Here is a 57,671-nt window from a genome sequence, read left to right on the forward strand (position 1 = left end):
TATAACAGGTTAAGTTCATAATTGAAGAGTTAAGGTAAGTTCATAAAAATCTCCGGGGTCATCGATTTTCAGCTGGTAGCCACTTCTATAAAATGCATCCAGGCGCAGCCGGATGTTTTGTAGGCCCACTGCTTTCCGTATGCGGGGATGTTCGTTCTTTGATTTTTTTAAGTTCCGGCTGTAAAAAGTTAACAATCCGTTCTCGTCTACTGTCAATTTCAGGACGGCGGGTGAATTAACTTCTGTCAGGTTCCCATGCTTGAACACGTTTTCAGTCAGCGTAAGCAGGATAAGGGGGATTATTTTATAGCTAGCGAAATCACCAGCCCTCTGCAAATTAAGATGTAAGGGTTCTTTGAACCGGTAGCGGTTGATCGCGATGAGGTTATCGATCTGTTCTACTTCTCTACCTAGTTTAATCTTTCCATCTTGATCTGCTTCTTCCAGACTAAACCGCATGATCTCGGACAATAGCCAGATACACTGTGCAGCATCATCGGAATATTTTTGTGTGCTGTTGTAAACAAAATTGAGCGCATTGAAAAGCATGTGCGGGTTAATCTGTTGTTGGAGGTATGCATTTCTAGACTTGGACAGTTGGGCTTCTAACGCTGCGTTATTTTTTTCAACTATCAATTGTCGTTTTTCAGCTTCTAATGCTTTCCTTTTATACTGAGTAACATATTTCGCTGAACAATAAAATATGGCCAACAAGGTGAAATATACTGCGCGAGTCAGATTCCGTGGAAGAAACTGTTTGATATATATATAAGGATCGTTTGTGGCAGGTTGGGGATTTCCCAATAAGTGATCGGCAATAGCTTTAATAATCAGGAAAAAAATAAGTAGAGCAAAATATGCTGCTACACCTTTGAAGTAATTAACCCTCGTGCCTTCTAGTGTATAACTTAATAGGTTAAGGCAGGCATAAAACAGCGTAATATTTATCGCATAATAGACAATGTATATCAGAGGCCCTTCCAGGGATCCGATATGATAGTACACAGCCAATAACTCATACACTATAAAAAGTATCCAGAATGAGGTTTGGATTACGACTGCTTTTATAGTTTGCTCGGTGAATTTTAAACTTATCAAATTTATCATGAGAATTAGTGTTTTACACACAAACTCGCTCGAATCTGTAATATAATTTATAAATAAAACATAGACTATTAAATTACTATTAAAAATTAAAATTATGATGAAAACAAGCAAACTCCCAGCAAAAAGCAAGCAATTATTTGCGGACTATGAATCTTCGAGAAAGGTTGGTAAGCGATTGGAAACAGATCCCACAACGGTGACAAATACAATCATTTCTAGTACTCATATTTTCAACCAGTAAGTAGAACCTGAGAATAATGCACCAGTAGAATATTTTACTATGCTTAAGAATGAACTGAAGGATATAGAAGAAATATTATTTGAACAGAAATATTCAGACAGCAATAGAATAGTTCAGATTGATATTGAAAAATGCTTTAGTCAAATTCATAGGGCATGGGAAAAGGTTATATTTTCCGATATACCAGAAAATAGTCTGGTGCGTTATTTTCATTATCACCTCGAGGTGATCACAAATATTTCTGATAACTTATATAGGTTAGAGATAGACGAAAAACTTATAGTTCCGCAAAGTAAGCTTTTAGAGCTTATAGACCATCTGCGAAAATATTACTCAAACTATTTCAATGAAAACGTATTGGCACCTTTAATGTATCATCAAAGGTTAATGTGCCAACTTTCCAACAGTATCAGTTATATCCGGCAAAGACTGCAGGAAAGCAACCTGAATGCTTCTCTAATTACCTGTCTCGTAAAATGGTTCGCTTTGATGTCTGAAGATACTGATATAATAAAATTTAATTTTTGCTCGCTGCATTATTTCGAATATGTTGTTAATCGATTATCTTCAATTGATTACGATTCAGAAGACGCAGAGAGATCACTTGTTTCTCTGCTTGTTCGTTCAAATTTTAATAATCTTACTTTTCTTGTTTACTACCAAGATTATGTGGGGATTGCAATTGGCGATTTGAAAGACAGTCACGAGAAACTCAGGTATTTGGTTGAGCAGAAAGCAGAAGTTTTGTCAGTTCCTGAAGTGAAAAACAAAGGTTACGATCCCTCATGGCCTTCCATAAAAACAATGATAACGGATTGGTTGCAGGAAGAGATTTTGCTGACTAAAAAATCTGCATATAATAAAAATGAAGTGGCGGTGCTCAAGATACCACTTGAAATGTCAGTCGCTCACCTTTCCTGCCTGATTCGGTTACTCTACGAAGAAAGTGTTTTCGCCACGCAGAACCTCCAGTTCATTTTCAAAGGTTTTGCCGGTTATTTTCAAAGCAAAAGACAAGTCATAATTTCGCCCGGAAGCTTGAGCAAAGAATTCTACAGTATTGATCAGCATACTGCTGCACGTGTGCGGGATCTGTTACAGCGCATGATCCAGCGGATCAACCGAAATTTTTTTCCTATGGTCTTTGCAATAAATGCAACAGTCCTTTCTTATCTAAGTACGCGCTGAGTTCGCCCAACCAGCTGTAATTAAATCCTTTTTTATTTATCAGTTGTTCAGGCAGAACAGATGTGATGTCGTTTAGCGTGCTGACATTCATGGTATCACAAGCCCTGCGAAAATTCGAACTAAAACCAAGTTTTTCGATCGGGATATCTAGTATGTCCTCCTTTTCCATATTTTATTGGTATTTGAAACATAATAAAGATACAATTTTGTTTCTTATAAGATGTATCTAATATGATGTTTCTTTTTAGAAGTACCTTTGGCGCATCATTTTGGTTTACTTTATCCTATGAGTAGAGCCAAAAACGATCAGAACAGCGAGAATATAAAGCAGGTTTTAAAATTGGTTGGCGAACGGATTCGTTTCCTTAGGGAAGCTAAAGGGGAACGCAACTATGAAAAATTTGCCCCTATGAGTAGAGCCAAAAACGATCAGAACAGCGAGCATATAAAGCAGGTTTTAAAATTGGTTGGCGAACGGATTCGTTCCCTTAGGGAAGCTAAAGGGGAGCGCAACTATGAAAAATTTGCTTTTAAACATGACCTTAACCGCACGCAGCTTTGGAGGTATGAGAATGGGGAGGATTTGAATTTTTCGTCGTTGCTCAAGGTATTATCGGCATTGGATATTAGCCTTGCGGAATTTTTCAGCGAGGGGTTCGATCAACCAACTAAGTGATCGCAGAATGATACATTGACCCGTGATGGAAAATGAGGCCACCTTGCGCATTGACAAGAGTTTTATAAAAAACATTTGAGAAAAAGTTAAAGAAGCTAATAAAGGTTCGTCTTCAGCATGAAATTTGCCGCCTTCTACCACCTAGATGGGCTTATCGAAACTGCTTAGATTGACCGAGAGGCCAATCAGTGTATCAGGTAAAGTAATGTCATATGCTTTTGCCTCTCGGTTAATTTTCCTTAAGTCTTTGTTATAACGGGTGTTAGCCAGCTTTTGGGTAATAAGGTAGCTTGAATCTTTCAAAATGCCTTATCATCTGCCACCATTCCCAAAACCTCCACGGTTTTAGTGTGAATGTTCTAAACAATGTCTTGTGAGGATTATCTGGATTTTTAAGTTTGAAACTTTCAAACTTAGATTTAGCTACATCGAAATCTTGTGTAGGTCCTCCCTGTTCTGAAAATTGAAAACTTCCATCTTTGTTTTGATAGTGATAATTTTCCTGCAGAAAATATGTAATTGGTGGTAAATTGCTGATAAAAACGATTGAGGCAATTACCAATATAAGTGTTTTAATCTTTCTTTTCATTTCATTGAATTTTACATGGTCCGTGACTTTCTGGTATTTTTCCGCCAGCCTCATTAATATCTAAATTAGGGTTTTTCGCTTTTTGTTCCCGCAAAGCACTCGCCATTCCCGCTGGCGTTTTGGCATAACCGGCGCCACCAGGTCCCCCAAGTCCAATTTGCGTGGTGGGGTCTGGTATTGGGATTCCCCCTGCCTGCCCAGCCGAATAAACGAATGCTGAGCAATTATAGTCCGTAAAGTGATAATTTTTTGGCGGGTTACTTATAAAATCGATAACTTTTTGAAAGTTTTCACCCGTTACATAATATGTCGACGAGATATTATAGGCATCAAAACCATTATCTATTATTTGCGACCTTGATGATAGCTTGTCCAGTCCAACTCCGGTTGGATAGAAGCCAACAGTTTGTGTAATGCTGTTTTCGCCACTGGTTTTGGTCAATGATATGGCGACGTGTCCAAAACTATTAGCGCCAACATTAAATGAGGTTCCAGGCTGGGGTTCTACGACGTAAACCCTTACAACGAAGGCTGCATTGGGATTGGGTATTTGTGAAAAACATTCCATCATTTCCCTGGGGTTGACCGTGTTATTGTTTTCGCCAGGTAGATTGGATGGAGGGGGCGGTGATGGTGGGGAGGCACTACCACCTCCTCCGCCTCCCTGTTGCGGTTCAGGGCTTCCACCACCGATGCCATCATAATATCCTCCTCCGCTGCCACCGTCATCAATAAAGCTGGTGGAGCAAACTTGGGTGGAGTGGACGGTAAAATCTCCTTCTGCATCAATATAGAAATCCTGTACCCATACGCAGGTTTCCACAGCCCGAAGCATAAGTTTTCCCTGAGCTCCGCGAAAGTGGGTTACATCCAGTAGTTTTTGGTTTGCATTTTGGTTGAGATCCTTTTGGGCAATTTGCCTGATTAGTCCAACGGGCTTACCACTGCTATATAGCCGGCCGCCAGTCAGGTTATAGTTGAGGTCATATTCAAATACCCTTCCGGTGAAATCGGATGCGCTTATTTTTCTTTTCGTTTGCAGGTAAATGGCCTCTGGAATAATTTCCAATATCTTTGCAGCGATCTTCTGGCGGTTTTTATCCCTTAATATTACCAGTTCCCGGTATCCTTGTTTGTAACCCTGGTAAGTAGGTTGCTCGTTCAGCAGGATCGTCCACTTGTTTCCGCTTCCGGTGCTGTTATTTCTAGCTCGTGTCCAGTCGATACTGATTTTGCTTAGGACCTTAGCGCTATCTGGTTCGATCTGATCGATGTAACCTTTGGCGTCTTCGAGGCTTAATGAAGCTTGTTGTACTGGCTTTTCTTCCGCAAGGTCGCTGTTGATAGGTTCTTTATGACATGCTGACAACAAGAAAATAATCACTGTTGTAAGTTTAAACTTTGTATTCATGAGGTTAATTTTTAAATGGAAAGCGGAGCTGTTTTTTTGGCATTTTGTGTCTGGTGACACATTTTTAGTTTCTTACGCCTGATCCGGCTTAAAGTTTCCCGGCTGATTCCAAGGTACGAGGCAATATTGGTTTGACTGGTCTGCTGTTCGATATCTGGGTATTGTTCGAGTAATTTTTCATAGCGCAGCGTTGGTGTTTGAGTACGCAGGAAAATCGCCCGTTCCTCGCTCATGATGTAATACTTTTGGGTGACAATCCTGCCCAACAGATTGCCTTGTGGGAAATCCGCGTAATAGGCGTTAAGTTGCTGCCAGCTGATCGATTGCAATTTACAGTCCTGAAGTACTTCTATGTATTCATAAGCAGGTTTCTGGGTGAAAAAACTGTATACCGAGATCATCAGGTCTCCCTTCCCCATAAACCACGTGGTGCACTCTTTGCCAAGCTCGTCGATGAAAAAAGCGCGTAGGAAACCGTTGCGGATAAAATACAATCTTCTGGAAATTTCGCCGGGTTTGAGCAGGAGGTGTTTATGGCTGAAACACTCGGTGACTACCTCTTCATTTACTCTTTTTTGCAGGGGGGCAGGAAGTGGTGCGATGAAGCTCAGCGTTTCCAATAAATCGGCTTCTTGGGGAGCTTGTTTTTGCATAGGTTGTCGATTGTGTCACAAATCAACTTTTCAGCGCCTTTACCTCATTAATATTGTCCTGTCGGAAGGATATAGGTTTTAAACGGGATTTACTTGCTTTTGTTATATGCTACCTGTTAATAGACTACTTTTTTAGCTATCGGATTGATTGCTGTTCAAATTGTTAACCTAAAATATACGATGATGTGCGTAGAAAAACTATCGGAAAAAATTTTATGCCACGGTTTTGTGCAAGGTCAGGGCAATGCATTCAATTGTAGATTTAGCGGAGAAATTACGGACGGACGGGCAACGCTTCGGACAGTCCTGGTCTGGTTTAGTATCGGCTTTACCGGGAATGGTTTTCCCGCAAAAAAACAAGGATTTATTTTACCTAACATGCCTATGAAGATACTGCTACTTTTTTATTACCCCGGTGTGCAATTGTGGCCAGTTAACGGGCAGGGGTGATTTTTACTTAATCTACTCTATTGTTATGCGTAAGAATACGTTTAAAGTTTTGCTGCGTGAGGTGCGTGGCAGGTTAAAGTTGATCTCTGGCAGGGATATTTCTCTGGTAGAGAAGTTTAGTGAGATGCTTGTAGAAATTTCCGGCTTTTTAAAGCAGGTGAAGGCTCAGGTATTGCTTGTGGGCTTTGAAACCGGTTTGGATGAGATGTACTTTTTCAAGTTTGAGAAGCCCGAGTTTTATGCATTGCAGGTGTATCATGTGGCTTTGTTTGGTTTGCTTCAGGGCAGGCCTGTAGGAGTTCCGGAACTCCTGCGTGCTTATTATCTGGATGAGCTGCGGTTTATTGAGCGGTTTTTTAAGCAGTATGCCTTTTTGTATGAGTATTACCGGTCGGGGTTTACTGAAATGGATGAGCTACTTTTTGTGCGGGGTGTGGAGGTTGGTTTTCCGCTGATGCAGGAACTGCCGGTTCTGGATGCGGAGTTTGGGACTGCCGGGGATTATTTCTTTACCAAGTTTATGGCGTATGAGGATTTACGGGAATATATTTTAGGGGAGCTGGCTGCGCTGGATGGTGAGGTGAAGGCGAATGTTGTGGTAGCTGGTAAGGCCAGGTTTGAATGGGCAGGGGAGGTGATTAATCTGGTGGAGCTGGGATATGGGATCTGGCTGTCTGGTCAGCTTGGAGGTAAGGCGGGTTTGGGGGAAATCTTCTCCTGGCTGGAGGAGAGTTTTGGGGTGGATATTGGTATTCCGGCGAATAGGTTCCGGGAGATTAAGCGGAGGAAGCGCCTGAGCCGGACGCGCTTTATGGATTTCTGTAAGGATAGGCTGTTGGAATACATGGATGAAGATGATGCCTATCGTCCGGAATCTGGTTCCAGAAAGAATGATCTGAATTGATTTTGACAACTTGCTCGAACGTATCTCTGATAGAATAATGAGGTTTTTGGTCCTTTAAACTTTTATCATCTTTCCCGATGCCATATGGCATCGGGAATTGGTGTTATGGTAAGAAAAAAAATCATTTCTATGGCAGTATTTGCCGGTTATAGTACTGGTTGGCGTTAGGGCTCGTGCCTAGGATGGATAAGGTTTTCCTGGTTGACGGGTTTGTGCATAGGGCCTGGAAGAAGCAGGAAGAAACCAAGACGTGGAATAGGTCGGCTTCTTTTTCTTGTAATTTTTGCATGGGTGATCGATTGTTTCACAGATCAACCTTTTCCAGAACTTTCACGCTATTGAAAAAAGTACTCAAGGTTCATTAGAAAGTGCGGGCGATTTACTTTACATACCAGAATTGTTGGTTGTGCCAGCAGTAAAATTACTTAGCTTTATAAGGGTGTAAATACTAAAAATCTGCATCGACTTTAAAAATCTCTTGGATGCTTTCTAAAATATTTTTGATACTTTAGTACAACAAATAGGCAGGACGATGTTAGTCCCATACATACGCTATATAAAACAATCATAAGGAACAAATGAAAACATCACGATTTCTATTAATTCCATTTACGATCATTCTGATCGTTGGCTGCAATGTTAATTTAAGAAAAACTGATAATTCGAAAAGCACTACTGTAACAAATAATGTTACCAGTTCGGACTCAATTTTGTATTCAACGAGTTTAATAGATAAGGATCTCGAGGTTAGGAAAATTGCAGTTAGCAAAATAACTTTTGAACCAAGTTTGATAGAAATAGCAACAACAGATAAAGATTCAGAGGTTAGGAAAATAGCAGTTAGCAAAATAACTTTTGAACCAAGTTTAACAGAAATAGCGAAAACAGATAAGGATCCAGACGTTAGAAAAATAGCAGTTAGCAAAATTACTTTTGAACCAAGTTTGACAGAAATAGCAATGACAGATAACGATCCTGAGATTAGAAAAATAGCGGTTAGCAAAATATCATTTGATCCAAGTCTTACGGAAATTGCCAAAACAGATAAAGACGTAGAAGTTCGGAAAATAGCAGTTGGCAAAATTACTTTTGAACCAAGTTTGACAGAAATAGCAATAACAGATAATGATCCAGAGGTTAGAAAAATAGCAGTTAGCAAAATATCCTTTGATCCAAGTCTTACTGAAATTGCCAAAACAGACAAAGACCCGGAGGTCAGGAAAATAGCTGTTAGCAAAATGTCATTTAATCCAAGTCTTACTGAAATCGCGAAAACCGATAAGGACGTAGAAGTTCGGAAAATAGCAGTCAACAAAATAACTTTTGAACCAAGTTTGACAGAAATAGCAAAAACAGATAAGGATCCAGAGGTTAGGAAAATAGCCGTTAGCAAAATGTCATTTAATCCAAGTCTTACTGAAATCGCGAAAACGGACAAGGACGCGGGGGTAAGAAAAATGGCAGTCAGTAAAATTACTTTTGAACCAAGTTTAACGGAAATAGCAAAAACGGATAAAAACCTAGAAGTAAGAAAATTGGCGTTTGAAAGACTAAGAAATTAGTTGTAAAAAGGCCCAATCAAAATTAAAATCCTTTCACTTTCATTTGATGTCCCGTGAAACAACTTTGTTAAAAATCGATGGCTCAATTAAAACGAAAGTCGTTTAATTAAGGATGCTACATCCGGTTCTATCATTACTGTAATAAATCCTATGATTTTAATATTCGGGATTGAAACTTCGTTGATTTGTAGTCGACTATGTTTACAGTTCCTAAACTAAATATGCGCAAACGTTTGTTTGCTCCGCTTTGTTGAAAGCGAGAAAAACTAGTAAATATTGGAATATTTCTAGTGTTAATGACTGTTTTTTGTATCCCATGTTGTGCATTCTCTCGAAGATTAAAGGGATTGGTAATATCTTATTAAGTTTTGATTCCTTTTTTTACAAGTTGTATGTCTTTTACTGGAAGATTTTGAAGGAAAAACTACTTTGGCTTGTCTAAACAAACGCTTGTTCTTTCTTATTTTATAATTGTTTCATGACAAATATATACTTTCGGTAAGTCAAATTAACCCGCGATGCTCGATCAACTCAAAAAAAACAACCTAAATCCCATAGGTTGTATACTAGATATATTTTTCCCTCTTTTCAAAAAAATAATACCTTTCGAACTTTATCGATATTTAGCCGTTGGTGGTATTTGTTTTCTGATTAATTTCTCAGTCTTTCATTTAACCTATTTCCTGTTGCTCGATAAGAATTCTAATGAAATGTTTTTTTTGAACAATAATATGAAATCTTTAATGGCTTCAATGAGCATCACCTTGCCGATTGGCTTTTTTTTGAACAAGAATTTTGTATTTGATAGCAGTTTGACGAAAGGAAGCTCGTTTCTTCGGTATGGTATATCTACGATTGCTTCCGTTTATTTTTCAAAGAACCTACTTGATTATCTAGTTATTTATCTTAATTGGAATTTAACACTTTCATTTTTATTCACTACAGCTAGTATTCAAACCTTAAATTACTTTTTTCAGAAAAAAGTTTCGTTTCGGAATTAATTAGTTGAAATACTTGTTCTTGTTATAACAAAAAGTGCCAATATACAGTCTAAATATGTCCTTAGAATTACTTTTACTAGTTAGGTTAGTTGTTTCGAATACAATCGGTATTCTTCACGAGCAAAACAATCACAACAATATTCGGGGTATAACAAATGTTAAAATTGGGCCTAAGAAGCTACACTTATCAGTCAATAGCATAATAAGTTTAGAAATAGATAAAGTTACCCTAAAGAGAATATAAGAAATTGCAAATGTTTTAGAAATACTTAAAAAAAAATTAATACTGTAATAATTTAAAATAACGCTTAATAAAATGAATTTAGGAGCAAATATTAGAAAAATTAGAGAATTTAGAGGAATCAAACAGCAACATATTGCAGATAAAATGAATCTTTCAATCACTAGTTACGGAAAGATCGAAAGAGATGAAATAGAAATAACACTAAAGCGGCTAAATGAAATTTCTCAAATATTAAATGTTCCTATTGTTACAATAATTAATCTCACCGATGACATATTTTCCGAGCGACAAGCTGTTAACAACTATGAAGTCGCTTCAACAGTCGAGGTATACTTTTTAAAGGAAAGAAATAGGGAGCTGATGGAAGAAAAGGGAAAGTTGCTGCTCCTTTTAGAGAAAGCGTTATCCGATAGTTAAGGCATTTATCCTCAAGCTTTCCTAAATATCTGGATTCTGTGAACATCGTTAAGACAAAAAGTTATAACAGTGATATGCGCCTCAAAACTATCAAAGAAAAAACTGTTACGCCCCAATTTTTAAAAAAAATCAGCTATTCCCTTTTCTTTTTAACAATACTGATTATAGTAAAAAGTTTAATTTTAGACATCTACCTTGTGCCTTCTCGCTCAATGGAGACTGCCATCCAAGCTAACGATATCATCATTGTTAATAAAGCTGCATATGGCATTAATATCCCTAATTCTTTGAATCAGATCGGTGTGTTAAAAGGTTTATTTAACTTACATGATATGAATATTTTACCATTCAGCAATGTATGGTTTAAATCTGATCCCCGCAGAAACGAAATTGTCTTGTTTTATTCTCCCGAGAAGGCGAAAAATAACTTGTTGGTAAAACGGTGTATTGGACTCCCAGGCGAAGTGGTTTACATTAAGAATGATTCTGTATTTATAAACAGCGTGGTTCAAAATGATCTGGGTACATACAAATTTGATTATGTAAAGAAAACTGATTTCTGGGGAATTAAGGAGCGCAGAAAAAGTCAGGACTTACGGAGCAAGGGGGGGGAACAGAATTATGTAAGACATTTTTATATCTCTGTAACAGAGCAGGAAAACTTAAATAAGAAAGGATACCGTATGATACGATTTCAACATAATACAACATTTCCTCCTGTATTTCCATCATTTAAACAAGGCGAATGGAACTATCAAAATTACGGTCCCATCAAAATTCCGAAAAAAAATGAACAGATTATACTTACAGAAAGTGTGTACAGAATATATAAAGATGTAATCAAACAATTTGAAGGAAAAGAGGTAACAAGGTCAATTTCTGGAGTGTATTATATGGATGGAAAGGCAATAAAAACTTATAAGTTTAAAAATGACTATTATTTTCTTCTTGGAGACAATAGACTCAATGCCATTGATTCTAGATATTTTGGATTTATTCCACGAATTTTAATTAAAGGTAGAGTTGAATTTATAAAATAGAAAATGAGAAAATTAACGTACAGATGGATCTCAAGATTAATATTACTATTTCTAATTCTGGGAGTATATTTTCCTATCCTAAATAATAATTTTTCAGGTAGAGATGATGGTTGGATGTTATATAATAACGCCCAGGTTTACACGCTAGATTTCACTAACGTAATTTGGATTTTTTCAAATGCTTATGGCGGTCAATTTTCCCCATTAAATACGTTATATTACAATTTAGTTTATGCATTTTGTGGATTAAACCCTTTCTGGTTCTATCTTATTGGCATTTTTATACATATTCTTAATTCGTGTTTACTCTTATTACTCCTGGAGCGAATATTAGTCCGGGCACATGTTACTGAGAACTTAAAAGGAATTTCTGAATTAAATCTAAAATATATAGCTTTCTTTACTGCCCTAATATTTGCAATTCATCCAATGCAGATAGAGGCTGTAGCATGGATTTCTGCATCAAAGATCTTATTGTTTTCATTCTTTTTTTTAGCAGGACTTAACTTTTATTTGCAGTATATAGAAAGTTCGAAAACTGTGTCTTTAATTTTCTGTTTTATTTGCTCTTTATTAGCTTTTCTGTCCAAGGAACAATCTGTGGTTTTTCCAATTTTCTTAATAATGATAGATTACTTTCTTGGTCGAAATATTCTAAAAAGAAAAATTTTCACGGAAAAAATACCATTTTTTATCTCTTCACTTCTATTCGGATTGTTAAGCATACATATTCAAAATATTGGATTCCATAAAATGCTTGAACATCATTATTATCCGTTTTCGCAAAGAGTTATACTTGCTTGTTACAGTTTTAATGAGTATATAAATAAACTATTGGCTCCAATTGCTTTACATAAATTTTATCCGTTCCCTTACAAAGTAGGTGAATCAATGCCAGTTAAGTATTGGTTCTATCCTGTTCTGTTAATCTTTTTGATTTATTATATATGGTATTGGTATAAACATAAATACAAATTTGTTTTGTTTGGCTTGGGGTTCTTTTTCTTTAATTTGATATTAACTTTACATATCATCCCACTTGGTCGCACATCAATTATAGCAGATAGATATGTATATCTTAGTACCGCCGGATTCTTTTTTGTTCCCGCAGTATTGATCGCAAAATATTATCGGAATTTTAGTTCTAAACAGAAATTAGTAGTAAAGGTTCTTATTTGCGCCTATCATTTATTGTTGATAGCTTACACTGTCCGCCGTACAATTGATTGGGTTTAATGATAGAAGGCTTCTGAAGAGAATTTTTTTAAGTAATAATGAATGGCAGTATGGAGCTTGACCCCCTGAACTCGCCACCAATATCGGGTTTGCTTCCCCGCTTTGCAATGAAATGGATAGGTGAGTATTAGTGAAATAATATGCACCTTGCCCATATATTCTCCAATTATGCATTTTAATCTTATGGCATGAAAAGAATTATATTTTATTTACTCTTTCCAAATTGATTAGGGTAATAAGATAGCGTAAACATGAAGTATTGTTGTAATACTTTTTGGCTACCTACTCTGAAACCATTACCTATATTTTCGTTAATAATACTTGTGTTTTGATGTAAAATATCCAATGCTGAAAATTTAATTTCGGCATTATTCCCTTTCAACATACGATAAACTGCACTGGCATTCCAAATAGTGTAATTAATATTTTTTGAATTTGTTGTTGTGTTTGAATTGAAATTCAGATTGGAATTAATTGTAAATCTTTTTGTCAAATTCAAACTCGAAGCAAATGCAGTAGTTTTGCCATTACCGGAATATATCGAATTGAAAGATTCCTGTTTTGAAAGGTAGGTATTTAGCGACTGGCTGAGATTAATGGCTAAATAGGTTTTATAACTGAAGTTAAGCTCCAGGGTAGTGTTCGAGTTAAAATTTTTATAGAATAAATAAACACCATTGATATAACTTGGGTATTTAGCAGTGCTTATGTTTGTTCGAACGGTGGCCTGTAATTCTCCATTTTTGAACTTTTGTACTTTACGGATGTTGCCGTTTAAACTTAAAGATTTAAATCCATCTGCATTAATGAAGTAAATCGTTCTTCGATTCTGATTATCAATAGATAGACTATCCACAATATTATTGTCTATTTTTTCTAGTCTCCCGCCAAATCCATAGTTTAACGTGTTTTTATTTTTTTGGTCGTCATGTGAAAAATTGAAGTTTATACTTCTCGAAATAGCCTGTTTTAAATTTAAATTACCCTTTACGATAGAATAAACATTTGAACTATCCACTAGCGGAGCCAATTGATAAATAGTTGGTATACTCATCATTGTATTAAAACTTAGATTCATTCTGTTGATACTTTCTCCATATTGGTTGTTTGAGTAACCAATGGAGGCATCAGGTATAAACTGGGTATAGTTCGAATTGGTATTTTGGAATGATTTATTAGAGTTACTTCTTTGTGTACGAAACTGTTGTTTAGGACTAAAACTAATTATTAAGCTTTTACTGAAGCGATTAGTTAGGGATCTATTGAAGCTCTTGCTAATTTTTAATTCGGCGAGTTCGTCCAGATTATTTGTTCGTAACTGATTGCTTAGATATGAATTGTTTTCGTACGTATTTGTAGCTGAGTTTAGGTCATTAACAACAGAATTATCTTTATCGTTTCTTATTTTAAGCTGGTTACTGAGACTGGTACTAATACCTAGTTTCTGCAAAAATGGAATTCCGATACCTGGTAAATCAGCAACGATAACTTGATCGATAGTTTCCAAATTTTTTGCTGTTTTTCGATTGTAGTTTTTATTCTCACTAGGGGTGCTATAAGAGATAAATTCTATAAGACTTAAGTAGTTGGTTTGATTATCAATCACACCGAGTTTGTAGTCAACATTCAGCCCCCCAAATATTGTTTTTGCTTTAATATTGTCCAGCGGATATTTAATACTAGTATTTAAATTAAAATTGTTTCTAACAAAATTACCGGTATTCGTTAGGTTATTTGCGCTAATTAATTCACTTAATGCATTAGTAGATCGTTGTTGCGAATTATTGTTGCTCTCCCCGTACTCCCTGGTAAATGATGGTTTTATGTAGAAAGATTTATTGTTTTCGCTCCACTGGTAGCTCAATCCGAAGTTTTGATTCGTACTTTTATTGATTTGTGAGGTATTGTTTGTATTTATAATGCTATTATCTGAATTGATAATGGTGGTAGATTTTATATCAGATGAATTATCTGTTGTTTTGTTCTGTAAAAAATAATCTACTGATAGGGTTTTTTGATTAAAGTTGTCCGGTTTTCCCCTAAAATTATAGTCATAGTTGAAACCAGTCGCATTTCCTCTAGTAATACCCAAAGCTCTGAAATTCGATTGATAATCTATATTTGTACCTGTACCCTTAAACGTACTATTTAATAACAAATCAAGTACACTAGAGGCATTTTTATTTATATTATTACTTGCACCAACAATTGCCAATTTCATTTTTGGATTAAAGAAATTGATATTCGCGTCGGATTCGTATCGCTCACGACTACCATAACCTACCCCTATTTTGCCAAAATGACCTATGTCTTTTCCTTTCTTTAATTTTAAATTAACATTTAACGTGGAATCAAGTGGGTTCTCTTTATTTATTGTTTTATATACTTGCACTTTTTCCAGCGCGTTTTTGGGGATATTTTGGAGTGCGATCCTTAAATCACCTCCGAAAAAAGTTTGCCCATTTACTCGGATATTTTTTACTTCTCTTCCGTTTACCGTCATCGTTCCGTCATCCCAAATGGTTATATCTGGAATTTTTTTCAATAAGTCTTCTACCCTGGCATTGCTGTCTAACTTGAATGCGGCAGCATTAAATTCCAAAGTGTCGCCATTCATGGTGATTGGTGGCACGGTTACTTTTACCTCATCTAAATTAATATCTTCTGGTTTAATAATAATCGTTCCCAAATCAACACTGTTTTTAGGTGATAAAATGGTGAATTTTCTTTGCGTAAAAGCATGCCCTAAGTGACTAATGTCTAATCGGAGCTGTACGCCTACTGGAAGATTGATAAAATTAAAGCCCCCGTAATTGTTTGAGGATTGGTAACTTATCAAGGTGCTGTCTACAGCCTTATAAATTGAAACAGATGCCGATTTTAAAGTATAATTATTTACGGTGTCTCTTAAAATTCCTTTTACAGCACCATTGTTATTTACCGGTACAGTTTGTTTGTTGGTGTTTTTTAATTGTGAATAAGCAGAGTTGCAGGAGAGGGCCATCAAAAAGAAAATGGCCATGCAGCGTAATTTGATCATGAGAGTTTGTTAATTTTGCTTAGGTCTTAATTGAACAATTACAGGATTACTTTTTCTGTTTTCCGTTTTAAAGTAATTGTCTAGTGCTTCAGGATAAATGACTTGTTTATTTGTATTTTGATCTTTAAAAATGAACATGGCCAATGATGGTATACTATTATATATGTACTGGTCTTTGTGGAGAAGAATGCCATAATTGGCAAAATTGAAAGTGGCTCCTTCGTCAGTGATAGGTAAGTAACTGGATAATTGGTCTGGCTCTATATTTTTTATATTGAAAAACCCATTTGTTTTTAAATTATAAATAAATGATCTGGTTTCTTTTGAACTTGATAATTGGAACCAAAGTTGATCGTAGAACTGGGATATATTCCTTAAAGCATAAATTACATCCGGATTTTCTTTAAAAAAATTATTTCTTTTCAGGTAGCCAAAATATTTTGGGTCTTCCATAAAGTTTTTTGGCAATACATTCTTTATGGGCATACTGATTTTGTATGCTAATTGTAAGCCTGGCGGCCTTACCTCAAAAATATCGAGAGCATAATCATTAGTTATAAAATAACGACTTTGAAAATTGTCTGAATTTTCCCTGTTCCCATTTGGTAAATAGTCACCACGGTGCTTGATGGAGTTTAAAGGTAAAAACTTAGCATAGATGCTATCTTTTTTAAAGAAAGCAATTTTATAAACTAAGTCTTCTTTATCGCTTTTATCAACCCAATTTAATTTATAAGCATAATCACTATTAGTAATGGAACTTGGGCTATTTTCAAGACGTTTAGTTGCAGGTTGCTTCTTTACAAAATTGGCATTTAGGTTAAAATATAGATCATAATTCCCCTTTTCAATTTGTATGAGATTTTCTCCAAGAACTTTTACAATTTTAAAGCCGCCAAATTTTGTAGTTAAATCGTTTACATCATTTTGCTTGGCCATTTTTCCTGCATCAATTTTTCCTGTAAACTTTCCATTGTTGGTGAAAATTAAGACAGAGTAGGTATCAGCATCGAAAATTATAAAGTGGTTATCAACAAAATCAAGTTTCGATATTTTTCCAAACACACTTTCTTTAGTAGTTTCTAGTGGTATGAACTTTACTTCATCAAATAATTGAGAAACAGTAGTGCCACTAGCTTTATCAGGATTAATGCGTACTAAACGCGTATTTGTACTGTCAATTTTGGATGTTTGACCAAAGGTGAGTGCCGTATATAATAAGCAGCTGATAGTTACTGAGAGTATTTTTTTTAGTATGTTCATTAATTTGTTAAATATGTACTTAATTAAATCATCAACTAAATTAGATAATTATTGATAGTTCACAAATCGTGAGATTTTGATTTGTAGCTGTCGCCTTCTGTGTATGTAGGTAATTATAGGATTAATTTTTGCCCAAAATTGACATCTACCGTTCACATTGTTAGTGTAATTAAAATCAATCTTATAGAAAAAAAACAGCTGAATTCCTTGCAATGGGACTCTGGTTAGTTATTTTCCTTTGCTTTTAATTTTTAGGTAGGCAGGATCCTACATTTATTATAATCAAGAATGTGACGGATTGTTCTATATGACATATATCCTACTACTTGATATAAAAGTAATAAAAGGTTTATCTAATATCAACTTATAAAAATTGCTTTTAGAAACGAAAAAATAGAGTTTTATAAAAAAATCAAATAGTAAAAAATGAAACAAAAATTGATTAAATCAAGTGCGATTGGATTGTTTTCAATTGCCTTAGTTTTGAGTTTGAGCTCAAACCTAACTAAAGAACTCCTGTTCGAAAAAGCGTATGCTGAGGAAACTTTTCCAGACACAACTCCTGATTGGGAGGAATCTTTTACCAGTACACAAGGGGGAATGGAGCCAGATGAACCCTTTGATAACAACATGGCTCTAAATTTAAGGACAACACATCCGGAGTGCCCTGAAAATCAATGGGCTATGGAGTATTATACGGTTACAGAAAGCTGGGGGTTTAATGCAGGAGCAGGAGCAAAGGCAAAAGCAGAGGCCTACGCCGCTGGAAAAGGGCTAAGTGGTAGTGTAACCGCAAATGCCAATGGCAGTTATAGTGTTTCTAAAGTTACAAATGGAAGTCAATTAAAGGCAACTTTCAGAAAAGCACTATGTGCATCTGGTGGTGGTACCTGTCTTTCGGATAATCCTGAATGCGTAGTTCATCTGTAGCTCTGGACTCTTACCTATATCATCGCCTTAAATAGATCTTACTGACTAAGTAATTGCAAAGCAGACAAATAATATATAGCATTTACTCTACAGTAAGCTCTAAGTTTGTTTAGGTCCTCCGGAAATATTTTAAATTGATTTAGGGGATTGTTAAAAAACTTGAAACGATTTTAGGGTTAAACGAGCACCTTTCCTTTGCCTAGCACGGATAAGGTGCTCGTGTTTGCTTTATCCTAGATTATAAGACTGGCAAAATTTACAAATCAATACGACAATAATTTTATGAATAGATTTTATATACTCCTAATCCTGATGTTCAACTTGTTTATTTTTTCATGTAAACAAAATAGTAAACATAAAATTAAGAGCATTAGGGATGTTAATAGTGAAGAAATAAAGATTGATTCAAAAGAAAAGAAGCCATTGGTTGATTTCAGCCAATTAGTAAAAGAATTACACGTGGTTAAACTTGAGACTAATTCCATGTCTTCACTTGCTGAGATTTCAAAAATTCAAATATATAAGGGTAAAATATATGTTTTTGATTTTCAGTTTATAAAAGGAGTATCTGTTTTTGACAAGACAGGAAAATTTTTGTACAGGCTTAGAAAAGTGGGAAAAGGCCCTGAGGATTATATTAATTTATTTGACGGGCAGATTAATTTAAACGGTGATATTGAACTATTAGTAAATTATGGTACAAAACTAAATATTTATGATTCTTTTGGCAAATTCAAGAGGTCGATTGCATTTCCGTTTACCGCTGTAAAATTTTCTTGCCTGGATAATGTTAGATATTTTTATTCAGAATTTATTGAGAGGAGCAAAACAAGGGAATTTGGTTATAGATTACATGAAATGCATGGGGATGGAGATGAATTTTTTCATTACCTAAAATATGAATCAACTAAAGGTAAAAAACAAGTCAATTATGTCTATAATTCAAGACCCTTTTCTAATTGTGGAGTAAACTATTTATTTAATGAAGCGTTGAATAATAACATTTATGAAGCATCAGAAAGTGGGCTCCAAATTAAATATAAGCTCAACTTTGTCAATGATAATATTTCTAAAGTTGATTTCATGACTTCCAAAAAATATTTAGATAAAATTGGATTCGCAACGAAAGAAAATTTATCATCAATAACTTCAATTTCTGAAAATGGGAAAATCGTTTTTGGATTTTATCAGCATCCTGATAGCAACAGCCGTTATTTTAAATACTTTATGTATGATAAGAAAAAACGCCGATTAATCGAAAATGGGAATGACATTTCTTTTGGTAATATAAAATATCCGCTACAACATTTTGAATTCCCGCTCTATACTACACATGATGGCTTTGCAGTGTCTCAAATAGATGCCGTTAAATTGAAAAGTGTTTTGGAGGATAAAAAACTAAGCACTGAAGATGTTAGGAAAATTGAACAGTATTTTAACATTAAAACCGATTCAATAAGAAAGGGTGATAATCCTATTTTATTATTATATAAATTCAAGTAGTCGTGAATAGTAAAAAAAACTCCAAAATTTTAGGAATAACATTGCTAATCTTTATTATTTCTGCTTGCCAATATTCTTCAAAAAAAAAAATAAACCAGGATGATATTCGCGATATGCTGATACTAAATTCAGCGTATTCCGGAAGAACGGTTATTCAAGACAGTCTGCTTTTAACTGAACTGAATGGCAATAAAACTTCAATTGAAAATTTGATAAAAAAAGGACCCACGCTCTTTTTAAGATTAACAGAGAATAATTGCAATACATGCTATGAACAAGAAATTCTAAGATTGGAGAAATTGTCAGAGTTGGTCGGAATTAATAAGATAGCTTTATTAGTATCTTTTTCAAAACAGAAATATGTTGAAATTTTTGCGAGAAACTACAACATTAAATTTCCTATTTATAACGTCAAGCTTTCAAGCTTTTATTACAATAAGATAGAGGAATTAAATCAACCCTACCTTTTTGTTCTAGATAAATCAAATGTGTGTGAAAATATATTCATACCTAATTCAAAATATGGTTCTATTTCACAAAGTTTCTATGACAAAATAAAACGACGATTAGAGTAGTTTTATAATTCATGGAAAATAAGTGACCCGTGATATATTACTGATCTCTTGTCCATGGTTTAATTAATGCTGGTGATTTTAAACAGGAGCATTTTTCTTGATTAATATGAAATTAAAGTAGCTACTAGGCTTTGCGTAATTAACAAATGGAACAATTGAATATCCTGGAGTATGCCGGAAGCAATAAATGCCTCCATTTTTCTGTACAATGCAATATTAAAAATGAATGAAAAATATTTCCAGGTATAATTTTTTTTTCACAGTTTTTATAATTTTTATAACTTTCATCTTTTGCCTACTAAATCACAAAAAAGGGCATAATTGGGGAGGAGACTTTTCATTATACATTAGGCAGGCCTCAAGTGTTCTAAATGGTACGATTGAAAACCTCGTTAAATCCAACTCATTTACAGTTCAAGAATCCTCAGATCATACATTTAGTCCTGTTACTTATCCTTGGGGTTTTCCAAGTTTGTTAACCCCTGTTTATTATTTTTCTGGATTAAACTACTCAGTGTTAAAAATATATGAAAGTATATTTTTTATAGGGTTTTTAACCGTTTTTTTCTTTTCGATACGTCGGAAGTTTAATTGGATCTATACGCTTTGCACTATTACATTGGTTGGCTTTAATTATAATTATATAAGTTATACCAACAGGGTTTTGTCGGAGTTTCCTTTTATGTTTTTCTCATTTTTGACGCTTCATTTTATTAAAAAGCTAGAAGTAGAATCAAAAACTAACTTAGGGGTACAACTTCCGGTTGCAATTGGGCTATTGATATTTTTTAGTTTTTACATTCGAACAGAGGGGATAGTACTTTTGTTCACATTATTTATAGCCCAGGCAGCAAATTTAAAAGGAAACTTGAAAGTGGATCTTTTCAATATTAAACAATGCCTTAAATTAATTATTCCGTATTTAATCTTTTTAGCTTGTTATATTTTATCTAAGGCAGTATTTCCCACAGGATTCACATCACATTTTGGGTATCGGAACCTGGTAAATCTGGATAGAACTATAACGAATGTGATTTTTTACAAAAATCAACTGGCTAGAAGTGTTTATCCTAACCTACCGGAGTGGTTTTTTTGGGCAACGATTATATTTTTTTTAAGAGGCGTTGTTTTTAGATTTCGGACCGACAAAGCATTCCTGGTTTTTCTAGCATCTATAGTCACAGTTTTTTTAGTTTGGCCGTTTCACGAAAGTAGGTATTTGTTTACTATATATCCAATCTTCATTTATTTTGTGCTGCAAGGGCTTAGAACATTTCGGCGAAGGTCAGCTTTAAGATGGATTGTTGCCTCTATAATTTTCGTATACCTTGGACTTACAATTAACCAAACATTCCAGGCCACTATAGATTCTTTTCGAAATAGAGCTGACGTTATAGATGGACCTGAATCGGGGCCTAGCCAAGAAATGTTCCGATTTATTAGAAATAGAACATCACCTTCTGATGTGATAATTTTTTTTAAGCCAAGGGTTATGAATCTCTATACCCAAAGAAATTCTTTAATGGTTTATAATGATATCGAAAATGTCCGTAGAAAAGGGAATTATCTCGTTATTTATTCAAAAGCTGGTAAGGTTTGTCAATTATTCCTAAGTCCAAAGGAAATGAGCCTTAATAGTAATTTCAAATCGATTTTTAAGAACAACGACTTCACGGTTTATAAAATATTAAATTAGAATGGATAATATAGAATTATCAATAGTAATGCCTTGCCTAAATGAAGCGGAAACCGTCGGCTTGTGTATAACCAAAGCAAGAAATTACTTATTAGGCAAGAAAATCAAAGGTGAAATAATAGTTGCGGATAACGGAAGCGAGGATGGATCTATAGAGATTGCTAGATCATTGGGTGCAAAGGTTGTAAATGTTGCTCAAAAAGGCTACGGAAACGCATTGTTAGAGGGGTTTAATGCCGCAGGTGGGAAGCACATTATAATGGGGGATTCAGATAATAGCTATGATTTTTCAGAGTTAGATTTCTTCATAGATAAACTAAAGGAAGGTAATCATATTGTAATAGGTAATAGGTTTGAAGGGGGAATTAAGGATGGAGCGATGCCTACGTTGCATCGTTATTTAGGTAATCCAGTACTATCATTTTTAGGTAGGATATTTTACTGCCCAGAAGTAGGGGATTTTCATTGTGGCTTGCGTGGAATAACAAAAGCAGCCATTTCTGAACTTAATTTGAAGTCTCCTGGAATGGAATTCGCCTCTGAAATGATAGTCAAAGCATCATTGAAAGGTCTTAAAATCACACAAGTTCCAACAATTCTACATAAAGATGGAAGAAATAGAAAACCCCATTTGAATACTTGGAAGGATGGTTGGCGGCATCTAAAATTTTTATTATTACTTTGTCCAAGATGGTTATTCCTCTATCCAGGACTATTGATGATAATTCTAGGTTTTTCCCTGACAACGATTTTATCTCTAGGGAGGCTTCAAGTTGGTTCTATAAATTTTGGAATCCACACGATGTTTTATGGCGCGATTTTTTTCATTATAGGCCTTCAATTATCAATGTTCTATCTGTTCACAAATATTTATTACCATTCTGCAGGGCTTTATAAGTTAAAAAAAATACAACTCAAGATTGTGAGTTTACTTTCCATGGAAAACGGCTTAATTGCAGCTACTACACTCATCTTCTCGGGGCTATTTCTGTCATTTTACGCGATAAATATTTGGAAAGAGACAGGCTACCAATCTCTTGATCCAGTTAAAATGTTAAAGGTTATTATTCCTGCCGGAATAACACTAATAATGGGCATTCAGATTCTTATCGCTTCCTTATTCCTAAGTATTTTAACTCAAAATAGAAGTGATCTAAAAACTTAATACCCGGCTAGATGTACGATATACATTTCACCTTTAATTTTGAAAATATTTATTTGCTTCCTAAAAATTGAAGTGATTAAAATGAACTATATGAGAGAAAAAGATATTAGTTGGATTGTTAATTTAAGGTGTTTTGCAACTATTTGCGTTATTATTATTCATGTTTCATTTCCTCTATTAAGTCTCACGGACTTTCCAAATTATTACTGGTGGTCAGGAAATTTGTTTGACAGTTTCGGGCGTTGTTCCGTACCTGTATTTGTCATGCTTACTGGTTATCTGTTTCTGCCAAAACCGTTAATCATTAATAATTTTTTCGCAAATAGGGTGAAAAAATTATTGCTTCCATTTATATGTTGGAACTTTATCTATATTCTAATTTTATATAGATGGGGGTATCCGGAGACCAATGCATTTCAATTTTTAATAAATATTGCAATCCCTAAGATGATTTTAGGAAAAGTTTCCTATCACTTTTGGTATATCTACATGCTTATATTACTTTACCTAATATTACCATTGTTGGGTTCAATTTTAAAGGGTATTTCTAATAACGGATTACTTTTGTTGTTGCTTATTTGGGGTATTTCTGTTGGATTTGGCAAGTTTATTGGTTTTTCAGAACTCGATCCTAGAAATTTTGCATTCTATATTGGGTATTTAATTGTTGGTTATTCCTTTTCACGCAATTTTTCATTTTTGCAGCATAAAAAGTTACATGTTTTTGCCATAATAGGCTTTTTAATTGGATTGTCTGTTACTGTGATTGGAACATATAAAATCTCCACAATAGAATCCAGGTTCAATGGATTTTTTTATGGCTATTTTTCCCCTAATGTTTTTGTTATGGCAGTTTCAGTCTTTTTGTTTTTCAAATGCAAATTGGATAAAAAGCCTCATTGGATAATTGAAATCCTAGATAGATATAGCTATGGCATCTACTTAGTTCATGTGTTGGTGCTATATTATTTAAGAAGATTGGATTTAAATTGCAATCTGCTAAGTCCCATAATTGGAATTCCATTGACAACGATTGTTTGTTTATTTATTTCTTGTTTTATAAATATTTTTTTAGCTAAACTTGGTCATTACTTATTCTCTAATAATGCTGAATCAAAAATGAAAATAGTTAAAAGAATGTAATTAACTAACAACTTGATTTAATTGGAGCTTTACCCTTATAACAGCCATCGAGGCTAAGAATACAGCTGATAAAATTATGATCTTGAACTTCAGTGAACCGCAACGGCAGAATCTCTATAAATGATTTGAATGCTGCTAAAACTGCAAAAAGATTATTTAAATACTGAATACATCCAGGTTATATTCGAAAAACAATGAACACAAATTATTTTAAGTCACTAAAATGGAATTTTGGGTTGCTTTTACTACAAAGAATGTAATTTTACTGTTGATCTCAAAACCAAGAACCTTGCTAATCTAATCACATGAAGAAGCTTACCATTTTTTTTACATTGATTTTTTTATCGTTATCTAGTTTCGCGCAAAGTTCCACCGAGGAGAAAGAATCTTCGACTTACTTCAACGCCTTCCAAAGAACTCGTGATGGCTACCCGGATTCTGCAATAGTTTATATGCAAAAATTAGCCCCAATAGATCCTAGCGCTGCTGAAGAATTGATTCATAATAGCTTTGCACAAGCTTTTCGGAGTATCGATCGGGAGAAGTTGAGCAGTAATCCTGGCTATTTATCGATGATTAAAAAGATGGGTATAACGGTTGATTCTGCTTTTAAAGCGATGGAGGAGCATAAAGCAAACGATAAGCTTATTTTAAGGGCACTTAGTAATGATGCTAATCCATTGATCAAAAACACAATTTTTCCTCTGGCAAAGTGGGTTGATGTTCAGGGTAATATCACTAATACCACCAGATTATTAGAAATTGGAAATGATTATTTAAAGTATTTATCAGATTCAACTGATTTTTACACCTACCGAAAAGCAAGGTATGGTTTGCTGATTTCAAAATTAATGACTGGTAATACTGCGCTTCAAGCAATTTCTGATAACTTGTTAAAGTTGATTTACAGTAACCTTCAAAATTACCTGATGGCTGAGGATGTCGCTGTGCTTTCCAGGCAGCAAAAGGAAAAGAGGGCCTGGTACAGATACCTGTCAGCCTATACGAATTTTGTTTTTTCGCAACATACAACTAACAAGACTGAAAAAATCCAATTCCTGAAATTAGCTAGTGAGCTGAGTCCTGATGTTTTGGATAAGACTGTGTCCCACGCTTATTTTTACGATAAGGCTCTGTTGGTAGGAGAGGGAAAAGAATCGTTTGAAGAAGATTATTTGGCTGCTTTAGGTAATGGGGATGAAAAATTTAAGAGCATCATGGCAATGTCTATTAAGGAACCATCATTTAAGGCTCAGGCGAAGGGACTTTACAAAGAGCCTGCTAAATTCAATACATTATGGATATACGAATTTAATAACTATTATAAAAATGCTCCACAATTCTCACTTTCTCAGTTGGATGGAGTGCAGTATGTCCTAAGTAAACAAAAGAAAAAATGGACTCTAGTCGATTTCTGGGGTACGTGGTGTGGCCCCTGTCGACAAGAACATCCCGATTTGCAAAAGCTTTATTTACAAACGGTAAATGGGACGCTGCCAATGCTTAATATTATTACGATAGCAAGTAGTGATACCGAACAAGCTGTGAGAGCCTACATGAAGGAGTTTAGATATAGTTTTCCGGTTGCAATGTCTGATAATCAGATTGAAAAAGCTTATAATGTTTCTTCATGGCCATCGAAATTTCTTATTAGCCCGCAGGGAAAATTCGTCGCGTTACCTTCTAATGTTAATTGGATAAAATATGTTAAAGATTATGTTAATGACTGACAAATTTATCAAAACTAACGTGGGGTCTGTATCCCCTATAAAAGCTGTATATTCGATGAGTCGGTAATTTTTGAATTGAATAAATTAAGCTTAATTTATTGCGTAGTTTACAATGTTGTTTAATTGAAGTATTTTTAATTCAATTGCTTTTTGTTTTTTAGATATTACAGCTATTTACGATTTCTAATCTGGACTGGATGCCGGTAAAGTTTTTAGCCATCTAATTTTCTTTAGACAGGACATTCATTTGCAATTGTTTAGTTCCTATTCTCTACCCAAAGAACTTATCGTTTTCAATACCTGAATTTATGGGTACTGTATTTTTGTTATTATATTTCCAAGTTCGGTCGTAAAGTTTTGCACGCTGTGAAACTTTTATCTAGTTAAACAATATTGCTTGACGGATAAATTTTCTTTGATGTTACTTTTTCTATCTGATTTGCCGCCGATATTTTTGTCGCTGCCTGCCTGATGGCACCTTCCCGGTAGTGATTATTTTTTCTTTCTTAAAGATTTGCTTCGGGGTTCGTAGTGAGCCTTAGGTGTATGGTATGGCTTCTGATACTTATCGTCTGGAGACCGATTCCAGAAAAAACGGTTTGAATTGATTTTCATATTTTTTGACTGACTTTATTGAGTTTTTACTTGTGCGCTCAGGTTATTTATCTCTAGTAGAGTAATGCCGGTTTTGATCCTTTGAACCTTTGTTTATCGTCTCGGTGCAATGGTGCATCGGGATTAAAAGCAAAATGTTATGATGATAAAATCATTTTTATGGGAGTGTATGCCGGTATTTGGACTGGCGCTGGGGCTTGCGGCACTTCTGGCTCTATGGGCGTTCCGCTTAGCCAGAAAAGTTGGTGGCTCCTCACCGCCGCTTGAGCACCGCTGGCAAAAAGGCGTAGACGATTTGGATGGTGAGCGGATTTCTGGTGTTGGTGATGAATCTGATCAATCGCGTGGAGATTCAATGATGGGGCTGGCGGTGCCGGATGCAGGTGTGTTGGTGCTTGCCGCTGATGAGTTTGCATTTGCCGGGGCTTTGGGAAATACTGGGGTTTTTGATAAGAGCGATCAGCTGGGGATGTTGGCGGACGTGCAGCAGGAGATCAAATCGGTCTGTGCGCTGCTTGCTCAAAAGGATGGTGGTAAGCAAGATTTCTTTACGATGTTCGAGCTGGTGCGTCAGAAATACCCTCGTATCGCGGGGCATCCTGCTGCCCTTGAACTCCGGCCTTTTATCCGTCAGCAAGTACCTTTTCATTTGTCTGATGAGGAACTGGATAACCTTTGGGGCTAGTTAGCAGCCGTTTTTTTTGAATCAACTGATTTTTTAATCCTTTTAATTTTTTGAATGCGTAGAAAAAATATATGTGGTTCCTTTTTAGGGATCTGGAAAAATACGTCCATTAAGTTTTTGCTTGCGGCGATGTTGGTATGTCTTTCTAACCTGCTGTTTTCTGCAGTGGCGTTTGCCCAGGATGGGATTCAAGGCATTAATGAGGCATCGAACAAAGTGCGTAGCTATTTTGATGCGGGGGCGAACCTGATGTATGCCATCGGTGCAGTTATCGGCATTATCGGGGCAACCAAAGTGTACCAGAAATGGAATGCGGGTGAGCCGGATACGGGTAAGGTGGCGGCGGCCTGGTTTGGTTCCTGCGTGTTTTTGGTGGTGGTGACTTCGGTATTGAAGTCGTTTTTTGGAATCTAAATAAGAAACGATCAGGGCGGGCGTGACCAGGCCTGGCTTAAGAATGGCATCAAGGTTCGCCTGCCCCTGATTTTAATTTAACGGTTATGAGTTTAGTGTATCATATTAATAAAGGTGTAGGTCGCCCGATTATCTTCAAGGGTTTCCAGGGACAGTATATTGCCTGGCTGTCAGGAGGGCTGGTGCTGCTGATGCTCTGCTTTACGGTGCTGTATGTGGCTGGCGTTTCGCTTTTTGTACTGCTGCCTCTGGTATTTGTTTTGGGTGGCGGGCTGTTTTTTTGTGTGAATTATTTGTCCAAGCGCTTTGGTCAGAATGGGCTGGGTAAATTTTTAGCACGGCGCGGATTGCCTGTTTATTTGAGGTTTTCTTCAAGGCGTGTGTTTACCGGGTTGCGAGTAGCGGCCTCTAATCGGGAAAGGCAGGTAATGCGATGATGGAGATTGAAAAGATACTTCCGGTCTGGAAGGTGGAAAGTGATTGTATGGTGTCCATGTCCGGAGATGTGACAATCGCTTATAGGGTGAGCTTGCCGGAAACCGGGACGCTTTCTCCCAGCAGTTTTGATGTGGCCCAGCAAGCTTTTGTGAAAGCGATCAGGGTATTGCCGGCAGGTGTGGTCTTTCATAAGGCAGATTACTTTTTTAAAAGTAAGGTGAAAGCGGACTTTGAAAGCGCTTCTGCCTCGGTACTTTCTTTTGCTTCCGAAGGGCATTTTAATGAAAGGCCTTTTTTGGATCATGAGTGCTATTTGTTTTTGACTTTGCTGCCGCGTGGCAGAAAGCTATCTTCTTCTGCTTATAGCAATATCCTGCGTAAATCGATTGCGCCTGCCGGACGTAAGGACGAGGTTTTGCTGAAGAATTTTTTCTCTGCGGTAGGTTCCTTTGAGCGGATTTTATCGGATAGCGGCCTGTTTGCCTTGGCGCGACTGGGTGATAATGAGCTTTCGGGAACGGCAAATTTGCCGGGGATCATTGAGCGGTATCTGTTTTTGCTCGGCAAAGGTGAGTCTTCGATGTTGCGCGATGTGCATTTGAAAGAAGGAATTAGGGTGGGCGACAAGCAGGTGCAGTTATTTACCCTGGCTGATGCGAAGGATCTGCCAGGGATTTGCGGGAGTAGGATTGACTTTGATGCCTATTCTACGGAAAGGACCAAGTACAGTATTGGCTTTGCATCACCCTTAGGGCTGTTTCTGGATTGTAACCACATTTATAATCAGTTGATTTTTACGGGTGACCCGCAGCGGACAATCAAGGAGCTGGAGGCAAAAAAACTGCGGTTGCAGTCGCTTTCTGCTTATTCCCGTGAAAACGCGGTTTCGCGGGATTTCTGCAATGATTTCTTGAATGAGGCGGTAGTGACCCAGAAGCTGCCGGTAAAGGCGCATTTCAATGTGCTTTGCTGGACAGATGAGGCTTCGGGGCTGACGGAACTGAAGAACAAGGTGGGGTCAGCAATGGCAAAAATGGATGCGGTATGCCGCCAGGAAACTGATGGCGCGCCGCAGGTTTGGTTTGGTTGTATGCCGGGCAATGAAGGGGATTTTCCGATGAACGATACCTTTGACACCTTCGCTGAGCAGGCCTGCTGTTTTTTGAATATGGAAACGGCTTACCGTTCGTCTTTGTCGCCTTTCGGGATCAGATTGGGGGACCGCCTGTCCGGTGTTCCGCTGCATGTGGATATATCGGATGAACCGATGAAACTGGGCTGGACCACAAACCGGTCAAAGTTCATTATAGGCCCCAGCGGTAGCGGAAAGAGCTTTTTTACGAACCATTTGATGCGTTCTTATTATGAGCAGGGCGCGCATGTGGTGATCGTAGACATCGGTCACAGCTATAAGGGGCTTTGTGATCTGCTTGGTGGCTATTACTTTACCTATTCCGGTGAAACCCCGATCTGCTTTAATCCTTTTTATATTGCCGAGGGTGATGTGCTGGATACCGAAAAGAAAGAGAGTATCAAGACTTTGCTGCTGGCGCTCTGGAAAAATGAAAGCGAAAGTTATACCAGGGCGGAATACGTGGCGGTCAGCAATGCACTGACTTTGTATTATGAGTACCTGGCAACGAATCCATCTGTATTTCCCTGTTTTAATTCCTTTTATGATTTCCTGATGCAGGAGTATCTGGTGGTACTCCGTGATGGTAAGGTGAATCCCAAGGATTTTAATATAGATAATTTTCTGTATGTACTGAACCCTTACTACAAGGGCGGTGAGTTTGATTTTTTGCTGAATGCAACTGAACACCTGGATCTGCTCAAAGAGAGGTTTATTGTTTTTGAGATCGATACCATAAAATCGCACCCGATTTTATTTCCGGTAGTGACCCTGATCATCATGGAAATGTTTATTGCCAAGCTCCGCAAGCTGAAAGGTGTGCGCAAGGTCTTGCTTTTGGAAGAGGTCTGGAAAAGCATTTCAAAGGGCGGAATGGCAGAATACATCCAGTATGCCTATAAAACGTTCCGCAAGTTCTTTGGGGAGCCGATTGTGGTTACCCAGGAGATCGAGGACATTATTTCTTCACCAATCGTCAAGCAGGCGATTATCAATAACTCGGACTGTAAGATCCTGCTGGACCAGAGTAAATACCAGAACAAGTTTGATACGGTGCAGGAGCTGCTGGGCCTGACCGATCACGATAAATCGCTGATCCTTTCAATGAATAAGGCCAATGATCCTAAGCTAAAGTATAAAGAGGTCTTTATCTCCCTGGGCGGGCATTCCAAGGTGTACCGTACAGAGGTCTCGGTTACGGAATATCTGGCCTATACAACTGAGGAAAGGGAGAAACAAAAGGTGCAGGAATATGCCGCCAAGTACGGCTCAGTGGCTAGGGGCATTGCGGTGCTGGCAGCTGAGCTGCGCAGCGGGAAAAAGGTTTTTTAACGAATTATTCACCAATTAAAACTTAACGATATGAACAATTTAAGAACAAAAAATGAGGAAGAAATGAATGCGCGCTTATTGTCATGGGCTTCCAGGATGTTGATCATGGGAGCAAGTATGACGCTGGTGCTGATCATCGGTTTTCAGTCTTGTAAACAGGCCGCCTCACTCGAAGGTACTTACGTGAATGACGCGGGGAGCGAGTTTAGTATTGCCCATGATACCCTTATAGTTGAGCATGAAGAAGGCTCAAGGTATCTGCTGCACCGGAGGACTGGATTTCAGTTGCTTGATGATACGGGAAAAGCCGGAAAGTTGCAGCATGAAAAGGAAGAATGGACTGCTGTGCTGGACAAGGAGAGCGGGATTCTGACTGAAAACCGCAAGGGAAAGCAGATCAGCTTTAGTGCTGATGGGGAGACTATCACGGTGGGTAAACGCAAATACAAACGAATATTAACAAAATAAGCGATGAAATTATTAGAGTTTATGACAAAAATTTTAAAGACCTATATGGTTGTGCTGCCCTTAAGTGCTACTGTCCTGCTGACCGCTTTGCCCACTGGGGCAAATGCGCAGCTGGCGATAGCCGAGGTGATCAAGGCAGGCGTAAAAAAGGTGATCAAGGCGGTTGATCTGAAAGTCCAGCGGCTGCAAAATGAAACGATCTGGCTGCAGAATGCGCAAAAAGTGGTGGAAAATACGCTGAATAAGTTGAAGCTGGGCGAGATCTCGGAATGGACCGAGCGCCAGCGCTCGCTGTATTCGGAGTATTACGAAAGCCTGGTGAAAGTGAAATCGGTGATCTCCGCTTACAAGCGGATCAGGGATATTGCTACTACGCAGGCAGCGATTGTGCAGGAGTACCGCTGGGCCTGGGGGCTGTTTAAAAAGGATAAGCATTTTTCCGCTGATGAGCTATTGCACATGGAAGAGGTTTATGAGGGCATGTTAAAGGCTTCGGTCAATAATCTGGACCAGGTTTTTGTAGTGATCAATTCCTTTAAAACCCAGATGGGTGATGCTGCAAGGATGGAGCTGATTGATGCGGCGGCAGAAAAGATGGAAGGTAATTTTACTGACCTAAGGCAATTCAATGACCAGAACATTACTCTTTCTATCCAGCGGAGCAGATCGGTACTGGAAACTAAAACATTAAAGGAGCTATATGATGTCAACTAAGGGGATGGATATGGAAAAAAGGCGGCTAGGGGCAAGGCTCCTTTTAATTGCTATGGTTTCGCTGCTGCTGGCGACTGCTACACTTTCACGCTGCCAGGCGCAGACCTGGAATGAGATTTTCAAGCAGAAAAAAACGCAGATCAAGTACCTGGGCGAGCAGATCGCAGCCTTGCAGATGTACTTGGAGTATGCTAAAAAAGGTTACCAGATGGTCAGCTCGGGCTTGCAGACCGTGAGGGACATTACCGGCGGAGAGTTCAATTTGCATCATGCCTTTGTGTCGGGATTGAAACAGGTGAGCCCTGCGGTCCGTGATGATATTCGTGTAGCGGAGATTGTCGCCTTGCAGGCGGCCATATTGAAGTCTTTTTCCGGGGTTAAGGGGAGTTCTTTCTTGAGTCCTGACCAGTTGGTTTACGTGGCCGAGGTGGCGGATGGGGTGATTTCAGATTGTTTGGCCGATATGGAAGAGCTGCTGCTGGTGATCTCCTCCGGCAAGCTGGAAATGAAAGATGATGAGCGCTTAAATAGGTTAGAGGGGATTTATGGGCGGATGCTGGAAAAATCAGGCTTTACACAAAGTTTTTGTAGCGAGGCGCGCCTGGTGATCCGGCAGAAACAGATGGAAGGCTTGACACTGGAAAGATTAAGGAGGTACTATGAGATTGAGTAAATGGTTTTTTGGATTTCTACTAATGGCCGCTTTGACGTTCGGTTTTCGCTTTACTGTCTCTGCCCAGAGCCAGGAAGTGCAACAGCTGGTGCTGAATGTAGAAAAGCTTAGCCAGCTGAAAAATATCCTTTCGGATATGAAACGCGGTTATGAGGTGATCGCTAAAGGCTATAAGGCGGTGAAGGACATTGCCCAGGGTAATTTCTCTTTGCATCAGGTGTTTTTGGACGGGCTTTGGCTGGTCAGTCCCGAGGTGCGCAGGTATTATAAGATTGCGGAGATCATTTCTTATCAAAAGGATCTGGTGTTGGAATATAAGGCGGCTTACAAACGCTTTTCTTCAGGTGGCAATTTCTCTGTTTCGGAGCTGGATTATGTTTCCAAGGTTTACGGCAAACTGGTGGAAGAAAGCCTGGATAATCTGGATAGGCTGGCGATGGTGATTACGGCGAACAAGATGCGCATGAGCGATGAGGACCGGTTAATGGCCATTGATCAGATTTTTGCCGAGGTGGAAGATCAACTCATTTTCCTGCGCTCATTTAACCACAAGACCAGTCTGCTGAACGTTCAGCGCCAGCAGGAAAAATCAGAGATCAAGGGTTTGGACTATTATTTTAAAAGGGAGGGCTTATGAGGTTGGTAAATTGTTTTAAGTTGTTTTTGATGGTCTTTGCTGGACTTCTGGTGATGCCGGGCTTTAGTTTTGCCCAAAGTGGAGGAGGGCTTGCGGGTTCGATCACCGGCCTGCAGCCAGTATTGGATAATGTATATCGGGATATGATGCCGCTCTGCTCGCAGCTGATCGGGGTAGGGCGGGGACTTGCTGGATTCGGGGCATTGTGGTATATCGCCTCGCGCGTATGGCGCAGTCTGGCCAGCGGCGAGCCGGTTGATTTTTATCCTTTATTGCGCCCTTTTGCCCTGGGCCTTGCCATTGTGCTTTTCCCTTTGGTGATCGGTGTACTCAACGGCATCCTGCAGCCGGTGGTTTCAGCGACCGGAGGCATGGTGAAGAATTCCAATAGGGCGATTGAGGCGCTTTTGAAGCAGAAAGAAGCTGCTGTCCGCCAGAGTAAACATTGGCAAATGTATGTCGGGGAAACAGGTTCTGGTTCAGAGGATAAATGGTACCGCTATACACATCCCAAGGATCCCGACCGGGAAGATGAAGGCGTTTTTGAGGGGCTTGGCAATGATATCAAATTCCAGATGGACCGCATGTCGTACAATTTTCGCAATAACATTAAGGCCTGGATGAGCGAGGTGTTGCAGGTCTTGTTTGCTGCTGCTGCGCTTTGTATCAATACGATCCGGACGTTTTACCTGATCGTGATGGCCATACTTGGCCCGCTGGTTTTTGGTTTCGCGGTCTTTGATGGGTTCCAGCATACTTTAACGGTCTGGCTGGCCAGGTACATCAATATTTTCATGTGGCTTCCGGTTGCCAATATCTTCGGCAGTATACTGGGTAAGATACAGGAAAATATGCTGCGCATCGATATTTCCCAGATCGGAGAGGCAGGTGACACTTTCTTTAGCTCCAGCGACGCGGCATATTTGGTGTTTTTGTGTATTGGAATCGTGGGTTATTTCACTGTTCCGAGCGTAGCGGGATATATCATCAATGCCGGTGGAGGTAATGCGATGGTGCAGAAAATCAATTCGCTGGTGGTAAGTGGTGGTATGGGGGCAGCTGGTATGGCCGCGGCCGGCGGCAAGATGGCGCAGGATGCTTTTGGCGATACTTACCGCAGGATGTCCGGTTCTTTTGATTCTGCTGAAGGGGGGGATTACTTCAAGGACAAGGTGGCTGGTGAAAAGACTTAAGCCTTATGTTCGATGTTGGTGTCAACTGGGCATAATAAGTTAACCTATTATGCCTGGATGACACCGCAGATTCTTTAACCACATATATACATAACCATGTTTGCACAACTTAAAAATATAGACCGTGCTTTTCAGCACATTAAAAAGTTCAGTATCGCTTTTCTCATTGTCTGCGTACTGTTGTCGGGGAGTATCGTTTACCTGTGTTTTGACCAGATGAACAAGGCATCGGGGCGGGTACTGATCCTGTACAACGGTAAGGTGCTGGAGGCTTTTGCCTCGGAGCGAAAGGCTAACCTGAATGTGGAACTCAAAGACCACATCAAAACTTTTCACCGGTATTTTTTTACCCTGGACCCTGATGAAAAGGCCATTGCAGCTACAGTGGGAAAAGCGCTATACCTGGCAGATAACTCGGCAAAACAGGCCTATGATAACCTTCGGGAGTCAGGTTATTTTAATAACCTGATTGCTGCCAATATTTCGCAAGGCATCGACGTGGATAGTATTTCGCTCGACATTAACCGCGAGCCCTACGGTTTTGTCTGCTACGCGCGGCAGAAGCTGATCCGTTCGACCAGTACGGTGTACCGCAGGCTGATCACTAGAGGGGATATCAGGGTACTTCAATCCCAGACCGATAACAACCCGCATGGGTTTTTGATCTGCCGCTGGGAAACGCTGCTGAACCAGGATGAATCTGCTAAAGCTGCTGCGCCATGAGGTTTTCTGGGAAAAGGGAAAAGGAGCTGGAAAATGGTCAGGTTCGGTTTGCGGAGAAAGTTGCTGCGGGGATTCTTGGCGCGCAACGAAGACTTGCTGACTATTTGAACCGCAGGACGGCTGGCTTTTCCGCCCGGAGGTGGAGGACACTTCTACTGGGCTTCTGCCTGCTCTTTGGCAGCTATACCCTGTACCTGCTGATTGCAGCTATTTATTAATTATTCAATTCATTTAAACGATATCATTTATGACAAAAAAAGAAGATGAAAACCTTATTGCTGAGGTTCAGGATGAAAAATCTAAACAAAAGATTAACAAGCACAAATTGCTGCTGGTACTTATTCCGGCAGTATTGATATTACTTGCCGGGTTGGCTTATCACCTGTATAGCCAGTATGCTAAAGGGACGGTTGCATCTGCGAAGCCGGGTATCAATACTGCCTTGCCGGAGGCGAAGCTCGAAAAAGAGCAGCCCGTGGATAAAATGGGCTATTATGAAAAAGCCCGTCAGGATTCTGCGCATAGCGGCGCTTCAGGCTTAGATGCAGCGGCAGAAAAGCTGGGTTTTTCCGTGCCGGAGAATGCGCAGGAAAAGCAGATCGATGAAAAACTTGCGGCCATAAATGAGGTGATCGCTACCCCTCATGTGGCGCCGAAAACTGCGGTGCCGGTTTCATTGGGTTATAGCAATGCAGCGCCAATTTCCAAAGATGTGGATCGGCTGGAAACGCTGATGAAAGGTATGCAGGGTGATGAGGGCGCTGATCCGGAAATGGACCAGCTGAGCGAGATGATGGATAAGCTGATTGCGGTGCAGAACCCCCAACTTGCTGCGCAGCTGTATAGAAAGAAAGATTCCGATGCCGCCCCGGACAGTTTGTTCAAAGCAATACCAGCAGTAGTGGCGATAGACCAGAAAGCCAGGCAGGGATCGGTGGTAGAGCTGCGGTTGCTGGATACGGTCGAGGTTAATGGAGTGATCCTTCCGGCTGGGCATGCTGTTTTTGGCCTGGCTGCTTTTTCTAACCAGCGGCTGAACCTGGAAATCAAAAACATCAGGATTGGAACTTCGGTGATCCCGGTGAACCTTACTGTTTACGATAAAAGGGACGCTATGGTCGGGATCAATGCACCTGAGGCGCTTTTGAGCGATGCGGTAAACGGTGGGGCTATTGATGCTACGGGGAGTATCGGCATTACTGGCTTTGATCTGACTACGCAGATCGCTGGGGCTGGCATTGATGCGGCCAGGTCGCTTTTGACCAAAAAGATCGGACGTATCAAGCAGAACCTGAAGGCAGGTTATCCTTTGCTGCTCAGGGACAATAGCAGAAAGCTGAAGTAGCCGGGGATAGCGGTGATACAACTAAAGGAGAAAGATGGACTGGCGGGCGAGCTGGTCAGGTACCTGGATGAGCAGGCTGGCCTAGGCTATAGCTGGGCGGTGTATGACAGTGATCAGCCGGTTGGTGGGGTCTGGGATATCTTCTGTTTTAAGGATCAGTTCAGCGCCCTGCGTGATGCAGCAAAAAACCAGCAGATTTTTAACTGGCATATTGCCCAGCCGATCTCAGAACTCCGCTGGGAGTTCGCAAGACAAGAGTATGAACTAAAAAAATTAAGCATGAATAGAAATTCGTTAGAAGCCTTCAGGGAGGAAGCAAAGGCGTTAAAAGTTCCTCAGAATATGATCGATGCAGCCGAGGTGCTCATGGAGCAGAATGTGCCAAAGATTGAAGTCTTTGGCCAGGTTCCGGCTGACCGGGGAATGATGGATGTCACCATTCACATCAAACAGTCCGGCCAAAGTGATTTTTATTACTTTAATAAATTCGATGTGGCCCTGAGTAAGGCTAAACCACTGGAAAACGATCACCAGTACCTGGTCATTAGTCAAAGCCCTGCCGATAAGGATAAAAACCTGCTCCGCAGATTTTCCAGTCCTATACAGGCTATGGATTACTTTAAGGCACAAAAAGGCAATGCGGAATTATCTACCGGTAAGGCCAGTGATAAAGACCTGCAGTACCGTGATACCCTTGCCACCATGAAAGATGGTAAAGTGGATTATGTGAAAAAAGAGTTCAGCCAGACTTTCCGCAGCCCGGTGATCCAGAATTCTCATTATGTGGACCGTGGTAAGGGTTTTAGCATTGAGCAGGCAGCCAATATGTTGCAGGGCCGCGCGGTTTTTCGTGATGATCTGGTGAGCAGGGCTGGTGTGCAGTATAAGGCCTGGAATACTTATCAGTTCAATGAGCCAAAGGACAGGTATAATAACTATACCTTAAAGCAGTATGGTGAGGGTTACCGTTTTGATCTGAAAAAAGAACTGGCGAATTATGAGATCAAGGAGATGCAGCAGCCAGCTACGGCCAAACAGCTGGTTTCAAGGATCGAAAACGGCCATTCTCCGGTGGTGACTGTAATTGGTAAGGATGGTGAATCTAAACCGCTACGAATTGAAGCGGTGCCGCGTTACGGCAACATTAACCTTTCTGAACCGGGTGGAAAGCCGGTAAAACGCGAGAATTACCAGAAAGAGCAGGTTATCAGTCAGGATATGGGGAAAGAGAAGGGGCAGGCTAGAACCAGAGGCCAGCAGCAGGGCCAGGAAATGGGCATGTGAAGATGTCTAATTCGCAATATTTTCGTTAAACAATTTATATATTCACTATTTAAACCCTAATTTATTATGTCAACATTTCAAAAGTTAAAAGATTTGATCGCTTCAGCTGAAGCTGATGCAGTGAAGTTTCATGAGAGAGGCAATGGTGCTGCCGGTACGAGATTGCGTAAAGTTTATCAGGAAATCAAGGTGCTGGCGCAGGCTGGCAGGGCTGAGGTTACTGAGCTGAAAAACAAGCAAAGTAAATAACAGTAAACAAAGTTGTTTTGGGAATTATGGCCCTGCTCCGATTTGGGAGCAGGGCTTTTTTACGGGTGTTTGTAATGCGCTACTCTTCCAGATAACTGATTGTACCGGATTTATCAAGGTCTGTTATGGTTACCGTCATTTCCGTTTTTTGCACTTCTGTACTGCGGAGATTCAGGCGGGCCAGTTCCAATTTGTTAAAACCATATTTCAGGTCATGCATAGTCGGTATATAGGGAAATTGTGCGAAGCCGGATACACTGTCTTTGATGCTGAGCGGGATGGGCAGTTGAAACATAAATGACCCATAGGTCAGTCTGAACATCATATAAGGGTGGGACTCATCTGTTTGCGCTTTACGTTTCAAAACTATTGCAGAAATCCCTGCTTCGCGTTGGGTACTACTAACCTTTCCCTGCAGCATTGACAAGGCATCGAATTGAAACTGGCTCCCTTGATGACTTTTCTCATTTATCCATTCCAGCGTTTTTGAAAAATTTGGCATTTCATCCTCGGGAACGAGCGTTAGCGCCATTTTGACAAAAGATTTGTATACGGCTATGGGGATATATCCGGGCATTTTCTGGGTGATACGCACAATACCTGCCTGCTGATCGAAGTCGATATTTTCAGGTGGAACCTCCTTCCAGTCGATAAACGAGCCGGTAGTGGTTATTGCAGCATTTTCCATTTTATATTTGGGATACCCTTTCTTGCCACGTATTCCAGTAATGGTATGGTCCAGGTTCATAAAATTGGCAAATTGTGTTTCCAGTAGACGTCCAAACTTATTGTTGCAGTCATCGCATTCATTATAACTGAACAACACGTTGTTTCCAATACAGCGGGGAAGTGCGTGTGCAATTTTTTTGAATTTGACCACTGGCCAACGCTGATTACAAAACCGGCAAATTTTGTTATTAATACCCAGGAATTGCTTTGGGCTTCCGGCTGTAAGGTGGTGGTATGCCATGATCTGATATTGATGATCAATTACATTAAGGGCATTGAGCGCATCCCGATCAAAATTAGTATCACCATTATTGTAATTGTAAAACCATTTATCCATTTTCTGACTCGTTTTTCTCAGTGTAGATGAGTTTGATTACGCTGCTCCAATAGAAAAGGGCTTCACCTTTGGCCACAAATTTCAGTTTTTTGTTCAGGATTTGAAATTCGCGATGGGTGATGTGGTATTCAGAAACGGCTACTTTGGGATCAAATCTTTCTATGGTTGCTGTGCCTGAAAGGATAATAGCAGCCAGATAAGCTGCTTTTGCTGTCGCTACCTGTGCTTGCTCTATCCTAAAAGCGCCTTTGAACACGTAATGGCCAAACTGCCCTATACCTTTTGTCAGGTAACCATGGTGTTGCTTTTCCAAATCTCCAGCCTGATGCAAATTCCTGGCCAGTACCAGCGAGGTATTGATGGTATCGTGGAGAACTGTTTCCATGGATTCGATTTTTAGGTTGGCGCGGTATTTTATTTCGGCATCAACAATGGTCTGGTAGGCCTTTTTGAACGTATTCAGATCTTTGATACGGTCAAACAAACATCCAACGTCGAAGGCCTGTTTAATGATTTCCATGAACATTTCAGACTGAATCTTTTCTCCTTTGCTGTTGCTTCCTTCACGGTGATAGGGTACTCCTGTTGTATTGGGTGCAAATGCGGTGAGTTTATCCCCGGCAATAGAACAAACATCCGGGGTAGTAACCATAATGGGGTCTCCATCTGTTAACAACCATTCTGTATGGATCGGGCGCTGGGTAAGCACAGGGTAATGATTTTCGGCAAATAGAACATCAAGCAGGATTTCCTTTTCTGGCCGCTCCACAACCTGTCCTTCTTTGGTTCTGGTGGGCACATTGGAGCCGAAGGAAAATCCATAGTGTGCTTTTGGTATTCCCTGCTGGTAACTTCTTCTGTGATCAAGGCGGTATTTGGTAAAGCTACTGAGTTCGATCACCTTGTCCAGGTGCGATTCGAGTTCCTTCTGGCTTGTTCCTGCAGGTACGATAATATCAATGTCTACTGAGAACCGTTGTGGTTCTTCGAGCATTAAAATGAGGCTTGTCCCTCCTTTGAATATAAAATCAAGGCCGCTCAATTTCAATGCCTCCAATAAGTGAAGGGCATGGATCATATTTTCAATGAGACCTGGATCTTTTTTGTATTGTGTTTTCTTTTCCGCCAGCCATTCTGCTGAGAGCGATTTAGGGTTAATCATTTAAAATGTTTTGTGGTATATCCGTATATGCTAACAGGTATTCCATCAGATCAGCTTCTTTTCTTCTGCGTTTGGCATAGCTAAATAGCCTGGTAAAATCAATCTGATATTTACTGTAAGCAGCGTTAATGATGTTGGCCAATTCTGATCCCTGGTAGGTGCTGAATAATTGCTTATCGGTAAATATATCTACAATTATTTTTTCAAGTGTGACTGTAGGAATTTTTTTTATGGTCTGAATAGGCGATTTGGAAACCAGTGTTTCAATTATTGTCGCGGGTGGCCCGTCGTAAACATATAATTCAAGTTCTTTTTGTTCTGGTTTTAAATATATACCTGAGGTGAGTAAGTCTTTTAAAAAATGAAAAACAGGTTCAAGTGCATCTTTTTCAACTTCAAGGATAGTAACCGTTTTAGTAGGCTGATGTAACATAAACTCATTCAATATCTGAGTTGACCAGATGCACATTTTCAGGTCATCAAATTGCTTTTTTATCTGCGTGATGATTTTTTTCTCATTCGCGTGGAATTCTGGTTTGTAAACCGGCCGGTAAGTGAATGAAAACAAATCCTTGGAATAGGCTTGGATCATTTTTTTTTCCTTGAGCGCATAAATTCTCCACCGGAATGTTGTCTCTTTAAGATCAGGTTCATAGTTTCGGTAAAAATCAAGTAGCTCCTGTCTGCTAAAGGATTCACGTCCCGCAAATGCTTTTTTTAACTGCTCTGTAATGAAATCTTTTCCCAATTTTATAAGTTTTAATCAAATGTAATAATTCAAACAAAAGACAGCAAATAACATCATGTGTCTTTTGTTTGAATTCAAATATAGAACATTAATTGTAAAAAAGAGTCTCATGTTTGATTTCAAACATGAGACAGTATTTAGCCTTTAGTGTCTTATGTTTGATCCGGTTTTTACGCTTAGCGTTTGCTTTTTTCCTTAAAAATCGCTAACTTAGTTACACTATATTGCATATATGCAATATAGTGTACTTATAAGCTTAAAATTAATGTCTTTATAAGTATTTGATTATCATTTAGTTGATATGTATTGATTAGTATCACACTAACTACAAAATTTGCTGAAATCCTCATTTTTTTCTTGCCAATAGGCTCACAAATCAGATGACCGAAATTTTAAACTTTAATATTGACCGGCTCGAAAATTATTTGAAAGCTTATCACCTGAAGTCGTTTTCTCTTTCAAGATTTTATGAAATTTTTGAAAGAGAAAGATTGGAATGGGGCGTACGAAAAAAGGTTACTTTTCTGGACTTTCTTGAGGAACTTTTAAAATCAAGGGTTTTCTATAAGGAAGTATTTGTTGATCAGGCTGGCGCGGAAAAAACCTTGCTTACGCATGGTAAACAAAATCAGTTTACCATGTTATCGCCGCTGGCAAAAAATGGTTATTTTGCTTACCGCAGTGCAATGGAATTAAACCGGTTGTGCACTGGCGGTTCAAAAATCAGTTATTTAAAGACCGAACATCCCCGTGACCGGGGAATATTGAAAGCGGGTAATGAATTGACGCAGGATGCGATAACGGCGGCTTTCGAATCCTTGCCGAGAGTCAACAAAAATGTATTGGAATGGAGAAAGGGAGAAGTGATGCTTGCTAATGGTAAAAAAACTGACAGGTTAGGTGTGTTAAGGGTGGAAAATGAAATCGATAGTTATTGTTATACAGATTTGGAAAGGACATTGATTGATATTGTTGTGCGCCCATTTTATGCCGGTGGGACAGAGCAGGTTTTGAAAGCGTTCAAAAAAGCCAAACAACAGCTCAATATCGAAAAGCTAAATGACTATCTGCAAAAACTCGGGTTTATTTACCCGTATCATCAATGTGTGGGTTATTATCTTGAAAAGGCCGGATATGCAAAAAAAGAATATGCGTTGTTTAACAAGAATAAGGTTTTTGACTTTTATCTAACCCATGCAATGGAGTATCCGGACTATATCGAGAAGTGGAAACTTTATGTGCCATATTAGAATTACTTAAAATTCCTGCCCCCATGAAAAGCATCTTTAGTTTCTTTGTTTAGCTCTTCGCGGACTTGTGTGCGTTTGTTCTGGGCCGGGTAGGGAGCTGTTTTTTCATCAGCCCGTGATAAAGTGAGTATCGGCAGATCGTCAGTTTCTCTTTGTAACAGTTTGCCCAGCATCTTGGTGAAATCAAAACACTTGCTCACGATCACATGCACGACCTGGCCTTCGCGTTGCAAACGTCCTTCTACCATCAGTAATCTGGAATGCAGGATTTCTTTTCGGTAAGTCTCGAAAAGCTTTTCGAATACCACCAGGTTGGAGTAGCCTGTTTCATCTTCAATGGTGATAAAACATACCCCGCCGGCTGTGCCTGGTCGTTGCCTCACCAGTACCAGTCCCGCCACTTTTACCAGCTGGCCGTCGGTGGATTCATCGTTGATGTGATGGCAGGTGCGGATATTGAGCATATCGAGCTGATTTCTGACAAAGCTCACCGGGTGGGCTTTTAAAGATAATCCCACTGTTGCGTAATCCTGTACGACATGCTCTCCTTTTCCCATTAGCGGTAGTTCGACCTGGGTTTCCAGCACACTTTCGGAAGGTTGTCCTTTAAATAGTTCTACTGGCATGTCCTTTAGCGCTGAAACTTCCCAAAGGGCCTTCCTGCGGTCCATCCCCAGAGAGCGGAAGGCATCTGCATCAGCCAGTCTTTCCAGGGCCCCCAAAGAGACTCCGGCATCGCGCAAAGCGGTAATGCTCCGGTAAGGGCTACTGCGGGCGTTTACCAGAACTTGCATTTCTTCTTCGGCTATTCCTTTGATCTGCCTAAAGCCTAAGCGCATGGCAAAATACTTTCCGGATTTTTCTTCCAGGAGATTATCCCAAAGGGAATAATTGACATCGACTTCGCGGACTTCCACTTTGTGTTTCTGTGCATCGATGACGATCTGGGCAGGCTGGTAAAAGCCCATGGGCATGCTGTTTAACAGGGCGGTGGCAAAAGCATCGGGGTAGTAGTGTTTCAGCCAGCAGGAGACATAGACTAACAGGGCAAAACTCGCCGCGTGGCTTTCAGGAAATCCGTAGCTGCCAAAGCCTTCCAGCTGCTTAAATATCCGCCTGGCAAATTCTTCGGTATAACCCTTTGCCAGCATACCCTTGATGAGTTTTTGCTCGTACTGGTTCACTAGGCCCTTGAACTTGAAAGTCGCCATGCTTCTGCGCAGTCCGTCCGCTTCTGCCGGGGTGAATCCTGCTGCAACAATCGCAATCTTCATGGCCTGCTCCTGGAAAAGCGGCACGCCAAGGGTTCTGCCCAATATTTCTTCCAGCTCTGGAGAGGGATAAACAATGGGCTCCTCACCATTTCGCCTGCGCAGATAAGGATGCACCATATCGCCCTGGATTGGCCCCGGCCGGACAATGGCCACCTCAATCACCAGGTCATAAAATTCCTTTGGACGCAGCCGCGGTAACATGGACATTTGTGCCCGGCTTTCGATCTGGAATACGCCCAAAGTATCTGCTGCCGAAATCATGGCATACACATCCGGGTCATCCTGTGGGATATTGGCCAATGTTAGTTTCCTGTGGTAATGATCCCTTACCAGATCAAAAGCTTTGCGGATACAGGTCAGCATGCCCAGCGCCAGTACATCCACCTTTAAAAATCCCAGGGCATCAATATCATCCTTGTTCCATTCGATATTGGTGCGGTCTTCCATTCGGGCATTTAAAATGGGGCAGAGGTCGGTCAGTTTTCCCTGTGTGACCACAAAGCCGCCCGTATGCTGGCCCAACTGCCTTGGAAAGCCCATCATCTGGGCAGTCAGCTCCAGTGTTTTCTTTAAATGCGGATCATTGGGATTTAATCCCTGCTCAGTGACACGCTTACCTTCGAACCATTCATCTGTAAATTCCCAGATGGAACTGGAAAGCCTGTTAATGGTATCTACCGACAGGCCCATCGCTTTACCCACATCGCGGATTGCACCTTTTTGATGCTGCTGGGTAACGGTGGCTACAATTGCGGCCCTATCGCGCCCGTATTTATTGTAAATGTATTGGATGATTTCTTCCCTTCGTTCATGCTCAAAGTCCACATCAATGTCTGGCGGCTCGTTGCGGGCAGGGGAAATAAAGCGTTCAAACAATAGATCAAATTTCATCGGGTTGACTGAAGTAATACCCAGACAAAAACAGATGGCGGAATTTGCGGCCGAACCACGTCCCTGGCAGAGGATGCCCCGGCTGCGTGCTTCTCGAACAATATCTTCCACAAATAGAAAGTAATTCGCGTAATCCATCTTTTTCACAAATTCCATTTCATGGTGCACCATCTCGACTACCTTTTCAGGAATCACCTCTCCGTAAAATTCATGCGCGCCTTTCCAGGTCAGATATTCCAGTTCTTCCAGGGGTGAACGTCCGCTATTGTTGATCTCTTCTGGGTAAACATATTTTAGCTCATCGAGTGAAAAAGTGCAGGCTTCAGAAATGACCAGCGTATTTTCTATGGCTAAAGGGTAGCGGCGGAATAAGCGCTTCATTTCATCCACCGGTTTCATGTACCGCTCCGCGTTCTGGTGAAGCCTAAATCCAGCCTCCTGGATGGTGCACTTTTCACGCACGCAGGTCAGTACATCCTGCAGCTCTCGGCGCGAAGGGTCATGGTAATGAACGTCCCCGGTGGCTACAACCGGAGTATTAAAGCGATCTGAAAGCTGCGAAATCCTAAAGATCAGTTTATCATCATTGCCCAGATAACTGCGCGTAGCGGAGAGGTAAAGCTGCCTGCCAAAGGCTTCCCGATATTCAGCGAGCGCTGAAATAAAGTTCTTTTCAAATTCAAAGCGTCTGTTGAGTACGCTTGGCATAACCAGTGTAAAAATCATTCCTTTTGCGTGCGCATAAACATCTGCGCGGGAAATATGGCAGGAGCCTTTTTCCGCCCTCATATTGCCTAAAGTAAGTAGTGCCGATAACCTGCCATAAGCTTCCTTGTCTGTCGGATAGGCGAGCAGACTCGGGCCGTCAAGCAGATCCAGCCGGCATGCGGGAATAATGGAAATGCCTTTTTCTCTTGCTGCGGCATGCGCGCGGACAATTCCTGCCAGGGTATTGCGGTCGGTAATGGCAATTTTTTGATAACCGAAAGCTGCGGCCTGATCGATGAGCTCATGCGGGTGCGACGCGCCCCGGAGAAAGCTAAAATTAGACGTTACCTGCAGTTCACTATATCCCATATCAAATCCCTCCTTTAGGCAAAAAATCCATGAATAAACCATTTAAACTGTTTCTCTGAGCCATAATGCCCCGAGCGGAACAGCCAATACCTGCGCCCTTTGTCATCCTCTACCTGATAATAATCCCGGTGTTCTCCTTCATCCAGCCACCATTCCCGCTCGATACGTTCTGGTCCGTCTGCTTTTACCACCTGGTGCTGAACCCCATTGTAGCGGAAAAAACGCGGCGGGTGATCAGGTATCAGTGCCATTACTTCAATAGGGGCAGGAGTTGCCAGCAATTCGGTTGGCCTGGGCATGTCCATGCGCCATTCGGTGTCTTTTTTTGCGGTTATGGAAGTGGTATTGCTAACAGACCGTTCCGGCCAGTACCGCGTTGCGGGCAGGTAACGGCGGATGACCTCAGCTCCTACTTTTCCGGCCACCCGGTCAAGGAGCCTGATTACGCTATTATCATCCAGCCCGGGTTTTTCGGTCCAGATTGTTTCCTGTGGTAGTTCAACATCACCGGGCTTTGTCACTTCCAGGATAAACAGTTCTATTCCGAGCCCTGGCCTGATCTGATCGATTTTGAGCTGGAAAAGTTTGAACAGGTGGCTTACGCTATGGCTTGCCGCATTGGTGCCGATGGAAACCTGTACCAATTTCCCGTCCAGTCTGTAGCCGGTTAAAACGCCCTTCCTGAGGCCTTTGCCTTCGGCCTGCATACTGGGGCAAAGACTTTCCAGTAGTTTTGTAATCGCGATTTCAATCGCTGTCCGGGTTCTGATGGGTTCCATACATGGAAGCCGCTGCTGAAAAGCCACGGGTACCTGTATAGGCAAGAGCGCTTCGGCTTCAGTTCCCAGAGCCTGGGCCAAACGAAGTAAGAATTCTTCCCCGAACCGCCTGCGCAAGACAGATCTGGGCATATTAAAAAAACTCCTGATCTGGTAAAATCCCAGTTTGCGAAGACGTGCCAGCACTATTTCGTCCAGCCGTAAAGCCTCCGGTGGTAAGGGGAGCAGGGCTTCCGCCTGGCCGTTCACTTCTATAATCGGCGTAATGGTTCCGTAGCGCGAAATGGCCCACGCAGCGCCGGGGGTATCCGCAATTGCGGCACGAACGGTATATCCTTTGCTTTTTAATCTGGAAACTATATCTTTTAGATAAGGCCTTTCTCCGCCCCAGAGGTGGGGGCAACCGCTTACTTCCATGAGCAGTCCATCCATCCCGAATTCATCAATGGCAACAATAGGGGCGTAGCGGATGCACCATTCCCCTAATCCCTGGAGTAATTTTTTTGCCCGGCCGGGCTTATCGTCCAGAACTTCAAGTCCCGCGCAGATGGCCTTTGCATCAGCTGCCCGCATTCCGCGCTGGGCCCCTGCGGCAGCTGCAAGCGGGCTCGAAGCAGTAATTATCATTCGCCCATGATCCGGCGCAGCAAAAACAAAGGGAATTTCAGCTAGCTCCGGCCGGCGGATAAGCTGCCAGTCCGCCAGTAGCTGACGAAACCATATTGAAACAAAACGTCTTTGCATAATCTTTACCCAATCTGCCTGTTCTGCTCTTCCTTCCAGCCATCAGACTGCAATACCCGTTTAATCTCTAAAAAGCCCTCTCCGGCCCACTCTAGTATCCAGTTTCCCGGAATCCCGTTTCTTACCTTCAGCAGGTTTACGTTCCATCTTGGAAATCCCAGTCCCGGCATACCTTGTTCAGCTACACTTGCTATCGGACTGATCTGCCACCGCGCAGTTGCAATAGTAGTGGCCGTTTTTCCTGCGCTTTTTCGAAGAATAAAGCCAGTTACTCCGCTTTCTTCTACCGCTAGTTGCAACCTGCGGGATTCGATCAAACTTAAAGTATCAAGCTCAGCTACAACAGCAGCAAGGCCCTGACACCGTAATGCCTCTTCCATAATCCAAAGCGCATCTTTTTCAGATTTGGCGTCCATAAAGATGATTCTTTCCGGCTCTACATTGAATGATCTTAAGGAAGCCGGGAAAAGCCGTCTTTTGGTACTGATCCATGCGCAAGCCGCACCATCCTGCATCAAACTGGAAAGTATTCCTGCTATAAAGCCATCGCTGGCAGCAGCATCTTCTGGAAAAACCGAAATAAATTCATGGATTGCCCGCTTAGGAAATACTCCACCGGGAAAAGCATCCTCAATAGCACCAAGGCCAATCCGCTCCGCCTTTGATGCCGAAACGGGCTTAAAGCCCTGCCACAGCAGGATATCCTGCTGCAGTTTTGCTATCAATTCGCTTTCTGATTCCATGTTTATTACTAAAATTATTAGCTATTTTAATTGACTTTTGCAATTTAACAACAAACATAATGCTAAAAATGTTAGTAAAAAATGAAATGTGGAAAAGATTGGGGTTTTGGTGGATAAATGGAAGGTAGGGCGGTGAAATTTCCGCCCTAAGAAAATATTAAACAAGTTCCATTGAACTGATGAAGTCTCGTAAAACGGCTACTCCATTTTCTTTGTCATTTGTGAACCCATTATTATGAAGCTCAATGTTGAGGTCATCACAAAGGTTCATTAGTTTTTGAAATTTTACTGTATCATCAAACCCATTGACTTTCTTCAATTTAAGTGTTTCAGTAAAAGTTCGGACACCTTTTCTTGCGAGAATATCATCGGTGAGATGTGGTAGATATTTTTTGGTGTAGGTATCTTCTAAAATCTTTCGGCATTTAGAAAACCAACCTTCTAGATCTGTTATGTCCTCGCCATCATTCACTATTGAACTTATTGCTTTCAAGTCTTTTATCGATTCCTGCTCCAAAAACAAGTCTTTATTGATTCTACTTAATGAACTCTTCTTTACACCATCAGTCATGCCGTCGTTTATTATTTCCACACTGATACAAGTCGGGAATTTTAACAAACACCATTTATAAAAATCAAGTTCATGGGTTAAGATGAATATCTGCTTAGGCTTATTTCGATCTTGATTGACTTCATTGGTATTAGAGAGCGTGAGTATTTCGGTTATTGTAGCCCTTCTTCTCTCAGAATCAAAGCTTGAAAAAGGATCATCGAATACAACAATTTTTTCTCCTAGGTCCTTATCGTTGATTAGCGACGAAATAAAGAAGGTGAAAGCAAGAAGTCGCTTGTCGCTTTCACTCAGTGTGTTGCGGAAATTCGGAATAGTTGTGTTATCTCCTTCGAGAATCACATCATGTTTAGTGAAAAATGTTAGTGAAAAAATACGCTCATCCTTGCCTTTAATTTTTTTTAACGGCTTGAAGTCTTTGAGCCTAAAGTCCGCTTGCAAATTAGACAGCAACAAATTGATTGTTTTATGATGTTTTTCATAAATTTTTATCCCATACTCTTCTAATTCAGCTCGCTTAGCTTCTCGTTCATTCTTTTTCTTATCAAATGCAATGTCAAGTTCTTTGTGCTTTTCGAAATACTCATCCCAATTCTCACCGTGCCTGATTTTTGCAAATTCCAACATTTGCAACTGCTCCTTTAAGGATTCAAAGCTTTCTGTTATTTCTTTTAATCGTTCATTCTTAAGTTTAGAATAAGAGGAGTGAGCATTCAAAAAGCCTAGTTGTAACCGTTTGAACGAGCTGAAGTCCACAGAATATGATAGGTCTTGTAACTTTTTATCTAACTCTTTCTCGAAATCAGTCTTAAGTTGAGATAGGTTTGTATCGAAATCTATCCTTATACCAACATTCCCCGAAACAGTTTTTATGCGAGTAATGCTCAATTCAATATTCCAATCTTTAAAAATTGAAATCTCTTGCGCAATGGAAGCTTGAAGCTGTAAATATTGTTCAGAGAACAATTTATTAAATTCTTGGATCAAATCTAACGAGCTTTTGTTAAGCTCCTGTCCACAAAAGACACAATCTTTGGCATCACTCTTTAAAAGTGCCAGTCCTGTTTGAATGAAATTTATTGATCCGTTAGCGTCACTCCATGTTTTATTGATATGATCGGAAATAATCTTTTGGTTAATTTCAAACGGCTGCGAGGTTGCAGTAAAATCTAAATTGTATGCGGCGTCTTTAAAATATTTATCAACCTGATCACAGGTTGTTCTAATTTTATCCTGGTTTTGTACATCGTTAATTCTGATTTTGACTTTTTCGATTTCGCTATCAACATCTATAATTTTCTTCAGATTTTTGAACTTTGTTAGGGTTAATTCTGCATTTGGGAATCTATTGGTATAAATATTTCCATGGTTTTTTTTCTTGGTTGTAATTTCAGTAACTTCATTCTGGAGTTTTTCAATATCGTCAGCAATTTTTTGCCCCTCCTCGCCAATGATTACGGTGTTCAGGCTTTTATGGTTATCGTATGCAACTTCTCCGCCCAAGTGGATATTTTTACTAATAAAATCGTCATCAAAGATGACTAATCTTGGAAAGCCATTTGACCATTTTTGAGATGAGAACTTAATTTCGCCGTCACCAGTATGCAGGACGATCTCCTGGGTATTAGAGCCAAAAGACTGTCTTCCTTTAATAATAGTTTTATCCCCAGATTGGAGTGATTTGAATATCGCTGTTAGAGTTGATTTTCCCTTTGTATTTCCGCCATATATAAGGTTTATATCACTAAAGGATAAGCCCCCAATTGTTAAAACAGACCTGAATTTACCAACCCCCTCAATTTTATTAAAGCGTAAGATCATTTTAGATAATTTTATCTAAATATAATACTAAAGTAATTTAGAATTAACGAAAAGAATGTGATTTCTAGAATAAATGCTAATCGAAAGAAACTATTTAATTTGTTTGTGGCTGTGAACATTGCTGTGAGATCAAACTTGTCTAATTATCCCCTCCAATGGTCAAACGCCAATACCTCCTGATCCACAAAAGTTGAATCCAGTGCCGGATGATCTGCATATTCCTGGGGTGTGGCCTCTCCTGAAAAGCGGTAATCACTTGAAATGGTACAGGCTTCAAGCATTTTAGAGGGTATCTGCGAGACAGCAATTTCCTGAAGCCTTTCCTCGCTTGGTTCTTCCATCAGCCATTCCCAGCAAAGGTCATCAGGTGGTATAGTCGGCATACGCTCTTTTGAATTGTGGATATATTTCATAGTTCCGTTTGCAGCTGTGGTAGCAAAAGCAACAGTTCTCACCCATGCATTCTGTTCCGGATCAAACCAATCATTGTACAAGCCTACAAACCAGAAATATTCTTTTCCTACCACATTGATATGATAAGGGATTTTAGCAGTAGCTTTCAAAACCTGACCCTGTTTACCGTAAGTTGGTTCGTGACGAGACTCAATAATACCGGTGGACAACACCAAACAACGACGTTTTCTTGCAGCATCCGCCCACATTGACTTTTTACCATCATCTTTGGTAAAAAGATTTTCGCCCTTGAAATTTAAGGTGGTATACATCCGCCTGAACTTGGTCGCTTCCTCACGCGTTTTGATGTAACCGGGAACATATCCCCATTCCGCTTGCTGAATCTCAAAATCCCTACGATCGTCTGTCGGTACGACTATGGCACATGGCGCATAATTAAATCCATTATGCACACCGACATCCAAAAAATCATAGTCCCGTACTGCTTTTTCCAGTTGTTTGAGCTGGATAAACTCAGCTCTTGTTACTTTTTGCCCGTTATAATAACACATAAACCTGCCTCCTTAATTTTTCTTTTTTTTACCACGAATGTAGTCTGCAATTAACTTACCGATCCGCTGTGCTTCAGCTTGTCTGCCTTCAGGAATAGAAGTCCAGAACTTTTGGTCTTTGGCGCTGATACCTACAGCAATCACCAATGGCTTTGCGCCAGAACCAAAATTTACATGAAAAACCCTTTTGCCAGCAAGTTCATGTTCGGATATACGTAAAAGCTGATCATCCAGACTGAGCTCGAATGGTGGCTCTAATTCCCTCATTATTAAAGGTAAACAAATAATCTTTGAATTTCAATGTGCGTTTTAGCGATTACCCAACAATAAAACCTTTAGTGGCCGGTAAATGTTTAATCGATGTTATGAACAGTTATCACTTCAATATTTATCCTGTTGATACCAGCCAGGCGCAGGTTTGTATCGTACATTTCGACCGTGGGATTTATCATGTGTATGTAGAGGGGAACGAAGTTGGGATGATGGTCCGGGACAAAAGCGAATTTCTTGGTTTTGCGACCATGGATGAGCCTTTAAAACCATTGATCGAAGAGATATCAGGGCACTTGAATGAAAGGAACTTGAGGGAGAAATTTGCTATGGATATCCGCTCCAGGTGGAACGTGATCATTGAAGCCCGGTTTTTGAACGAAGAAACCCTGATGGTTTACATTAGCCCGGAAACCGATTTTGATGAGTTTGCCAACTGCGTCAGGGACACTGTTTATGACTACGTTGAATTTGATGAGCATTTAAACCTCATTCTCGCGCACATGAATGGGGAAGAAGTGGTTGACATTCAGATCAATTAGTTAATGATTTGCCTTAGGCTGGTTTAATATTAGTGCAATGCGCAGCAGGTAATGGTAATGATCGAAATCGTGGTGCAGTCCAAGTTTGGTCACCAGATAATCCACGTGCATGTCCATTATGTTGTCGCTCACTTGTGTATCTTCATTTTTCGAGATTAATGATTCATCGTGTACCTGGGCCATAAGCTGGTCTTCCTCTACAGCATCCCTGATTAATTTTAGGTCTTCGGATGGATCCCAGTCTGGGCTGAGCAGTCTTAATTCTTTAAAGGTTAGGTACGGATCCAGGTCTACGTTCATTTCGGGGATAAAAAGTTCAGCCAGTTCTTCCATTTTTCCTTCGTCAAAGGCTGAGTCAGCGCCGGCTCCGGCAAGAAGGGCAATAAAACTGATAAACCGCTGGTTACCGCCCTTCCATTTGATCTGCCACCATTCAGGGTTGAAAAAATCTTTGTCCGGGCCAGGCTGCCAGCCCTGCATTCTGGACATGATCATGGCAAGGGTAGCCATGAAATAGGAATGCCGCGTTTTGTCGACTGTGACGGCCATTTTTGCCATTAGCACGGGCGTTACAAATAATGATCCTTTCATGCCGAGCGCTTCACATATTTCCAGTATTTCGGTGGTATCGTCGGAAATTCGGAGGGTTTGTACAAGGATTTTTTCCAGATCACGGCAATCTTCCTGGTCACTGTTCCAGCCTGGCCTGTACATCAGGTTTATGATTGTTTTTTTATCGAGCATAAGTTAGTTTTTGTGCTGTTCTCAAATCTAATTAAAATCCGGGCAGCAATATGAATGGCTCAGCTTATTTTATCCCACCCGGGTGACTGACAATACGGTAGGTAGTCATTATCGCTTAGGTTAAACTTTAGTGAAAAAATACCTCGTAGAATTGTCGATGTTGCCTTATTTTCGTAGTGACTACGTATATTTGATAAACCAACAAAAATGAGGAGTCCCTATCTCGTTGATTTTCGAAATCAACTTTCTGAACTAAACAACAGGCTTTCTCATTACATTTTCGTATGGGAACAGTTTGCATTTGATAATGCTGAATTACTCTCAAAGAGAAAAAGTCAGCAAACTACTTCTGTTTACCCTGATAACCGGTATGCTAGGCAATATAATGTCAAACTTGGAAAATTAGCGGAATCTCATAACTCAACCTCGGAATTTATCTTAAAGAGCTTATACCTGCTACTTTATTCTGAGTTCGAGGTTTATATGCGGAGTTTATACGAATTGGCCAGGAAAGTGGATAAAGATCTACCCCATATCGATGTGAAGGCTAGGGTACCAGATAAAGTATTTGAACTTTTGAATATTGAAATGAACACTGTTTTTGATCAGAAGGAGCAATGGACGTTTGAATATTTTCGCTTACGCCGTAACCGGATTGTGCATAGTGGGGGGCAATCAAAGGGAGAATTGGCCGATGTTATCAAGCATCATGGAAATGCGTTACAGAAATACTGGGATGAGCGCCTTACCCGTGGTCTCTTTGGCCTTAATTTTCAATCAGAAGAAACCAATCACTTTATTAAAGAAGAATTCTTTGATTTTATTAATATTTGGCGGATATTGACCATCAAAATAGATGAGTTGATTTGTGCCCGAATGTCACGGGAGAAATTTATAAAATATGTTTACGCTGTTTTTATAAATGACCGTAAGAAGAAATTAAAGGGCTGGGGTGTTGAAAAAACAAAGGCAAAGTTTCTAGGATATACTAAAATGGAGTTTGATTTTCAACTCACTCAAGAGGAACAGGCACAATTTGATTACAATGGTGATGTAGCTTAGCTGGCAAAGCGCTTGCCTTGGAATGCGATTCAAATGGTTCTCATTCCAAGTAAGAGATGGGGGTTCGAGTCTCTCCTTTACCTCGAAAATAACTTTTTACCTTTTCTGTTTTAATTAGGTTTTTTGTAATGGAAAAGAATTTTTTAGAGATGTTGGACAGTCTTCCGGCAGAGCAAAAGCAACCCTTTATTGATCACTTTGTACAGACGGTATTGGGTAAGTCTGCATCACCGCTTATTTTGACCACCAGTAAGACCATTTCAAATGATGCTAGTTTAGATGAGAGGATAAGATTAACAGCCGAAATCTATGGAATTGATCCCAAACGAATCGACAAGGAAGAATTTCTTCTAGGTGAAAAGGAAATTGCAGAATCCAAAATGCAGGTTCGAGCAATTATCCAAGATTATTTTGGCCAAGAAAATAATACGGGACAGAGAAGCAAAAACGATGAACTAATTAGTTTGGGTAAATTTTTATATACCACCCAGATGAATTTTCAGATTACTCCAATGGAGGTTCCTGATTTTCTTTTAACTGGCGGTGATAAGGTCATCGGGCTAGAACATACTAGGCTGGAGGCCGGGAACGACAAGGCATATATTGCCGAAATCTGGAAAAAATACTTGAATGAGACAGTCTACAAACTTTTAAATGCGATGCCCGGGTTATGTGGAGTAGGTAATCTTACTCTGGATACTGATCGGAGGCTTTATGAGGGTAAATCGTTGAGGGATTTTAATGATAAAGCGATCAGCTTGAATCGATCAAAGATTATAAATCATCTTACTGACTATATTAGAGCAACGATTAATGGGGAAGCCATTACTACACCGGCATTTGTTAAAACCTTTAGCTATCAATCTTCCAACGAATCGTTTTCCTTAAAATACAATCAGGATTATTTTGTCAGAAGCGATTTTTCGGAAATGGTACAAGAAGCAGTACGCAAGAAAGAAAAAAGGATTGATGTTTATAAAGAAAATGCTAAAGTTGATGAATGCTGGCTTTTGCTGGTTTATGGGGATGCTAATCTCTCGTCCGGTTTTAAAGTGAATGAAAACTCCCTCATGACAGAGTTGGAAAGTACGTTTAATCGCATTTTTATATTAAACTCTTTCAACCAGGCTTGTTTTGAAGTGCAAAAGGGTACCTCAAAGTTAAAGTACATTGCTCAGAAACAATTTAGGGAACTATTGATAAGATAAGCCTAATTTATTACCAGTCGCCACCAAATGAAACCCTCAGGCCTGTGGTATCCATCTTTTTGTTAATGAATATGGTTGCTGCTTCTTCAGCAAGATTATGATCGTCAATATAATTGTTTTCTCTTAGGATCTGCCTTGCTACCGGGAACCATTCACTCCGGTCAATATTTCTAATATATTCTGTAGCCTCAGACATCAAATCTTCAGCATGTGACCCATCACCCAAAACTTTATAGGTGGCAGAATCAAAAGCTGTCCGCCAGGCAAGTTCTAATAACTCTTCTCTTTTTTTATCTGTCATATCCAAATTTAATCATTTGGAAAGACTTAATATAAAATGCAGGGTGCTTAAAACTTTACAAGTTTTGCTCCGATTGATAGGGATTGATTTTGGCTGTTTGCGCAACAAATTTCTGATTGGCAGGAGATTACCTAGTCAAGGCGGCTCCGCTTTGCTCCGCTGGTTTTGAAAAAATAATCTCCACACCTGCGCTGCGCTCCGGGTAGTATTTTTTTTCCAAAAGCCTTGCCTGTAATCCCTGCCCAACAGGAGCGGGTGCTTAACAAAAAGCCAGGAATGGCTCCCGCCGAAAGGTAGTAGGCAGGTTTTCACAAATTTAATTTATCAAAAAAATGGAAACAAAAGTGAAAGAAAACGGACAGGCTAATGTAAACAGCGTGAAAGCCGAGAAAACCCCAAGGTTTGTAGCTGGCAATCCTGTAAATGAGGTAGCTAAAAAAGCAGAGGTAAAAAATGGGGAAGAGGCTGAAAAGCCGGAGGAAGTTAAGGAGCAGCTTAAAACTGAACCCTCTAAACTGGAAATTAAAGAAGCTTTAGCACAGCAAAAACCTGCCCTGAACCTTGATGAAATGCTGAAACTGGTAGCTGACTTAAGCAAAAGGACGGCTTTGCGTGACCGCTACAAAGGTTATATCGATGCGTTGGCTGGCTTTGAGCAGGAGCAGAAAGAAAATGTTGACGAGTTGGAAGATGAAACGGCTTTTCAGGGCTGTGAACTGGAAATCAGCGATAGCCATGGCAATGTGTTCAGCACCAAAAGCCCATCAGTGATCAAAGGCACTATAGCGTTTATCAGTGGCCGTTTAGCCGAACGTTTGGCCGAGGTGGAAGCAGGTATTGTTTTGCCAGCCTAGAAACTGAATGCCTCCCGAGCATTCGGGAGGCTATTTATTCACCTAAAAACCAATGTTATGTTAGAAGCATTCAAAGAATATTTAGATCAGATGTTTTATCAGGGTTACGCAGATCAGTTTGAAGATGATAATCCGATGGAGTTTTACAGCCAGTACAGGGAGTTCAGGCTTAACCATGGAGGGCTGCCGCTATGAAGTACGAAACGATATTTATAATGGTGAGGGTGCAGGTGCATGCCGACCACGAGCATGTTTCCAGTATGGTAAGGGAATTGGAAACCCAGTCTGTTTTGAGCCTGAGCGATACGGCCAATATTAACGTCCTTGAAACCGAAATATTGGTTTCAAGGATCCATAACCCTAAGGTTCACCGCTGGGGAAGTTTGGAGAAAGTAGCCCCGCAAAAAAATAGCAGGTCATGAAATGGTTTGGGGAATGCAGTACGCTGGACGAGGTCAAAGCACTGTACAAAAAGCTCGCTAAACAGTATCACCCCGATTTAGGGGGTGATACCCTGACCATGCAGGAAGTAAATAAAGAATACGCTTTTGCATCAGCCAAGGTGATCAAGGGCAAAAACCTGAATGAGCAGGAAACAGAAAACGAAATCCGCTTTTCGGCAGAGTACAGGGAGGCTATAGAGAAAATTATCCATTTGCAGGGGATAACCATTGAACTGGTAGGTTACTGGATATGGGTAACAGGCAATACCATAGCGGTTAAAAACGAGCTGAAAAATGCAGGGTTCTTTTTCGCCTCCAAAAAACTGGCTTGGTACTTCCGTACTGGCGAATATAAATGCAGTAAGGGCAGCAAGAAAAGCTTGGAGGAGATCAGGGATAGATACGGCAGCGAGGTGATCAAAGGAAAGGCAAATGTTAAACAATATTTAAACAATTAATTATGGGCTGGAAAGGAGAAAATCCCGATACGGTTTATCATCATTTTGATGATTCGGGTATCAGGGTTTATTTGGATAAGACGGATTGCTCAGCGGAAACCGAAAATTGCGCAAGGTTTTTTTGCCAGCATCAAAATTATTCCTCAGTGCAGGTGAAAGGGTTTTATTACCTGCGTGGGCATAGGAAGCAGGTCATTCATTCAAGGGTTTTGGTCGGGGTTTTAGAAGCGGAAAGCCTGCCGCCCGAACTTTTTGAAATTGTCCACTGCCTGACCTTTTGGAATCAGGAGGGTGCAGATTGCTATATGATGAATGCTGAAAAGCATGAGACCTACAGCGATTTTATTTTAAAATGTATTGCGGCAGACTGCAGGGTTGTCGTTGAGCCCTGTGCTGATCGGTTTGCCACGGGCAAAGGTGGCAACCACGTTTGGGTAAGCCATAAGGAAAGCGGCATACGCATTTTATTCATTCATTTTTAATTAAAACGGTTTGCGTTGACCGCAATTGAGCGCATGAGATATGAAAACACTAGATTTAAATAATACCAAAATTTTCTGCGGGCTGATGGAAAAGATGGGGGACAAGACGCATTTAAAAATCGAAAATGAACCCTTTATGCCGCTAAGTATTGAAAAACTGGCTGATGGCATTAACATAGGTAGGTATGACAACGGCATTTTATATAGCCTTGCCCATTATTATACGCTAAACGGGGATTTGATGAGTGATCCGGAAATGACTTTTATTGTGGTATTGGGTGAGGCTGGATTGGCCGATCCCCAAACAGTTCAGGTTTTACCCTGCTCATACACCCAGTCGGATATGGGAATTTATGAAGAAGGGGTGCGCTTTAGCTATCAAAAAGCGATCGAATACGACACTGATTTGCAAACCGGTCATACCGAGTTTGCAGGTGTCTGGCTAAGCAATATTCATGATCAGGGATTTTTAGAGCAATGAAAGCGCTGCATTAATTATCGGGGTCAGAAAAAGCAAGGCTTTTACACGACCTGTTTCCTGAAGAAATGC

The 57,671-nt window shown here is 40.1% G+C and carries 56 protein-coding genes; 39 read left to right on the top strand and 17 right to left on the bottom strand.

Annotated features, from left to right (window positions below; all coding sequences use genetic code 11):
- Positions 1 to 15: 15 nt before the first annotated feature.
- Positions 16 to 1,107 carry a sensor histidine kinase gene (locus OC25_RS17425; RefSeq protein WP_039478697.1) on the bottom strand — a complete coding sequence of 364 codons (1,092 nt, stop codon included), beginning with the start codon at positions 1,105 to 1,107 and terminating at the stop codon, positions 16 to 18.
- 280 nt (positions 1,108 to 1,387) lie between these two features.
- Between OC25_RS17425 and OC25_RS17430 the strand changes: the two genes are divergently transcribed.
- The gene (locus OC25_RS17430) at positions 1,388 to 2,536 is read left to right on the top strand and encodes a hypothetical protein (RefSeq protein ID WP_039478698.1); all 1,149 of its coding nucleotides are present in this window, start codon (positions 1,388 to 1,390) and stop codon (positions 2,534 to 2,536) included.
- A gap of 286 nt (positions 2,537 to 2,822) precedes the next feature.
- Positions 2,823 to 3,212, top strand: coding sequence for a helix-turn-helix domain-containing protein (locus OC25_RS17435; protein WP_245222043.1), 390 nt, complete (start codon positions 2,823 to 2,825; stop codon positions 3,210 to 3,212).
- 262 nt (positions 3,213 to 3,474) lie between these two features.
- Here the strand turns inward: OC25_RS17435 and OC25_RS17440 are convergent, their stop codons facing one another.
- The 3 genes from OC25_RS17440 to OC25_RS17450 are packed head-to-tail and all read right to left on the bottom strand — an operon-like array spanning position 3,475 to position 5,865.
- Positions 3,475 to 3,801: a hypothetical protein gene (locus OC25_RS17440; RefSeq protein WP_039478701.1), complete on the bottom strand. Its 327-nt coding sequence runs from the start codon at positions 3,799 to 3,801 to the stop codon at positions 3,475 to 3,477.
- A gap of 1 nt (position 3,802) precedes the next feature.
- Entirely contained in the window at positions 3,803 to 5,212 is a 1,410-nt protein-coding gene (locus OC25_RS17445; protein ID WP_039478702.1) for a hypothetical protein, read from the bottom strand.
- Positions 5,213 to 5,223: 11 nt separating this feature from the next.
- Positions 5,224 to 5,865, bottom strand: a complete 642-nt coding sequence (locus OC25_RS17450; RefSeq protein WP_052266282.1) for a Crp/Fnr family transcriptional regulator — start codon at positions 5,863 to 5,865, stop codon at positions 5,224 to 5,226.
- 475 nt (positions 5,866 to 6,340) lie between these two features.
- Between OC25_RS17450 and OC25_RS17460 the strand changes: the two genes are divergently transcribed.
- The 6 genes from OC25_RS17460 to OC25_RS17485 all read left to right on the top strand — a co-directional run bounded on the left by OC25_RS17460 (position 6,341) and on the right by OC25_RS17485 (position 12,719).
- Positions 6,341 to 7,219, top strand: a complete 879-nt coding sequence (locus tag OC25_RS17460) for an RteC domain-containing protein (RefSeq protein ID WP_039478708.1) — start codon at positions 6,341 to 6,343, stop codon at positions 7,217 to 7,219.
- A gap of 578 nt (positions 7,220 to 7,797) precedes the next feature.
- Positions 7,798 to 8,781 carry a hypothetical protein gene (locus OC25_RS17465; RefSeq protein WP_039478711.1) on the top strand — a complete coding sequence of 328 codons (984 nt, stop codon included), beginning with the start codon at positions 7,798 to 7,800 and terminating at the stop codon, positions 8,779 to 8,781.
- 518 nt (positions 8,782 to 9,299) lie between these two features.
- The gene (locus OC25_RS28545; protein WP_039478713.1) at positions 9,300 to 9,782 is read left to right on the top strand and encodes a GtrA family protein; all 483 of its coding nucleotides are present in this window, start codon (positions 9,300 to 9,302) and stop codon (positions 9,780 to 9,782) included.
- A 316-nt stretch (positions 9,783 to 10,098) separates the two neighbouring features.
- Complete coding sequence (locus tag OC25_RS27010; protein ID WP_052266283.1) at positions 10,099 to 10,443, top strand: helix-turn-helix domain-containing protein; 345 nt, start codon at positions 10,099 to 10,101, stop codon at positions 10,441 to 10,443.
- A 74-nt stretch (positions 10,444 to 10,517) separates the two neighbouring features.
- On the top strand, positions 10,518 to 11,483 hold the full coding sequence (lepB, locus tag OC25_RS17480) for a signal peptidase I (protein ID WP_156131512.1): 966 nt from the start codon (positions 10,518 to 10,520) through the stop codon (positions 11,481 to 11,483).
- A gap of 3 nt (positions 11,484 to 11,486) precedes the next feature.
- Positions 11,487 to 12,719, top strand: coding sequence for a hypothetical protein (locus tag OC25_RS17485; RefSeq protein WP_052266284.1), 1,233 nt, complete (start codon positions 11,487 to 11,489; stop codon positions 12,717 to 12,719).
- Positions 12,720 to 12,924: 205 nt separating this feature from the next.
- Here the strand turns inward: OC25_RS17485 and OC25_RS17490 are convergent, their stop codons facing one another.
- Positions 12,925 to 15,759 (bottom strand): outer membrane beta-barrel protein, encoded by a 2,835-nt coding sequence (locus tag OC25_RS17490; RefSeq protein WP_039478719.1) that lies wholly within the window; start codon positions 15,757 to 15,759, stop codon positions 12,925 to 12,927.
- Positions 15,760 to 15,768: 9 nt separating this feature from the next.
- Positions 15,769 to 17,022: a 6-bladed beta-propeller gene (locus OC25_RS17495; RefSeq protein ID WP_039478721.1), complete on the bottom strand. Its 1,254-nt coding sequence runs from the start codon at positions 17,020 to 17,022 to the stop codon at positions 15,769 to 15,771.
- A 426-nt stretch (positions 17,023 to 17,448) separates the two neighbouring features.
- Here OC25_RS17495 and OC25_RS17500 point away from each other — a divergent pair, with 426 nt between their 5' ends.
- The 21 genes from OC25_RS17500 (at position 17,449) to OC25_RS17600 (ending at position 37,666) form a co-directional block, all read left to right on the top strand.
- A complete protein-coding gene (locus OC25_RS17500; RefSeq protein WP_039478723.1) occupies positions 17,449 to 17,952 on the top strand; it encodes a hypothetical protein in 504 nt (167 codons plus the stop codon).
- A gap of 282 nt (positions 17,953 to 18,234) precedes the next feature.
- On the top strand, positions 18,235 to 19,455 hold the full coding sequence (locus OC25_RS17505) for a 6-bladed beta-propeller (protein ID WP_039478725.1): 1,221 nt from the start codon (positions 18,235 to 18,237) through the stop codon (positions 19,453 to 19,455).
- 2 nt (positions 19,456 to 19,457) lie between these two features.
- Positions 19,458 to 20,030 (top strand): hypothetical protein, encoded by a 573-nt coding sequence (locus tag OC25_RS17510; RefSeq protein ID WP_039478727.1) that lies wholly within the window; start codon positions 19,458 to 19,460, stop codon positions 20,028 to 20,030.
- Positions 20,031 to 20,256: 226 nt separating this feature from the next.
- Positions 20,257 to 21,726, top strand: a complete 1,470-nt coding sequence (locus tag OC25_RS17515) for a hypothetical protein (RefSeq protein ID WP_039478728.1) — start codon at positions 20,257 to 20,259, stop codon at positions 21,724 to 21,726.
- Between the two features lies 1 nt (position 21,727).
- The gene (locus OC25_RS17520) at positions 21,728 to 22,891 is read left to right on the top strand and encodes a glycosyltransferase family 2 protein (protein ID WP_039478730.1); all 1,164 of its coding nucleotides are present in this window, start codon (positions 21,728 to 21,730) and stop codon (positions 22,889 to 22,891) included.
- Positions 22,892 to 22,981: 90 nt separating this feature from the next.
- Complete coding sequence (locus tag OC25_RS17525; protein ID WP_167335408.1) at positions 22,982 to 24,034, top strand: acyltransferase; 1,053 nt, start codon at positions 22,982 to 22,984, stop codon at positions 24,032 to 24,034.
- Positions 24,035 to 24,339: 305 nt separating this feature from the next.
- Positions 24,340 to 25,764: a TlpA family protein disulfide reductase gene (locus tag OC25_RS17530; RefSeq protein WP_039478734.1), complete on the top strand. Its 1,425-nt coding sequence runs from the start codon at positions 24,340 to 24,342 to the stop codon at positions 25,762 to 25,764.
- Positions 25,765 to 26,518: 754 nt separating this feature from the next.
- On the top strand, positions 26,519 to 27,064 hold the full coding sequence (locus OC25_RS17535) for a hypothetical protein (RefSeq protein ID WP_156131514.1): 546 nt from the start codon (positions 26,519 to 26,521) through the stop codon (positions 27,062 to 27,064).
- 129 nt (positions 27,065 to 27,193) lie between these two features.
- On the top strand, positions 27,194 to 27,478 hold the full coding sequence (locus OC25_RS17540) for a DUF4134 domain-containing protein (protein WP_052266285.1): 285 nt from the start codon (positions 27,194 to 27,196) through the stop codon (positions 27,476 to 27,478).
- A gap of 86 nt (positions 27,479 to 27,564) precedes the next feature.
- Positions 27,565 to 27,915, top strand: coding sequence for a DUF4133 domain-containing protein (locus tag OC25_RS17545; RefSeq protein ID WP_039478741.1), 351 nt, complete (start codon positions 27,565 to 27,567; stop codon positions 27,913 to 27,915).
- Positions 27,912 to 30,380 (top strand): TraG family conjugative transposon ATPase, encoded by a 2,469-nt coding sequence (locus OC25_RS17550; RefSeq protein ID WP_039478744.1) that lies wholly within the window; start codon positions 27,912 to 27,914, stop codon positions 30,378 to 30,380. Before OC25_RS17545 ends, OC25_RS17550 begins: the two co-directional genes overlap by 4 nt.
- A 30-nt stretch (positions 30,381 to 30,410) precedes the next feature.
- A complete protein-coding gene (locus OC25_RS17555) occupies positions 30,411 to 30,848 on the top strand; it encodes a hypothetical protein (protein WP_039478745.1) in 438 nt (145 codons plus the stop codon).
- A gap of 3 nt (positions 30,849 to 30,851) precedes the next feature.
- The gene (locus OC25_RS17560) at positions 30,852 to 31,562 is read left to right on the top strand and encodes a hypothetical protein (RefSeq protein WP_039478747.1); all 711 of its coding nucleotides are present in this window, start codon (positions 30,852 to 30,854) and stop codon (positions 31,560 to 31,562) included.
- Entirely contained in the window at positions 31,549 to 32,235 is a 687-nt protein-coding gene (locus tag OC25_RS17565) for a hypothetical protein (RefSeq protein WP_156131515.1), read from the top strand. Before OC25_RS17560 ends, OC25_RS17565 begins: the two co-directional genes overlap by 14 nt.
- The gene (locus tag OC25_RS17570) at positions 32,222 to 32,872 is read left to right on the top strand and encodes a hypothetical protein (RefSeq protein ID WP_082018636.1); all 651 of its coding nucleotides are present in this window, start codon (positions 32,222 to 32,224) and stop codon (positions 32,870 to 32,872) included. The genes OC25_RS17565 and OC25_RS17570 overlap by 14 nt, the downstream gene beginning before the upstream one ends.
- A complete protein-coding gene (traJ, locus tag OC25_RS17575) occupies positions 32,869 to 34,065 on the top strand; it encodes a conjugative transposon protein TraJ (RefSeq protein ID WP_039478752.1) in 1,197 nt (398 codons plus the stop codon). The genes OC25_RS17570 and traJ overlap by 4 nt, the downstream gene beginning before the upstream one ends.
- Before the next feature lie 96 nt (positions 34,066 to 34,161).
- The gene (traK, locus tag OC25_RS17580; RefSeq protein ID WP_039478755.1) at positions 34,162 to 34,788 is read left to right on the top strand and encodes a conjugative transposon protein TraK; all 627 of its coding nucleotides are present in this window, start codon (positions 34,162 to 34,164) and stop codon (positions 34,786 to 34,788) included.
- Positions 34,785 to 35,006 carry a hypothetical protein gene (locus OC25_RS28145; protein WP_039478758.1) on the top strand — a complete coding sequence of 74 codons (222 nt, stop codon included), beginning with the start codon at positions 34,785 to 34,787 and terminating at the stop codon, positions 35,004 to 35,006. The genes traK and OC25_RS28145 overlap by 4 nt, the downstream gene beginning before the upstream one ends.
- A gap of 29 nt (positions 35,007 to 35,035) precedes the next feature.
- The gene (gene traM, locus OC25_RS17590; protein WP_052266287.1) at positions 35,036 to 36,133 is read left to right on the top strand and encodes a conjugative transposon protein TraM; all 1,098 of its coding nucleotides are present in this window, start codon (positions 35,036 to 35,038) and stop codon (positions 36,131 to 36,133) included.
- A 12-nt stretch (positions 36,134 to 36,145) separates the two neighbouring features.
- Positions 36,146 to 37,417, top strand: a complete 1,272-nt coding sequence (locus OC25_RS17595; protein WP_039478760.1) for a hypothetical protein — start codon at positions 36,146 to 36,148, stop codon at positions 37,415 to 37,417.
- Between the two features lie 66 nt (positions 37,418 to 37,483).
- A complete protein-coding gene (locus OC25_RS17600; RefSeq protein ID WP_039478761.1) occupies positions 37,484 to 37,666 on the top strand; it encodes a hypothetical protein in 183 nt (60 codons plus the stop codon).
- A 79-nt stretch (positions 37,667 to 37,745) separates the two neighbouring features.
- On the opposite strand, the gene OC25_RS17605 is transcribed toward OC25_RS17600, so the two are convergent.
- Genes OC25_RS17605 through OC25_RS17615 form a run of 3 tightly spaced genes read right to left on the bottom strand, consistent with a single transcriptional unit; the run spans position 37,746 to position 40,642 of the window.
- Positions 37,746 to 38,732: an HNH endonuclease gene (locus OC25_RS17605; RefSeq protein WP_039478762.1), complete on the bottom strand. Its 987-nt coding sequence runs from the start codon at positions 38,730 to 38,732 to the stop codon at positions 37,746 to 37,748.
- On the bottom strand, positions 38,725 to 39,894 hold the full coding sequence (locus OC25_RS17610) for a nucleotidyl transferase AbiEii/AbiGii toxin family protein (protein ID WP_039478763.1): 1,170 nt from the start codon (positions 39,892 to 39,894) through the stop codon (positions 38,725 to 38,727). The genes OC25_RS17605 and OC25_RS17610 overlap by 8 nt, the downstream gene beginning before the upstream one ends.
- Complete coding sequence (locus OC25_RS17615) at positions 39,887 to 40,642, bottom strand: DUF6577 family protein (protein WP_052266288.1); 756 nt, start codon at positions 40,640 to 40,642, stop codon at positions 39,887 to 39,889. The genes OC25_RS17610 and OC25_RS17615 overlap by 8 nt, the downstream gene beginning before the upstream one ends.
- Positions 40,643 to 41,022: 380 nt before the next feature.
- Between OC25_RS17615 and OC25_RS17620 the strand changes: the two genes are divergently transcribed.
- Positions 41,023 to 41,892 (top strand): hypothetical protein, encoded by an 870-nt coding sequence (locus tag OC25_RS17620; protein WP_052266289.1) that lies wholly within the window; start codon positions 41,023 to 41,025, stop codon positions 41,890 to 41,892.
- Between the two features lie 2 nt (positions 41,893 to 41,894).
- On the opposite strand, the gene OC25_RS17625 is transcribed toward OC25_RS17620, so the two are convergent.
- The 6 genes from OC25_RS17625 to OC25_RS17650 form a co-directional block, all read right to left on the bottom strand.
- Positions 41,895 to 45,134: an error-prone DNA polymerase gene (locus OC25_RS17625; protein WP_039478764.1), complete on the bottom strand. Its 3,240-nt coding sequence runs from the start codon at positions 45,132 to 45,134 to the stop codon at positions 41,895 to 41,897.
- Between the two features lie 14 nt (positions 45,135 to 45,148).
- Positions 45,149 to 46,657 (bottom strand): Y-family DNA polymerase, encoded by a 1,509-nt coding sequence (locus OC25_RS17630; RefSeq protein WP_039478766.1) that lies wholly within the window; start codon positions 46,655 to 46,657, stop codon positions 45,149 to 45,151.
- 5 nt (positions 46,658 to 46,662) lie between these two features.
- On the bottom strand, positions 46,663 to 47,400 hold the full coding sequence (locus OC25_RS17635) for an ImuA family protein (RefSeq protein ID WP_039478767.1): 738 nt from the start codon (positions 47,398 to 47,400) through the stop codon (positions 46,663 to 46,665).
- Between the two features lie 157 nt (positions 47,401 to 47,557).
- Complete coding sequence (locus OC25_RS17640) at positions 47,558 to 49,792, bottom strand: AAA family ATPase (protein ID WP_039478769.1); 2,235 nt, start codon at positions 49,790 to 49,792, stop codon at positions 47,558 to 47,560.
- A gap of 143 nt (positions 49,793 to 49,935) precedes the next feature.
- Positions 49,936 to 50,757 (bottom strand): SOS response-associated peptidase, encoded by an 822-nt coding sequence (locus OC25_RS17645; protein WP_039478772.1) that lies wholly within the window; start codon positions 50,755 to 50,757, stop codon positions 49,936 to 49,938.
- Positions 50,758 to 50,769: 12 nt separating this feature from the next.
- Entirely contained in the window at positions 50,770 to 51,024 is a 255-nt protein-coding gene (locus tag OC25_RS17650) for a hypothetical protein (RefSeq protein WP_039478774.1), read from the bottom strand.
- Between the two features lie 23 nt (positions 51,025 to 51,047).
- On the opposite strand from OC25_RS17650, the gene OC25_RS17655 reads away from it, so the two are divergent.
- The gene (locus OC25_RS17655) at positions 51,048 to 51,569 is read left to right on the top strand and encodes a hypothetical protein (RefSeq protein WP_156131516.1); all 522 of its coding nucleotides are present in this window, start codon (positions 51,048 to 51,050) and stop codon (positions 51,567 to 51,569) included.
- On the opposite strand, the gene OC25_RS17660 is transcribed toward OC25_RS17655, so the two are convergent.
- The gene (locus tag OC25_RS17660) at positions 51,570 to 52,313 is read right to left on the bottom strand and encodes a hypothetical protein (protein WP_039478777.1); all 744 of its coding nucleotides are present in this window, start codon (positions 52,311 to 52,313) and stop codon (positions 51,570 to 51,572) included. It lies immediately after the preceding gene.
- Positions 52,314 to 52,520: 207 nt separating this feature from the next.
- Between OC25_RS17660 and OC25_RS27375 the strand changes: the two genes are divergently transcribed.
- Entirely contained in the window at positions 52,521 to 53,375 is an 855-nt protein-coding gene (locus OC25_RS27375; RefSeq protein WP_082018637.1) for a hypothetical protein, read from the top strand.
- 128 nt (positions 53,376 to 53,503) lie between these two features.
- Entirely contained in the window at positions 53,504 to 54,583 is a 1,080-nt protein-coding gene (locus OC25_RS17670) for a hypothetical protein (protein ID WP_039478779.1), read from the top strand.
- 10 nt (positions 54,584 to 54,593) lie between these two features.
- Here OC25_RS17670 and OC25_RS17675 read toward each other — a convergent pair whose 3' ends face one another.
- Complete coding sequence (locus tag OC25_RS17675) at positions 54,594 to 54,884, bottom strand: hypothetical protein (RefSeq protein WP_039478781.1); 291 nt, start codon at positions 54,882 to 54,884, stop codon at positions 54,594 to 54,596.
- A 332-nt stretch (positions 54,885 to 55,216) separates the two neighbouring features.
- On the opposite strand from OC25_RS17675, the gene OC25_RS17680 reads away from it, so the two are divergent.
- The 6 genes from OC25_RS17680 to OC25_RS27015 are packed head-to-tail and all read left to right on the top strand — an operon-like array spanning position 55,217 to position 57,602.
- Positions 55,217 to 55,738, top strand: a complete 522-nt coding sequence (locus OC25_RS17680; RefSeq protein WP_039478783.1) for a hypothetical protein — start codon at positions 55,217 to 55,219, stop codon at positions 55,736 to 55,738.
- A 57-nt stretch (positions 55,739 to 55,795) separates the two neighbouring features.
- Positions 55,796 to 55,933 (top strand): hypothetical protein, encoded by a 138-nt coding sequence (locus OC25_RS27975; protein WP_156131517.1) that lies wholly within the window; start codon positions 55,796 to 55,798, stop codon positions 55,931 to 55,933.
- On the top strand, positions 55,930 to 56,160 hold the full coding sequence (locus OC25_RS17685) for a hypothetical protein (RefSeq protein WP_156131518.1): 231 nt from the start codon (positions 55,930 to 55,932) through the stop codon (positions 56,158 to 56,160). The genes OC25_RS27975 and OC25_RS17685 overlap by 4 nt, the downstream gene beginning before the upstream one ends.
- On the top strand, positions 56,157 to 56,639 hold the full coding sequence (locus tag OC25_RS17690; RefSeq protein WP_039478787.1) for a J domain-containing protein: 483 nt from the start codon (positions 56,157 to 56,159) through the stop codon (positions 56,637 to 56,639). The genes OC25_RS17685 and OC25_RS17690 overlap by 4 nt, the downstream gene beginning before the upstream one ends.
- 2 nt (positions 56,640 to 56,641) lie before the next feature.
- Positions 56,642 to 57,121: a hypothetical protein gene (locus OC25_RS17695; protein ID WP_039478789.1), complete on the top strand. Its 480-nt coding sequence runs from the start codon at positions 56,642 to 56,644 to the stop codon at positions 57,119 to 57,121.
- Between the two features lie 40 nt (positions 57,122 to 57,161).
- Positions 57,162 to 57,602, top strand: a complete 441-nt coding sequence (locus OC25_RS27015; RefSeq protein WP_052266290.1) for a DUF6908 domain-containing protein — start codon at positions 57,162 to 57,164, stop codon at positions 57,600 to 57,602.
- Positions 57,603 to 57,671: the final 69 nt, after the last annotated feature.

Origin of the sequence: Pedobacter kyungheensis (genome assembly GCF_000812965.1) — a bacterium.
Classification (GTDB): domain Bacteria; phylum Bacteroidota; class Bacteroidia; order Sphingobacteriales; family Sphingobacteriaceae; genus Pedobacter; species Pedobacter kyungheensis.

Excerpts from the sequence above, each read along its gene's own strand:
- OC25_RS17640 (WP_039478769.1), bottom strand. The coding sequence starts at position 49,792 with ATGATCTTACGCTTTAATAAAATTGAGGGGGTTGGTAAATTCAGGTCT.
- OC25_RS17425 (WP_039478697.1), bottom strand. The coding sequence starts at position 1,107 with ATGATAAATTTGATAAGTTTAAAATTCACCGAGCAAACTATAAAAGCA.
- OC25_RS27010 (WP_052266283.1), top strand. The coding sequence starts at position 10,099 with ATGAATTTAGGAGCAAATATTAGAAAAATTAGAGAATTTAGAGGAATC.
- OC25_RS17600 (WP_039478761.1), top strand. The coding sequence starts at position 37,484 with ATGTCAACATTTCAAAAGTTAAAAGATTTGATCGCTTCAGCTGAAGCT.
- OC25_RS17525 (WP_167335408.1), top strand. The coding sequence starts at position 22,982 with ATGAGAGAAAAAGATATTAGTTGGATTGTTAATTTAAGGTGTTTTGCA.
- OC25_RS17515 (WP_039478728.1), top strand. The coding sequence starts at position 20,257 with ATGAAAAATATTTCCAGGTATAATTTTTTTTTCACAGTTTTTATAATT.
- OC25_RS17540 (WP_052266285.1), top strand. The coding sequence starts at position 27,194 with ATGTTGGTATGTCTTTCTAACCTGCTGTTTTCTGCAGTGGCGTTTGCC.
- OC25_RS17555 (WP_039478745.1), top strand. The coding sequence starts at position 30,411 with ATGAACAATTTAAGAACAAAAAATGAGGAAGAAATGAATGCGCGCTTA.
- OC25_RS17430 (WP_039478698.1), top strand. The coding sequence starts at position 1,388 with ATGCTTAAGAATGAACTGAAGGATATAGAAGAAATATTATTTGAACAG.
- traM (WP_052266287.1), top strand. The coding sequence starts at position 35,036 with ATGACAAAAAAAGAAGATGAAAACCTTATTGCTGAGGTTCAGGATGAA.
- OC25_RS17535 (WP_156131514.1), top strand. The coding sequence starts at position 26,519 with ATGATGATAAAATCATTTTTATGGGAGTGTATGCCGGTATTTGGACTG.
- lepB (WP_156131512.1), top strand. The coding sequence starts at position 10,518 with ATGCGCCTCAAAACTATCAAAGAAAAAACTGTTACGCCCCAATTTTTA.
- OC25_RS17660 (WP_039478777.1), bottom strand. The coding sequence starts at position 52,313 with ATGCTCGATAAAAAAACAATCATAAACCTGATGTACAGGCCAGGCTGG.
- OC25_RS17435 (WP_245222043.1), top strand. The coding sequence starts at position 2,823 with ATGAGTAGAGCCAAAAACGATCAGAACAGCGAGAATATAAAGCAGGTT.
- OC25_RS17695 (WP_039478789.1), top strand. The coding sequence starts at position 56,642 with ATGGGCTGGAAAGGAGAAAATCCCGATACGGTTTATCATCATTTTGAT.
- OC25_RS17500 (WP_039478723.1), top strand. The coding sequence starts at position 17,449 with ATGAAACAAAAATTGATTAAATCAAGTGCGATTGGATTGTTTTCAATT.
- OC25_RS17630 (WP_039478766.1), bottom strand. The coding sequence starts at position 46,657 with ATGCAAAGACGTTTTGTTTCAATATGGTTTCGTCAGCTACTGGCGGAC.
- OC25_RS17565 (WP_156131515.1), top strand. The coding sequence starts at position 31,549 with ATGATGTCAACTAAGGGGATGGATATGGAAAAAAGGCGGCTAGGGGCA.
- OC25_RS17530 (WP_039478734.1), top strand. The coding sequence starts at position 24,340 with ATGAAGAAGCTTACCATTTTTTTTACATTGATTTTTTTATCGTTATCT.
- OC25_RS17610 (WP_039478763.1), bottom strand. The coding sequence starts at position 39,894 with ATGATTAACCCTAAATCGCTCTCAGCAGAATGGCTGGCGGAAAAGAAA.
- OC25_RS27975 (WP_156131517.1), top strand. The coding sequence starts at position 55,796 with ATGTTAGAAGCATTCAAAGAATATTTAGATCAGATGTTTTATCAGGGT.
- OC25_RS17495 (WP_039478721.1), bottom strand. The coding sequence starts at position 17,022 with ATGAACATACTAAAAAAAATACTCTCAGTAACTATCAGCTGCTTATTA.
- OC25_RS17675 (WP_039478781.1), bottom strand. The coding sequence starts at position 54,884 with ATGACAGATAAAAAAAGAGAAGAGTTATTAGAACTTGCCTGGCGGACA.
- OC25_RS17570 (WP_082018636.1), top strand. The coding sequence starts at position 32,222 with ATGAGATTGAGTAAATGGTTTTTTGGATTTCTACTAATGGCCGCTTTG.
- OC25_RS17450 (WP_052266282.1), bottom strand. The coding sequence starts at position 5,865 with ATGCAAAAACAAGCTCCCCAAGAAGCCGATTTATTGGAAACGCTGAGC.
- OC25_RS17560 (WP_039478747.1), top strand. The coding sequence starts at position 30,852 with ATGAAATTATTAGAGTTTATGACAAAAATTTTAAAGACCTATATGGTT.
- traJ (WP_039478752.1), top strand. The coding sequence starts at position 32,869 with ATGAGGTTGGTAAATTGTTTTAAGTTGTTTTTGATGGTCTTTGCTGGA.
- OC25_RS17690 (WP_039478787.1), top strand. The coding sequence starts at position 56,157 with ATGAAATGGTTTGGGGAATGCAGTACGCTGGACGAGGTCAAAGCACTG.
- OC25_RS28145 (WP_039478758.1), top strand. The coding sequence starts at position 34,785 with ATGAGGTTTTCTGGGAAAAGGGAAAAGGAGCTGGAAAATGGTCAGGTT.
- OC25_RS27375 (WP_082018637.1), top strand. The coding sequence starts at position 52,521 with ATGAGGAGTCCCTATCTCGTTGATTTTCGAAATCAACTTTCTGAACTA.
- OC25_RS17505 (WP_039478725.1), top strand. The coding sequence starts at position 18,235 with ATGAATAGATTTTATATACTCCTAATCCTGATGTTCAACTTGTTTATT.
- OC25_RS17605 (WP_039478762.1), bottom strand. The coding sequence starts at position 38,732 with ATGGATAAATGGTTTTACAATTACAATAATGGTGATACTAATTTTGAT.
- OC25_RS17465 (WP_039478711.1), top strand. The coding sequence starts at position 7,798 with ATGAAAACATCACGATTTCTATTAATTCCATTTACGATCATTCTGATC.
- OC25_RS17680 (WP_039478783.1), top strand. The coding sequence starts at position 55,217 with ATGGAAACAAAAGTGAAAGAAAACGGACAGGCTAATGTAAACAGCGTG.
- OC25_RS17645 (WP_039478772.1), bottom strand. The coding sequence starts at position 50,757 with ATGTGTTATTATAACGGGCAAAAAGTAACAAGAGCTGAGTTTATCCAG.
- OC25_RS17550 (WP_039478744.1), top strand. The coding sequence starts at position 27,912 with ATGATGGAGATTGAAAAGATACTTCCGGTCTGGAAGGTGGAAAGTGAT.
- OC25_RS17685 (WP_156131518.1), top strand. The coding sequence starts at position 55,930 with ATGAAGTACGAAACGATATTTATAATGGTGAGGGTGCAGGTGCATGCC.
- OC25_RS17625 (WP_039478764.1), bottom strand. The coding sequence starts at position 45,134 with ATGGGATATAGTGAACTGCAGGTAACGTCTAATTTTAGCTTTCTCCGG.
- OC25_RS17460 (WP_039478708.1), top strand. The coding sequence starts at position 6,341 with ATGCGTAAGAATACGTTTAAAGTTTTGCTGCGTGAGGTGCGTGGCAGG.
- OC25_RS17545 (WP_039478741.1), top strand. The coding sequence starts at position 27,565 with ATGAGTTTAGTGTATCATATTAATAAAGGTGTAGGTCGCCCGATTATC.
- OC25_RS17635 (WP_039478767.1), bottom strand. The coding sequence starts at position 47,400 with ATGGAATCAGAAAGCGAATTGATAGCAAAACTGCAGCAGGATATCCTG.
- OC25_RS17650 (WP_039478774.1), bottom strand. The coding sequence starts at position 51,024 with ATGAGGGAATTAGAGCCACCATTCGAGCTCAGTCTGGATGATCAGCTT.
- OC25_RS17620 (WP_052266289.1), top strand. The coding sequence starts at position 41,023 with ATGACCGAAATTTTAAACTTTAATATTGACCGGCTCGAAAATTATTTG.
- OC25_RS28545 (WP_039478713.1), top strand. The coding sequence starts at position 9,300 with ATGCTCGATCAACTCAAAAAAAACAACCTAAATCCCATAGGTTGTATA.
- traK (WP_039478755.1), top strand. The coding sequence starts at position 34,162 with ATGTTTGCACAACTTAAAAATATAGACCGTGCTTTTCAGCACATTAAA.
- OC25_RS17490 (WP_039478719.1), bottom strand. The coding sequence starts at position 15,759 with ATGATCAAATTACGCTGCATGGCCATTTTCTTTTTGATGGCCCTCTCC.
- OC25_RS17520 (WP_039478730.1), top strand. The coding sequence starts at position 21,728 with ATGGATAATATAGAATTATCAATAGTAATGCCTTGCCTAAATGAAGCG.
- OC25_RS17445 (WP_039478702.1), bottom strand. The coding sequence starts at position 5,212 with ATGAATACAAAGTTTAAACTTACAACAGTGATTATTTTCTTGTTGTCA.
- OC25_RS17670 (WP_039478779.1), top strand. The coding sequence starts at position 53,504 with ATGGAAAAGAATTTTTTAGAGATGTTGGACAGTCTTCCGGCAGAGCAA.
- OC25_RS17440 (WP_039478701.1), bottom strand. The coding sequence starts at position 3,801 with ATGAAAAGAAAGATTAAAACACTTATATTGGTAATTGCCTCAATCGTT.
- OC25_RS17485 (WP_052266284.1), top strand. The coding sequence starts at position 11,487 with ATGAGAAAATTAACGTACAGATGGATCTCAAGATTAATATTACTATTT.
- OC25_RS27015 (WP_052266290.1), top strand. The coding sequence starts at position 57,162 with ATGAAAACACTAGATTTAAATAATACCAAAATTTTCTGCGGGCTGATG.